General features: G+C 68.6%; 52 protein-coding genes (2 of these 52 only partly in view). 19 read left to right on the forward strand and 33 right to left on the reverse strand.

Annotated features, from left to right (window positions below):
- Both ASC98_RS08630 and ASC98_RS08635 read left to right on the forward strand, forming a co-directional pair.
- Positions 1-829: the 3' portion of a diguanylate cyclase domain-containing protein gene (locus tag ASC98_RS08630; RefSeq protein ID WP_056819872.1), read on the forward strand. 827 nt of this gene lie to the left of the window's left edge; only the last 829 of its 1,656 coding nucleotides appear in the window; the start codon falls outside the window, past its left edge; its stop codon occupies positions 827-829.
- Positions 830-1,141: 312 nt separating this feature from the next.
- Positions 1,142-1,417 carry a DUF1488 domain-containing protein gene (locus ASC98_RS08635; RefSeq protein WP_056819875.1) on the forward strand — a complete coding sequence of 92 codons (276 nt, stop codon included), beginning with the start codon at positions 1,142-1,144 and terminating at the stop codon, positions 1,415-1,417.
- Between the two features lie 19 nt (positions 1,418-1,436).
- Here the strand turns inward: ASC98_RS08635 and ASC98_RS08640 are convergent, their stop codons facing one another.
- On the reverse strand, positions 1,437-1,994 hold the full coding sequence (locus ASC98_RS08640) for a hypothetical protein (protein WP_056819878.1): 558 nt from the start codon (positions 1,992-1,994) through the stop codon (positions 1,437-1,439).
- A complete protein-coding gene (locus ASC98_RS08645) occupies positions 1,994-2,320 on the reverse strand; it encodes a putative peptidoglycan-binding domain-containing protein (RefSeq protein WP_056819881.1) in 327 nt (108 codons plus the stop codon). The genes ASC98_RS08640 and ASC98_RS08645 overlap by 1 nt, the downstream gene beginning before the upstream one ends.
- Here ASC98_RS08645 and ASC98_RS29400 point away from each other — a divergent pair.
- The 4 genes from ASC98_RS29400 to ASC98_RS31280 all read left to right on the forward strand — a co-directional run bounded on the left by ASC98_RS29400 (position 2,319) and on the right by ASC98_RS31280 (position 6,305).
- A complete protein-coding gene (locus ASC98_RS29400) occupies positions 2,319-4,568 on the forward strand; it encodes a phage tail protein (RefSeq protein WP_082541571.1) in 2,250 nt (749 codons plus the stop codon). The two genes, ASC98_RS08645 and ASC98_RS29400, sit on opposite strands and share 2 nt — an antisense overlap.
- Positions 4,569-4,914: 346 nt before the next feature.
- Complete coding sequence (locus ASC98_RS08655) at positions 4,915-5,295, forward strand: DUF4398 domain-containing protein (RefSeq protein ID WP_082541570.1); 381 nt, start codon at positions 4,915-4,917, stop codon at positions 5,293-5,295.
- Positions 5,292-6,149 (forward strand): OmpA family protein, encoded by an 858-nt coding sequence (locus ASC98_RS08660; protein WP_056816092.1) that lies wholly within the window; start codon positions 5,292-5,294, stop codon positions 6,147-6,149. Before ASC98_RS08655 ends, ASC98_RS08660 begins: the two co-directional genes overlap by 4 nt.
- Before the next feature lie 15 nt (positions 6,150-6,164).
- On the forward strand, positions 6,165-6,305 hold the full coding sequence (locus ASC98_RS31280; RefSeq protein ID WP_200952940.1) for a hypothetical protein: 141 nt from the start codon (positions 6,165-6,167) through the stop codon (positions 6,303-6,305).
- Here ASC98_RS31280 and ASC98_RS08665 read toward each other — a convergent pair whose 3' ends face one another.
- The 3 genes from ASC98_RS08665 to ASC98_RS08675 form a co-directional block, all read right to left on the reverse strand.
- Complete coding sequence (locus ASC98_RS08665; protein WP_056816094.1) at positions 6,306-7,028, reverse strand: Crp/Fnr family transcriptional regulator; 723 nt, start codon at positions 7,026-7,028, stop codon at positions 6,306-6,308. It abuts the gene before it with no gap.
- Between the two features lie 61 nt (positions 7,029-7,089).
- Entirely contained in the window at positions 7,090-7,806 is a 717-nt protein-coding gene (locus ASC98_RS08670; RefSeq protein ID WP_056816097.1) for a Crp/Fnr family transcriptional regulator, read from the reverse strand.
- Between the two features lie 133 nt (positions 7,807-7,939).
- Positions 7,940-8,134, reverse strand: a complete 195-nt coding sequence (locus ASC98_RS08675) for a hypothetical protein (protein WP_056816100.1) — start codon at positions 8,132-8,134, stop codon at positions 7,940-7,942.
- 283 nt (positions 8,135-8,417) lie between these two features.
- Here ASC98_RS08675 and ASC98_RS08680 point away from each other — a divergent pair, with 283 nt between their 5' ends.
- From ASC98_RS08680 to ASC98_RS08695, 3 genes are all read left to right on the forward strand, one after another.
- Positions 8,418-9,383 carry a sensor histidine kinase KdpD gene (locus ASC98_RS08680; RefSeq protein WP_082541569.1) on the forward strand — a complete coding sequence of 322 codons (966 nt, stop codon included), beginning with the start codon at positions 8,418-8,420 and terminating at the stop codon, positions 9,381-9,383.
- Between the two features lie 722 nt (positions 9,384-10,105).
- Complete coding sequence (locus ASC98_RS30225) at positions 10,106-10,729, forward strand: hypothetical protein (protein ID WP_157597653.1); 624 nt, start codon at positions 10,106-10,108, stop codon at positions 10,727-10,729.
- A 201-nt stretch (positions 10,730-10,930) separates the two neighbouring features.
- The gene (locus ASC98_RS08695; RefSeq protein WP_157597652.1) at positions 10,931-14,704 is read left to right on the forward strand and encodes a PAS domain-containing protein; all 3,774 of its coding nucleotides are present in this window, start codon (positions 10,931-10,933) and stop codon (positions 14,702-14,704) included.
- A gap of 25 nt (positions 14,705-14,729) precedes the next feature.
- Here the strand turns inward: ASC98_RS08695 and ASC98_RS08700 are convergent, their stop codons facing one another.
- The 4 genes from ASC98_RS08700 to ASC98_RS08715 are packed head-to-tail and all read right to left on the reverse strand — an operon-like array spanning position 14,730 to position 18,544.
- Positions 14,730-16,289 (reverse strand): Na+/H+ antiporter, encoded by a 1,560-nt coding sequence (locus tag ASC98_RS08700; RefSeq protein ID WP_056816117.1) that lies wholly within the window; start codon positions 16,287-16,289, stop codon positions 14,730-14,732.
- Between the two features lie 18 nt (positions 16,290-16,307).
- Entirely contained in the window at positions 16,308-16,997 is a 690-nt protein-coding gene (locus ASC98_RS08705) for an HAD family hydrolase (protein ID WP_056816119.1), read from the reverse strand.
- A 23-nt stretch (positions 16,998-17,020) separates the two neighbouring features.
- Positions 17,021-17,686 (reverse strand): SUMF1/EgtB/PvdO family nonheme iron enzyme, encoded by a 666-nt coding sequence (locus ASC98_RS08710; protein WP_056816122.1) that lies wholly within the window; start codon positions 17,684-17,686, stop codon positions 17,021-17,023.
- A 6-nt stretch (positions 17,687-17,692) separates the two neighbouring features.
- Positions 17,693-18,544 carry a sulfotransferase gene (locus tag ASC98_RS08715; RefSeq protein ID WP_162249206.1) on the reverse strand — a complete coding sequence of 284 codons (852 nt, stop codon included), beginning with the start codon at positions 18,542-18,544 and terminating at the stop codon, positions 17,693-17,695.
- An 88-nt stretch (positions 18,545-18,632) separates the two neighbouring features.
- Between ASC98_RS08715 and ASC98_RS08720 the strand changes: the two genes are divergently transcribed.
- From ASC98_RS08720 to ASC98_RS08735, 4 genes are read left to right on the forward strand one after another with little or no spacing between them, the layout of a single operon-like run.
- Entirely contained in the window at positions 18,633-19,679 is a 1,047-nt protein-coding gene (locus ASC98_RS08720) for an ABC transporter substrate-binding protein (RefSeq protein WP_082541568.1), read from the forward strand.
- A gap of 36 nt (positions 19,680-19,715) precedes the next feature.
- The gene (locus ASC98_RS08725) at positions 19,716-21,161 is read left to right on the forward strand and encodes an ATP-binding protein (RefSeq protein ID WP_056816131.1); all 1,446 of its coding nucleotides are present in this window, start codon (positions 19,716-19,718) and stop codon (positions 21,159-21,161) included.
- Complete coding sequence (locus tag ASC98_RS08730; RefSeq protein WP_056816134.1) at positions 21,158-21,604, forward strand: response regulator; 447 nt, start codon at positions 21,158-21,160, stop codon at positions 21,602-21,604. The genes ASC98_RS08725 and ASC98_RS08730 overlap by 4 nt, the downstream gene beginning before the upstream one ends.
- 40 nt (positions 21,605-21,644) lie before the next feature.
- The gene (locus ASC98_RS08735) at positions 21,645-23,636 is read left to right on the forward strand and encodes a response regulator (protein WP_056816137.1); all 1,992 of its coding nucleotides are present in this window, start codon (positions 21,645-21,647) and stop codon (positions 23,634-23,636) included.
- Here ASC98_RS08735 and ASC98_RS08740 read toward each other — a convergent pair.
- On the reverse strand, positions 23,608-24,525 hold the full coding sequence (locus tag ASC98_RS08740) for a nucleoside hydrolase (RefSeq protein WP_056816140.1): 918 nt from the start codon (positions 24,523-24,525) through the stop codon (positions 23,608-23,610). The genes ASC98_RS08735 and ASC98_RS08740 overlap by 29 nt on opposite strands.
- 60 nt (positions 24,526-24,585) lie before the next feature.
- Between ASC98_RS08740 and ASC98_RS08745 the strand changes: the two genes are divergently transcribed.
- A complete protein-coding gene (locus ASC98_RS08745; protein WP_056816143.1) occupies positions 24,586-25,485 on the forward strand; it encodes a DUF3667 domain-containing protein in 900 nt (299 codons plus the stop codon).
- Here the strand turns inward: ASC98_RS08745 and ASC98_RS08750 are convergent.
- A complete protein-coding gene (locus ASC98_RS08750; RefSeq protein WP_056816146.1) occupies positions 25,445-26,374 on the reverse strand; it encodes a LysR family transcriptional regulator in 930 nt (309 codons plus the stop codon). The two genes, ASC98_RS08745 and ASC98_RS08750, sit on opposite strands and share 41 nt — an antisense overlap.
- A gap of 115 nt (positions 26,375-26,489) precedes the next feature.
- Between ASC98_RS08750 and ASC98_RS08755 the strand changes: the two genes are divergently transcribed.
- Entirely contained in the window at positions 26,490-27,257 is a 768-nt protein-coding gene (locus ASC98_RS08755; RefSeq protein ID WP_056816149.1) for an SDR family NAD(P)-dependent oxidoreductase, read from the forward strand.
- 523 nt (positions 27,258-27,780) lie between these two features.
- Here ASC98_RS08755 and ASC98_RS08760 read toward each other — a convergent pair.
- From ASC98_RS08760 to deoC, 7 genes are all read right to left on the reverse strand, one after another.
- On the reverse strand, positions 27,781-28,755 hold the full coding sequence (locus tag ASC98_RS08760; protein WP_056816152.1) for an ABC transporter permease: 975 nt from the start codon (positions 28,753-28,755) through the stop codon (positions 27,781-27,783).
- Complete coding sequence (locus tag ASC98_RS08765; RefSeq protein ID WP_056816155.1) at positions 28,752-29,861, reverse strand: ABC transporter permease; 1,110 nt, start codon at positions 29,859-29,861, stop codon at positions 28,752-28,754. The genes ASC98_RS08760 and ASC98_RS08765 overlap by 4 nt, the downstream gene beginning before the upstream one ends.
- Positions 29,858-31,402, reverse strand: a complete 1,545-nt coding sequence (locus tag ASC98_RS08770; protein WP_056816158.1) for an ABC transporter ATP-binding protein — start codon at positions 31,400-31,402, stop codon at positions 29,858-29,860. Before ASC98_RS08770 ends, ASC98_RS08765 begins: the two co-directional genes overlap by 4 nt.
- 6 nt (positions 31,403-31,408) lie before the next feature.
- A complete protein-coding gene (locus tag ASC98_RS08775; protein WP_056816161.1) occupies positions 31,409-32,386 on the reverse strand; it encodes a BMP family protein in 978 nt (325 codons plus the stop codon).
- A 99-nt stretch (positions 32,387-32,485) separates the two neighbouring features.
- Positions 32,486-32,881: a cytidine deaminase gene (locus ASC98_RS08780; RefSeq protein ID WP_056816164.1), complete on the reverse strand. Its 396-nt coding sequence runs from the start codon at positions 32,879-32,881 to the stop codon at positions 32,486-32,488.
- The gene (gene deoA / locus ASC98_RS08785; protein WP_056816167.1) at positions 32,878-34,209 is read right to left on the reverse strand and encodes a thymidine phosphorylase; all 1,332 of its coding nucleotides are present in this window, start codon (positions 34,207-34,209) and stop codon (positions 32,878-32,880) included. The genes ASC98_RS08780 and deoA overlap by 4 nt, the downstream gene beginning before the upstream one ends.
- A complete protein-coding gene (deoC, locus tag ASC98_RS08790) occupies positions 34,209-34,991 on the reverse strand; it encodes a deoxyribose-phosphate aldolase (protein WP_056816171.1) in 783 nt (260 codons plus the stop codon). Before deoC ends, deoA begins: the two co-directional genes overlap by 1 nt.
- Positions 34,992-35,126: 135 nt before the next feature.
- Here deoC and ASC98_RS08795 point away from each other — a divergent pair, with 135 nt between their 5' ends.
- Positions 35,127-35,330: a hypothetical protein gene (locus ASC98_RS08795; RefSeq protein WP_056816174.1), complete on the forward strand. Its 204-nt coding sequence runs from the start codon at positions 35,127-35,129 to the stop codon at positions 35,328-35,330.
- 15 nt (positions 35,331-35,345) lie between these two features.
- On the opposite strand, the gene zwf is transcribed toward ASC98_RS08795, so the two are convergent.
- Positions 35,346-36,809 carry a glucose-6-phosphate dehydrogenase gene (gene zwf / locus ASC98_RS08800; RefSeq protein WP_056816177.1) on the reverse strand — a complete coding sequence of 488 codons (1,464 nt, stop codon included), beginning with the start codon at positions 36,807-36,809 and terminating at the stop codon, positions 35,346-35,348.
- 130 nt (positions 36,810-36,939) lie between these two features.
- On the opposite strand from zwf, the gene ASC98_RS08805 reads away from it, so the two are divergent.
- From ASC98_RS08805 to ASC98_RS08815, 3 genes are read left to right on the forward strand one after another with little or no spacing between them, the layout of a single operon-like run.
- Positions 36,940-37,365: a nuclear transport factor 2 family protein gene (locus tag ASC98_RS08805; RefSeq protein WP_056816179.1), complete on the forward strand. Its 426-nt coding sequence runs from the start codon at positions 36,940-36,942 to the stop codon at positions 37,363-37,365.
- Between the two features lie 55 nt (positions 37,366-37,420).
- A complete protein-coding gene (locus ASC98_RS08810) occupies positions 37,421-38,188 on the forward strand; it encodes a hypothetical protein (protein ID WP_056816181.1) in 768 nt (255 codons plus the stop codon).
- A 33-nt stretch (positions 38,189-38,221) separates the two neighbouring features.
- The gene (locus ASC98_RS08815; RefSeq protein WP_056816185.1) at positions 38,222-39,598 is read left to right on the forward strand and encodes a serine hydrolase; all 1,377 of its coding nucleotides are present in this window, start codon (positions 38,222-38,224) and stop codon (positions 39,596-39,598) included.
- A gap of 125 nt (positions 39,599-39,723) precedes the next feature.
- Here ASC98_RS08815 and ASC98_RS08820 read toward each other — a convergent pair whose 3' ends face one another.
- From ASC98_RS08820 to ASC98_RS08885, 14 genes are all read right to left on the reverse strand, one after another.
- Complete coding sequence (locus ASC98_RS08820; protein ID WP_056816188.1) at positions 39,724-40,176, reverse strand: nuclear transport factor 2 family protein; 453 nt, start codon at positions 40,174-40,176, stop codon at positions 39,724-39,726.
- 228 nt (positions 40,177-40,404) lie between these two features.
- Positions 40,405-41,313: an SDR family oxidoreductase gene (locus tag ASC98_RS08825; protein ID WP_056816191.1), complete on the reverse strand. Its 909-nt coding sequence runs from the start codon at positions 41,311-41,313 to the stop codon at positions 40,405-40,407.
- Positions 41,310-42,248 (reverse strand): glutathione S-transferase family protein, encoded by a 939-nt coding sequence (locus tag ASC98_RS08830; RefSeq protein ID WP_056816194.1) that lies wholly within the window; start codon positions 42,246-42,248, stop codon positions 41,310-41,312. The genes ASC98_RS08825 and ASC98_RS08830 overlap by 4 nt, the downstream gene beginning before the upstream one ends.
- Positions 42,249-42,844: 596 nt before the next feature.
- A complete protein-coding gene (locus ASC98_RS08835) occupies positions 42,845-43,945 on the reverse strand; it encodes a fatty acid desaturase family protein (RefSeq protein ID WP_056816197.1) in 1,101 nt (366 codons plus the stop codon).
- Positions 43,946-43,997: 52 nt separating this feature from the next.
- Positions 43,998-45,017 carry an NADP-dependent oxidoreductase gene (locus ASC98_RS08840; RefSeq protein ID WP_056816200.1) on the reverse strand — a complete coding sequence of 340 codons (1,020 nt, stop codon included), beginning with the start codon at positions 45,015-45,017 and terminating at the stop codon, positions 43,998-44,000.
- Between the two features lie 25 nt (positions 45,018-45,042).
- On the reverse strand, positions 45,043-45,486 hold the full coding sequence (locus ASC98_RS08845; RefSeq protein WP_056816202.1) for a PaaI family thioesterase: 444 nt from the start codon (positions 45,484-45,486) through the stop codon (positions 45,043-45,045).
- Position 45,487: 1 nt separating this feature from the next.
- A complete protein-coding gene (locus ASC98_RS08850) occupies positions 45,488-46,279 on the reverse strand; it encodes an SDR family oxidoreductase (protein ID WP_056816205.1) in 792 nt (263 codons plus the stop codon).
- Between the two features lie 12 nt (positions 46,280-46,291).
- Positions 46,292-48,277: a M3 family metallopeptidase gene (locus ASC98_RS08855; protein ID WP_056816208.1), complete on the reverse strand. Its 1,986-nt coding sequence runs from the start codon at positions 48,275-48,277 to the stop codon at positions 46,292-46,294.
- A gap of 20 nt (positions 48,278-48,297) precedes the next feature.
- The gene (locus tag ASC98_RS08860; RefSeq protein ID WP_056816210.1) at positions 48,298-48,489 is read right to left on the reverse strand and encodes a hypothetical protein; all 192 of its coding nucleotides are present in this window, start codon (positions 48,487-48,489) and stop codon (positions 48,298-48,300) included.
- Between the two features lie 17 nt (positions 48,490-48,506).
- Positions 48,507-50,351, reverse strand: a complete 1,845-nt coding sequence (locus tag ASC98_RS08865; RefSeq protein ID WP_056816213.1) for an acyl-CoA dehydrogenase — start codon at positions 50,349-50,351, stop codon at positions 48,507-48,509.
- A gap of 747 nt (positions 50,352-51,098) precedes the next feature.
- Positions 51,099-52,274 carry an acetyl-CoA C-acyltransferase gene (locus ASC98_RS08870; RefSeq protein WP_056816217.1) on the reverse strand — a complete coding sequence of 392 codons (1,176 nt, stop codon included), beginning with the start codon at positions 52,272-52,274 and terminating at the stop codon, positions 51,099-51,101.
- A gap of 32 nt (positions 52,275-52,306) precedes the next feature.
- Positions 52,307-54,412 carry a 3-hydroxyacyl-CoA dehydrogenase NAD-binding domain-containing protein gene (locus tag ASC98_RS08875; protein ID WP_056816219.1) on the reverse strand — a complete coding sequence of 702 codons (2,106 nt, stop codon included), beginning with the start codon at positions 54,410-54,412 and terminating at the stop codon, positions 52,307-52,309.
- A gap of 129 nt (positions 54,413-54,541) precedes the next feature.
- On the reverse strand, positions 54,542-55,237 hold the full coding sequence (locus tag ASC98_RS08880; RefSeq protein WP_056816222.1) for an ABC transporter ATP-binding protein: 696 nt from the start codon (positions 55,235-55,237) through the stop codon (positions 54,542-54,544).
- 4 nt (positions 55,238-55,241) lie between these two features.
- Positions 55,242-56,002: the 3' portion of an ABC transporter ATP-binding protein gene (locus ASC98_RS08885; protein ID WP_056816225.1), read on the reverse strand. 22 nt of this gene lie beyond the right edge of the window; only the last 761 of its 783 coding nucleotides appear in the window; the start codon falls outside the window, past its right edge — the gene reads right to left on this strand; its stop codon occupies positions 55,242-55,244.

The following is a 56,002-nucleotide window of genomic DNA, read 5'->3' on the forward strand; positions in this document are numbered from 1 at the left end:
TGATCCGCGCAGTTTGCGTGACGCGAACGAACAGTTGGTCCTGTCGTCGTTAGCCTTGCAGGAGTCTGAAGCTCGAGCAGTGAAGACTCATCAGCAGCAGGTCAAATTCCTCGCCATCGTCGCTCACGAGTTGCGAAACCCACTGGCGCCTATCCGCTCGGCTACAGAACTGCTCAAACGCGTTCGCACCGACGAAGCGCAGCACGCCCGGCTGCAGGAGGTTATCCAGCGTCAGGTGTCTCATCTAGCGCGCATCGTGGATGATTTGCTGGACAGCTCGCGAGCTCAGACTGGCAAATTTCACTTGGAACCAATTTCGGTCAACCTTGTTGAAGTGCTCAGGCTAGCGATTGAATCTTGCCGTCCCGCGATCGACAAGCACCTGCAACACTTCAAGATGAAGCTGCCAGTTGGTCCCCTATGGGTCTTCGGCGACCCTGTTCGACTGGCCCAGGTCTTTCAAAATCTACTGGACAACGCCTCCAAGTACACACAGTCTGGAGGAGTCGTATCGATGTCCGTCGTCAGCACAATCGACACCTGCGTCGTGAGTGTGTCCGACAACGGGATCGGGATAGCGGCCGAGGTATTGCCTCGCATATTCGATCTGTTTACACCAGATCCTCGGGCGTCCGCCTTCCACGGGCTCGGCCTGGGAATCGGCCTCGCGGTCGTCCATGAGCTGGTAGAAGCGCATGGCGGAAGCATCACCGCCAGCAGCCCAGGGCCAGAACTCGGGAGCGAATTTCTTGTCTCCCTGCCGTTGCTCAACACCATACATCGTAGCTCTGATCAAGGCGGCGGTGGATGGCATCGCGGGAGTGCTTGATAGATCGGTTCGGCGCAACTTCAGACCCGGCGAGTTGGGCCTCCGCGTACGAGAGTCTTGCGGCCTCGATCAACCGCCCGGCTGAAACAGCGTATCGAACACCCAGATGTCACCAGTGCCGTTGCATACCGAGAAAAACTGGACATGCGGCTATTGAGCAAACGGCAACCAATTCGGTAGCCGTCATGTCTTTTGACATGTGCAGACGCCTGCACATCGCTGAAATATTCAACTGCACAGCGGTTGGAGAAGCGGAGAATCCAAACTCCGGGCAAGTTGCTATGTGCACCGGCGTTCGAAGGGAGCACTGCTTTGATTCAGCAGGAATTTTTCAGCGCCCCGAGTGTTGATACTCGCAGCGAGGCTGTGCGGTTTGTCGTTGTCATCGGCGGGCTGATCGTCAGAGCCTTGGTCTCCAGGGAATTTCTGGAAGACCGTTTTGTGGCCGGTCCAAGCCCGTCGGATTGGCTTGCGGCCTACGAATCCCACCGGCAAGAGATCCACCAGATGGTCTCCAGAAAGTACCTCCGCGAAGGGACTTCCCCGGTGCTCATCCACACCGATGAGTTCTTGGACGGTAGCCGCTGAGTCACTGCAGTCCAGCGGTCTATTTCACTGCCGGCGCTCTCGCGAGGAGTTCGGTCTTCTCGGCCGAACCGCGGCTCGATCCGAACTCGAACTGGTGTGCGTCGCGCAGGCCATTGGCGAACTGCTGGGTCAGCATGCCCAGCGGGCCATTGAGCGCCATGATCAGCGGGCTCACGTCGCCGCCCTTCGTCACGCCCAGCCAGGTCACGAAGACCATCGCCGAAAGGCAGGCCAGCATGCCCACCACGTCGCCGACGATCATCAGGTCCGCGCGCTTGGTCGTCCGGCCGAGCTGGGCAAGCTGCACGTCGCGCTTGCGGGCGTCCTGGCGATCGGCGAGGAAAGCCTTGTCGAGGTCGACCTCGGCCGCGATCACCGCCTGGCGGAAGGCCAGCAGCGCAGCAGGATCGGCCTGGATCGCGCTCAGCGCGGCCTGGCCAGTGTCCTTACCGGTGACCTGCTTGGCGATGTCGATCACGGTGCTGGCAGCCTGCTCGGCCTGGTCGCTGCCGGTGATCCACTTCAGGATGCCCGGCACGAACTGCGCGAGCGCAAAGGCGGTGCTGATCGGGTCCATCAGGCCTTGCCTCCTGCCGCGGGCGTGATCTCCACGCGGTTCAGCAGCCAGCCGTAGACGAAGGCTTCATCCTTCGCGCGGCGCTCGGCCAGCTCGACGTAGAAGGCGCCCTGCAGCGCGTTGAGCGCGCGCAGCAGCACCACCTGCCCCCCGGCTCCGCGGCGGCGCATGTACTCCCGCAGCGCGGCGATCGTCATCGGACCGATGCGGCCGTCCGCTTGCACGTCGGGATACCAGGTGCCTTCCATGTTCAGCACGTTGAGCGCGCGCTGCAGGAAGGTGCCAGTCGCGCCAGGCCGCCGAGAGCGCTGCGGCGTAATCGGCATGGATCTCGCCGCTGAGCGTACGCGGCTGGAACTCGACACCGATGTCACCGCCGGCACGAAGCAGAGCGCGCTTGAGGAGCTGGGCCTGAGCTTCAAGACCGGCGCGCTCGGCCAGGCGCCGTGGTCGTACCTGCAGGGTGCGAACCCTGCGCAGGCGCTCGGCTACAGCGGCCTGGCCTATGTCTGCGCGAAGGACTACGACCTCGGCGGCTCGGCACAGGTGGAGAACCACACTTTCGAGATCCAGGGCGCTCTCGCGTACTCGCTCGGCAGTGCCGTGCCCGACGTGGACCCGAGCCGTGCGTTGCTGGATCTGCTGATGAACGGCCGCTACGGCGCCAACATCGCAAGCGACCGGCTCGACGGCATGCAGGACTGGTCGGACTACTGCGTCGCGGCGGGCCTCGTGATGTCGCCCGCGCTGACCGAACAGATCTCCGCGGCCGAACTGGTGCAGTTGCTCGGGCGGCTCACGAACACCGCGCCGGTGTGGAGTGCCGGCCGGCTCAAGATGATTCCCTACGGCGACAGCCCGGAAGCTGGGCTCGGCCGCACCTTCACGCCCAACGTGACGCCGGTCTACGACCTCACCGACGACCACTTCATCCCGAGCCCGGGCGAGCCGCCGGTGAAGCAGGAACGCAAGAGCCCGGCCGACGCGAAGAACCATTTCCGGGTGCAGTACCGCAACCGGGCCAACAGCTACAACGTCGACGTGGCCGAGGCGAAGGACCAGGCGGACATCGATGCGCACGGGCTGCGCTCGGAGGCGATCGTGAAGGCCGACTGGATCACCGACGGCGTTGTCGCGCGCCTGGTCGCCCAGCTGATGCTGCAGCGCTCGCTGTACATCCGCGCGACCTACACCTTCAAGCTGCCGGCGAACTTCAGCCTGGTGGACAGCTTCGCGACGGCCATCGTCGTCGGGGTGTTCCAGATCACGCGGCACCTGCGCCGCATCGACTGGGGCGGCGCCAGGCGTTGGTGGGTCGCGGCGATCGACGTGAAGGGCACCCAGTCATCATGCGGTCCGAGCTTGAGCGCGTGTTTGGCGCTGCTCGCTTGGCTCCCTCGGGCCAGGGGCGCTCTGCTGCGATGGAACCCAACGTCACAGGGCTGCAAGACTGGGCAGCAAAACGAAGGAGACCTCTCAATGGGGCGCAGGCGCAAGGACGGTGACCCACTCGGTCTGGCAGGCACGCGATTGGCCGTTCGCCGCGGAAAGTTCTGGTATCGGCATCGCAACGGACGATGGGAGAACATGGGCACCGACCTGGCCGCCGCCAAGAAGGCCGCAGCCATGCACAACGATCCTGGGAAGGCGTATGGAACTGTGCAATGGTGGTTCGGTGAGTTCCTCACGGACTGCAAGCTTCGCGTGTCGGCCGGCACGCTGAGTCAGCGCACGCTCGACGACTATGCAGGGTATGCGGACTACGGTGGCCCGCTGCTCGCGTACTTCGGCCGCATGTTCCCCGACCAAATCAAGCCGTCGCACGTGCAGAGCTATCTTGAGGACAACGCGGCGCTAGGCCGGCCAACACCAGCCAATCGGGAGCGCGCATGCCTGTCCTCCATGCTGAGCTGGCTAATCCGTACTGGCCGCGCCGCCGACGGTTTCAGTGTCAACCCATGCATGCGCGCCAGCGGTGTTCGCCGCAACCCGGAGTCGCGCCGCGAGCGCTACGTGACCGATGCCGAGTACCGAGCGGTTTATGACGCGGCGGGAGGCGCCGTCAGGCTCGCAATGGAACTGGTCTACAGGACTTTGCAACGGCCAGAGGTCGACGTACTTGCGTGGACTCCTGCGAACATTCGCAACAAGGAAGGTGGTCGAGTTCTCAGCTTTGTTCAGAGCAAGACCGGCCGCAAGATAGATATAGCACTCGTTGGAGTCCTCGACAGCCTGGTCAATGCAGCAGTAGGCCAAGTACCAGTGCTGCGCCAGCCGATCATCCATACCCGCGACGGCAATGCGTACACATACACCGGGCTCAGCGCGATGCTTCGGCGCTCGATTGAGCGCGTCAAAGCAGCGCACAAGCTCGCCAAAGGGCCTTTGGCCGAAATGCCAAGTTTTGGCCTGCGCGACCTGAAGGGCAAGGGTGCGACAGATATGTACCTTGCGGGTGAGCCGATTGAGCGCATTCAGTTGCTCTGCGGCCACGCAGACAAGTCAACGACCGAGATCTACATCAAGCAGCGGTGGCAGCAGACAGCACAACCCAACCTGCGCGCAATTGCGTGAGTTTCCGCGCTCTGGCAACACAGGCGCAATTTGTGCCTCCAGGCCGGATGCAGCCGGTCGGTTCTCAAGAGAGAAAGCCCGTTGCCCCTGAGACCATTCGTCGTGCGCCGCGCGCACTGCGGCTGTGCCTTGACCTGTGAACTCCAACGACGGCGAACAGTCCTTCGTCTTGCCGCACGCCTGCGTGCGCTGGCAGACAGACGGCGGTGTCACACGGTGCCATGGTCTGCTTATCGGCGGCGCCAAGTGACATCGCACGTTGAGCTACGTATGCGTCAAGGGGTGCAGGCGCAGACCACCCCCACCGTCCTCCCCTGTTCCCATCACACCGAAAAGGAGTCCCTTCATGAGACTCATGCACTTGCCTTGCCTGTCGTTTCCGCAGGCACCCCGTCCCATCATCCTGGCCGGGCTGATGGTCCTCATCGCTAGTGGCTGCGCTACTGTGCCACCGCCGACTGAACAGCTGGCCAGCGCCAAGGCCGCGGTCGACAGCGCCGCCGTCGACGGCGCGCCGGCCTATGCACCCACCGAGACGCGCCTGGCCACCGAGAAACTGGCCGCCGCGCAGAAGGCCGTGGTCGCGAAGGATTACGTTCTCGCGAAGCAACTGGCCGAGGAAAGCCAGCTCGACGCGCAGCTCGCGGTGCGCAAGATGCAAACCGCCAAGTCCAACAAGGCAGCCGACGAAGCCCGCAAGGCCGCGTCCTCCGGAGGTACCCAATGAACACGCTTTCGATCTTCACCGTCACCGCACTGGCCGCAGCGCTGGTGGCCTGCGGCACCGTGCCGCAACCCAACGCCGCCCTCGACAGGGCCCACGCCAGCTATGAAATGCTGCAAGGCGACCCGAAGGCCGCCGAGTACGCCGGGCCGGAAATGACACAGGCTCGCGAAGCGCTCGCAGCCGGCGATGCGGCCCGCGCACGTGGCGACACGCTGCGCAGCGTCGACCACTTCGCCTACCTGGCCCAGCAGCGCGTGGCCATCGCGCGGGAGGCCACCAATGCCAAGACCTGGGACAAGGCCGCAGCCGATGCCAAGGCCGGCAGCGTCGACGACAAGGCGGCGCGCGAGGTGGCCGCTGCCCGCATGGCAACCCAGGCCAAGGGCGCCGAACTGGCGGTCGCCACGGCCGGTGCGCAGCAGGACAAGGCGCGTGCCGCCGAGCTGGAGTTGCAGCTGAAGGCGCTGGGCTCCAAGCAGACCGACCGCGGCGATGTGATCACGCTGGGTGACGTGCTGTTCGACTCCAACCGCGCCCAGCTGCGTCCCGGCGGCGTGCGCGACATGGGCAAGCTGGTCGAGTTCATGAGGAACCACCCGAAGCGCACCGCGATGATCGAGGGCTTCACCGATAGCCAGGGCACCGAGAGCGGCAACTTCGACCTCTCGACGCGCCGCGCCGAAACCTTGCGCATGGCCTTGATCGACCAGGGCGTCACTGCCGACCGGCTGCGCACGCGCGGCTACGGCGAGGCCTACCCTGTCGCCAGCAACGACAGCGCCGCGGGCCGGCAGATGAACCGCCGCGTCGAGATCATCCTATCGGATGAGAACGGCGTGTCCAAGCCTCGCTGAGATCTGGAGCGCACCATGTCCAAGGAACGCAAGCAAGGCAACAAGGAAGTGAAGAAACCCAAGCAGGCGCAGGCGCCGATTGCCAAGCCGGGAATGCCGGTGCTGGCAATTCCCGCGATCGCGCGGGCGACACCGGATCGCCAACCCAAGCGGTGATCAGGCCGCGCTAATAGCCGGGGCCGGGGCCCGGCCGATCGACAGGCCGTAGATGCGCCGGTCGGCCAGGTAGCAGCTGCAGGCTGCTGCCTCCAAGCCGGCGCGGTCGACCACGCGTAACTCGCCGCGGTGGTATTCGATCAGACCGTTTGCCTGCAGCGTACCGGCTGCGGCCGTCACGCCGACACGCCGCACGCCCAGCATGTAGGCCAGGAACTCGTGCGTCATGTGGAAGTGGTCGGATTGCGCGCGGTCCTGGCTCATCAGCAGCCAACGCGCCAGGCGCGGTCCGATCAGGTGGAAGCGGAGGCAGGCGGCCGAGCCTGCCAGTTGCGCCATCAACACGTGGATGTAGCGGCTCAGGCTGCGTTGCAGCGCGGCGCTGCGGGCCAGTTCGCGCCGGAATGGGGCGACGGCGATGCGCAACGCCGTGCCCGGCCCCTGCACCACTGCATGCAGCGGCGCGACCGGCACGCCCAGCGCCACGTGCACGCCCAGCATGCCCTCGCGCCCCACCATGCCGACCTCCAAGCCGGGATGGGTATCGACTCGCGAGATCAGCGACACAAAGCCCTCCATCGGGAAGTACACGTGCCGTGTTGGCTGGTCAGCGTCGCTGAGCACCTGGGCGAGCGTCATCTCGACCGCACCTCCCCCAGCAAGAAGACGTTGGCGGTCCGCCCGCGGAAGCAGTTCGATCAAGCCGTTCTCGAGGTTTTTCATGGCGCAGGCAGTCTGGGGCCTGCGCGGCTGCGTCACCGTCTGCCAGCGTACACAGAGCGGCTCAGTCCACCAGCGGCGCGGGCAACAAGCGGTCGTATTCCTTCTTCACCACCGCATAGCACTCACACGTGCGCTGCTCCACCCCCGGCCGGTCGAGCACCGTGATGCGCCCTCGTGCATAGCGAATCAGCCCCGCCTTCTGCAACTTCACCGCGGCCTCGGTGACACCTTCTCGGCGCACGCCCAGCATGTTGGCGATCAACTCCTGAGTCATTACGAGTTCGCTGCCGGTCAGCCGGTCGAGACTCAGCAGCAGCCAGCGGCACAGCTGCTGATCGAGCGAGTGGTGGCGGTTGCACACCGCCGTCTGCGCCATCTGGGTGATCAGCGCCTGCGTATAGCGCAGCAGCAGGTGCAGCACCGGCGCGCGGTTGAACTCTTCCTTGATCGTCGATGCCTTCAACCGGAAGCCTCCGCCGGCGCTCTGCACCACTGCGCGGCTGGGCGTCGATTCGCCCCCCATGAACAGCGAGATGCCGACGATTCCCTCATTGCCCACCACGGCGATCTCGGCAGACGAGCCGTTCTCCATCACGTACAGCAGCGAGACGATGGCCGTGGTGGGGAAGTAAACGTGACTGAGCGCGCGCCCGGGTTCGTAGAGCACCTGGCCGAGCGGCAACTCGACCCATTCGAGCTGTGGTAGCCAGCGCTGCTGCTCTGCGTCAGGCAGGGCCGCCAGCAGATGATTCTGCTTCGGGTCGGGGGAAAGGGCCATGTCACGAAGCTCCGCACAGGGTCGGAGCCGGCGTGGAACGCGTACCGCGCCATACCGCCGATGGCGGCGACTATAGGCGCTCACGGAGTCGCGGTATGTTCGCTATCGAACATATCGCCAAGAATGGAGTGGTCTATCGCTGGTTCTCGTCGCGTCCCGCACCGGCCAAGCGAGCGAAGTTGGCCGCGTCGTGCAGGTTGTCATACGGGATGCAGGCGAAGCGATAGGCACCTTCCTCAAAACGGATTCCCAGCGTGGCCATCAGCGGCAAGTCGGCCTCTGCGGGCGGTGCCGCGACCACCGGCGCCTCGGATCTGTCGGACTTCAAGCGGTGCGTCCTGGTCATGATTTGCCTTTCCTAGAGGTGCAGCAGGCACGCTAGTCATGCGTCGCTGGGGCGTCTGTGCGGTAAGTAACGTTCGCTAGGAATGCCACGACCCTGCGTTCGCCATCGCACAGACCGGATCGGGGCGGGCCCGGCAGACTCGCCGACGGAGCGCTCCCCCATCCCCAAAAGGAAGCCTGCGCACCTGGGTGTTGCGATTCGCTGCATCCTGGGGCTGGGACTTCCCGCCTGACCCACACGCGCTCCCTTTCGGAAGGACACCGCAATGTCTGTCACGCTTCACCCGTCCGACGCCCTCGCCGGACTGCCGCCCAAGAAAACGCTCTCCGCGCCCCACCACAGCACGGCAGCGACACGCAGGCGCATTGCGCCGCGCGCCCCCCTATTCGGCCAGCAAGCGGACGCTGCAGCGCCCGCCACTGGCAGGCGCGCCCGCGCGACTCTCGCGCGACTGCGCAAGGTCAACGAGCAGTTGCTGCAGGCCACGCTGCTTGCGCAGCGCGGGCAGCGCCAGGCAGAACTGGCGCTGAACCGCCAGACCCAACTGATGGCCGTCGTGGCCCACGAATTGCGCAACCCGCTGATGACCTTGTGCACCACTGCCACGCTCTTGCCGCGCGTTGCCGCCGACAAGATTGCACGCCTGCTGGAGATCATCGAGCGGCAGACCGGCCGCATGTCGCGCGTGATTGGCGATCTGCTCGATGTGTCGCGTGTGAATGCCGGCAAGCTGCGTCTGGAGTTCGGCGATGTCGACATCGCCGACGTGGTCGAGGATTCGCTCGTCACCTGCCGCCATGCGATGGCCCGACACACGCAGACGCTGCGGCTCGAATTGCCGTCCCCGCCGGGCAGCATACGCGGCGACGCGGTCCGCCTGACCCAGATCTTGAGCAACCTCCTAGGCAACGCGTCCAAGTACACACCGGCCGGCGGCGAGATCGCCCTCGTCGTACAACGCATGCCGGATGCCATGGTGTTCACCGTCGAGGACAACGGCATTGGCATCTCGCCACGGGCCTTGCTGGAAGTCTTCGACCCGTTCGTGCAGGAACAGCATGCGGTGAAGTTCAATGGCGTCGGCTTGGGACTGGGCCTGGCGGTGGTGCGCGAGCTAGCCGAAGCCCATGGCGGCAGCGTCGAGGCGAGCAGCGCCGGGCTTGGGCAAGGCAGCCGCTTCGTCCTCAGGATCCCGATTCGCGATGGAAGACGCTGGACCGAGGCTTCATGACAACCACCGCTTGGTGGCCTGCCTAGTCACCTTGAAGCTGGGGAGAAACTGCCTTCAAGCTGGTACCCGGTCGCGGCTGCCGGCGAGGGTTCTTCTGTCGGAACTTACGAAGAACAACCGCGGCGCGGTGGCCGCAGGCCGGATCCCCAAACTGTCACATATACAGTACTTGCCCGCGCAGACGCCGGGAGACTGCGGTGTTGGACGGACGGCGCCCAATGAGACACCGAATGACAACTAAGCCAATGGTGGTGCGGCCAAGCCACCGGCTCCGCGATCCGACTGTTAATCCGTAGGTCCCTGGTTCGAGCCCAGGTCGAGGAGCCAACGTTTACGGGGCCCGCAGCGTGTTTCACGCTGCGGGCTTTTCCGTTTTCTGGGCCGAATTCCAGTGCTGGAAGTATCGAGGTGGTGCCGACCATCGACGAGTTGCGGGCCGCCGAGGGCCGTCATCGCTGGTCGGCAACCGCAGGAACCCGGGGCGATCCGGCGCCTCGGAGATTTGCCGATGCGATATCAGCTTGGATCCGATGGCATGCATTTGTTTGCCGGTGCAGCATCGACGACATCCCCTTGTCGGGCAACGCATGGCCATGCGGAAGCAACGAAATCCGAGGAAGACCGCGATGAAGATTCATGCTCCCGCAGATTCCTCCAGGACATGCGTTGACGAAGGCGCCACAAGGGTCGCGCCTCAACAGGCGTCCCTGACGGCGCGGAGCATGGCCAGCACACTCGATGCATCGCCCCGCATGGTCGCCCAGGCACAACAGATCCAGAGGCTGTTCGGCCCGTCCCGGTCCAACGCCAAACCGCTTGGTGGAGACTCCCGGGCCCCGGCGCAGCGTGTCTGCTACTCAATTGCGGATGGCGATCACACAACGGGGAGTGAAGTTCCGGGGGCAGGATTCAATCAGGACATCGCGGATGGGTACTACCAACAGCAGGCTGAAGGGCACGCCGAATTCAATGAAGCTGATCACGATGAGGAAACCAACGCCTTGGTCGTGCGAACGCGCCAATTGCAAGGCGTGCTGGGGAACATCGACCACATTGTCCCAGCTGCGTTGGGTGGCGGAGGCCTCGAAAGCAACAGTCGAATGTTGAACGCCGGCAGCAACAATGCCCGATCGAACAACTTCAACCTGCACAACAACAATCATCCGTTGGGCCACGTCAGGCTGATCCACAACCAGAATGAGTACACGCACGCATTGGCGGCGAGACAAGCCGGCGCGACGGACCCGCAGATCGACAACCTGATAAATCTGTGGGGCGCCCCCTGGAACGGAGGGCCGCTGCATGACAACCGCCCTGTTGTCGCGATGGACGACAGTGGCGATTGAATGCTCAGGTGCCGGCCACCGTACGCTGCATCACCATTCCCGTGAAGTGAGCCCGGACACAAAAACGCATGTCTCTGCCCCGTCGGCAATGGCCGGTCGAGCGCAATGCACGGGGCATCCTGGCGCAATTCCGGATCGAGCGCATCAGCCAATCTGAGGAGACTGGAAAGCGCACCAGCGCTCAGTGACCAGCCTGGCGGCATGACGCAGCCGCTGTGCCGCGCGAGGCTCACCTGGAAATCACACCCGCACGGGTTGACTTCCGATGTACATCGCCGTCCTCAGCGCGTACGCTGCGCTGGCGTTCTGGCTCAGTATCGCCAGCCCATCAAAGGCTTGCCACGCGGACTCGGCGCCGCGACACCACCGAAACTGGATACCGCCATGAGGGAATCGGCCCTTTCAACCGCGCGAGTGGGAGGTGTCGTCGTCGGCCTGTTCGGTGCGGCCATGGCCACGCACTGGGTGTTTCCCGTCGACGCCGCCGTACAGCTCATTCCCGGCATCGAGCACGCGGGCATCGTCGGTTCACTGCTCTTCGTTGCGGCAGGCATCTGCCTCATCAACGCCTCGCGCCCGTCGGCCTCGGCCACCTGGCCCACCCGCCTCGCGGCCCTCTGCGTCGGCGCGCTGGTCGCGTTGCCATTGGCCTACCTGTTCGAGTACGCATCGGGCATCGGCCTGGGCATCGACATCGCCCACGCCGGTGCGGTTCCCACGGCAACCCATCCGTATCCCGGCCGGCTGTCGCCGAACGCGAGCCTGGCGTTCCTGCTCGCCGGCGTCGCGTTCTGGCTGAACGAACGTCGCTCCACCCGGCTCGGCCCGCTCGTCTTCTCGCTGTTGGCTCTGACGGTTCCCGCCATCGGCATCGGCGGAATGGTCGGACACTTCGTGGGCCTCGAGGCGCTGTACCAGGTGGCAAGCTGCAACCCGCTGCTGCCGACGACCGCCTTCGGACTCTCCGTCCTCGGGGCGGGCCTGTGGATGCTGCACGAAGCAGCCCACGCCTTCGATCCCAAGAGGTTGCAAACCACCGAGCAGCGCATCAAGCGCCGCTCGATCGCGGTCATCACGCTGGTTGCGCTGGCGGGCGGCGTCGCGGGCTTCTCGGTGATGCGCGGCACCTTCGAGCGATCGGTGTCGAAAGACATGCTGCTGATCGCCACGACAAACGCGACCTCGCTGGGCCACACCATCGACGTCAGCCTGCTGTTCCCGAAAACCGTTGCAACGCGGCCGGCCGCGCGGCAAGCCCTGGAGAAGCTGAGCAGGACTCCCGCCGACACGGATGCCATGGACTTCCTGCAAAGGGTCGCCGAAAGTGCCCTCACCGCCGACCTGACGCGCGTGGAAATCTACGCCGCGAACGGCGCGCGTGTGGCACAGGCGGGTCCCGTGCCCGCGAAGTCGCGCATCATTCAGCGGCTGGCGAATACGGAGCAGACGACCTTCCTGGCCTGGAAGGACGGCTACCTGCTCCTGGCAGAAGCCGAGGTCCGGATCGACGGGCGCATCGTGGGGAGGGTGTTCACCGAGCAGCGCATGCCGCTGTTCGATCGCCTGCTCGCCGAGATCCGCGCCTCCAGCGACACGTCGGACGCGGTGATCTGCGGTCGCGACAACGACAAGATGATCTGCGCGCCCAACCGGTACCGGCCATCCGGACTTGAACTGCCGATGTTTGATGCGACCGGTGGCGCCGCGCTTCCCGTGGCGCGAGCACTGCTCGGCGAACACGGCGTGCAGTTCCTCAAGGACCGGCGCGGCACCAACGTCCTCTCGGCCTTCACGCCGATCAAGGATTTCGGGCTCGGGCTGGCCGTGCGGACCAATGTCGACACGCTCTATGCGCCGATGAAGTCGCGCCTGAACGTCCTCGCCGTGGCACTGGTCGCCATCGTCGCGCTGGCCATCTATGCCCAGCACCACCAGGTGAGGCCGGTGCTCAAGCAATTGGTCGCCAGCGAACAGATGGTGAAAGCCATCGTCGAAAACCAGTCCGAGCTCGTGTCGCTCGCGACGCCGGACGGCGAACTGACCTACGTCAACCCGGCGTATGCGAGGCACTTCGGACGAACCCCTGCGGACATGCTGGGCGACAGCATGTACGACTACATCGAGCCCGCGGATCACCCGACCGTCAGGAAAGTGGTGGCAGACGTCCTGTCGACCGGCACCACCGCCACCAGCGAGAACCGGGTGACGTCCGCCAATGGCGCCCAGCGCTGGGTGGCCTGGACCAACCGCTTGCTGAGCGATCCCTCGGGTCGGCCGACGCTTCATTCCGTCGGCCGCGATGTGACCGAGCGCGTGCTGGCCGAGCGCGCCCTGCGCACACTGGCCGCGATCTTCGACGCGACGACCGACTACGTCATCCAGAACGACGTACAAGGTCGGCTGATCTACATGAACCCTGCCGCAAGACGACGCGCCGGATTGGCACCGGATGCGCCGATCGAGCAGTTGACGCTGGCGCATTTCAACCCCCCGCAGACGCTCGAGAAGTTCGATGCCGAGGTCGGACCCAGCGCGACGGCCACCGGCGTCTGGGTCGGCGAGTCGCTGGTCTGGGACGCCGAGCGGCGCGAATTTCCGGTCAGCCACATCGTCATCTGCCACCGCGACGCACAGGGCAAGGTCGAGTACTTCTCCGCGCTGATGCGCGACATCTCGGCGGCCAAGGCGGCCGAGCAGGCCGTGCGCGACAGCGAACATCGCCTGCGCCTGGTGACCGACAACATGCCGGCCCTGATTTCCTACCTCGACCGCGACCTGCGTTTTCAATTCGTCAACCGGACCTACCAGCAATGGTTCGGCAGCGAAGCGGCGCCCCAGGTCGGGATGAGCGCAGAGGATTTCTTCGGCGAGCAGGCCCGGCTGGAGATCGGCCCCCGGCTGCGAGCCGCGCTGGACGGCCAGGACGTCGCTGACGACCGGGAGATGATGCGCCCCGAAGGCCGTCGCCATGTGCAGGTCACGGTCGTCCCCGATCGCGGCAAGCAGGGCAGCGTCGTCGGCCTGTACACGCTCATCAACGACGTCACGTCGTACCGCGAGTCGCAGCGAGCGCTCCAGGAAAGCGAGGCGCGCCTGCGCACCGTGGCCGACGCGCTGCCGATGCGCGTGGCGTACATCGACGCCGACGAGCGCTACCGCTTCAACAACCTGGCCTACGAGCGCGGCTTCGGACGGCCGCGCGACGAACTCCATGGCCAGACCGTTCGTGCGGTGCTGGGCGAGACGGCCTACCAGTCGGTGGAGCCGCACATTCGCAGCGCCTTGCGAGGCGAGCCGGTCACGTTCCAGAGCGAGATGGACAGCAACGGCAGCTATGTCTGCTACGAGGCCCAGTACATCCCCCAGCGCGCGGCCGACGGCAGCACGGTGCTCGGCTTCCACGCGGTGGTCACCGACATCACCCGCCAGAAGCTCGAGGAAAAACGGCTGACCGAGCTCGCCCGGGTGGACGCGCTCAGCGGCCTGATCAATCGCGCCGGCTTCGAGTTGCGCATGGCAGAGGCCATGCAGCGCTGCCGGGCGAGCGGTGCGCTGATCGCGCTCATGTACCTCGACATCGACCACTTCAAGCAGATCAACGACCGCTACGGGCATCACACGGGGGACGCACTGCTTCGCGGGTTCGCCGCCAGGTTGTCGCAGACCGTGCGCTCCACCGACACCGTCGCCCGCCTGGGGGGAGACGAGTTCACGGTGATCATGGAAGGCCTGCCGAGACCCGAGGTGGCGTCGACGGTCGCCGGCAAGATCGTCCAGGCCATGAGCTCGCCCTTCATCGTCGAGCAGCAGGCGATCAGCATCACCACGAGCATCGGCCTGGCGTTCTACCAGGGCGACGCCACGACCGTCGAGGCGCTCGTCCGGCAGGCGGACGTGATGCTCTACCAGGCCAAGAGCGCAGGCCGCAACAACGTCCAGGTCGCGCTCCGGCTCATCGAAGGCGGGCGGGCTTAGCCCTGCTGCGGCAGGCCGGCTGCGCTCACGCGTGGCGCGCGCCGCCCGCGCTGAGTTCCGCCCAGTCGAGCTCCTGCACGACGACGCGGAACGCCGCGTCGCCGATCGATCCTTCGTTGCGCAATTCCTCCACCCTCGCGCGTGCCGCCGCCAAGGCCCGGCGGCGCAGCGGCCCGCCGGAGCGCCGGTCGATCGCCTCCTCGTCGGTCGCGCCTTCCTGGTTCAGCTCGATCACCGTGGCGTACTCCTTGCGCAGCAACTTCGCGTGCACCGAGTCGTCGCCGTCGATCGCGGTCAGCAGCGCGCCATAGGCCTCGGCCCGTGCGTGCTTGACCTCGCGACCCACCGGATCGTCGTCGTGCAGCTTCATGCGCCGGATCAGCGGCTTCATCGTCAGCCCCTGCAGCACCAGCGTGCCGAGCACGACGGTGAAGGCACACAGCAGGATCAGGTCGCGGTACGGGAACGGCGCACCGCCCGGCAAGGTCTCGGGGATCGCAAAGGCCGCGGCCAGCGTCACGATGCCACGCATGCCGGCCCACGACAGCACCAGTGCCCCGCCGAGCAAGGGCGGCGCGCCTGCAGCACGCTGGCGCTCGGGCAGGCGCACGAACTTGTAGCTCAGCACCCACGCGAAGCGCGCGCCGATCGTCACGGCGAGCACGGCCAACGCCACCAGCAGCGATTCGCTGCGCACGCCGCCGGCCTCGAGCCGCTCCCAGATCGGGCGCAGCTGCAGGCCGATCAGCACGAACGCGAACGCGTTCAGCACGAACACCACCACCTCCCACACCGTGAAGATCGGCACCCGCATGCGCGCCGGCAACGCGACGCCACGCCGCCGCGCGACCGTCATCGCGTACGCCACCAGCGTCAGGATGCCCGACAGCCCGATCGCCTCGGCCGCCATCCAGACGCCGAAGGTCGTCACGAACTGCAGGATCAGCATGGTCGGCACGTCCTGCACGCGCGACATCAACGGCTGCGTCGCATACACGCAGGCCACGCCGGCCGCGAGGCTGCCGAACACCGTCAGCAGCAGCACCGGCGCAAAGTTCGCGAAGCCGATGTGCCCGGCCAGCGCCGCCATGATCGCGAGCCGGTAGATCAGCAACGCGCTGGCATCGTTGAGCAGGCTCTCGCCTTCGACGATGGTCAGCAGCTTGTGCGGCAGCTTGACCTGCCGCATCACGGCCGTGGCGGCCGCGGCGTCGGGCGGGGCGACGACGGCGCCGAGCGCGATCGCGATCGCCCACGGCATCTGCGGCACCAGCCAGCGCGCGGTCAGCGCCACCGCGAGCACCGTGACGCCGACCGCCGCGATCACCAGCCCGGCGATCGGTCGCCAGTTGGTGCGCAGGTCGCGCAGCGAGGTGTCATATGCCGCATCGACCAGCACCGGTGCGACGAACAGGGTCAGTGCCAGCTGCGGATCGAGCGTCCAGCGCGGCCCGTCCGGCAGGAACGCGAGCAGCGCACCGCCGATCGCGAGGAAGGTCGGGTACGGCGCGCCGACGCGGCGTGCCAGCGTTGCGAGCAGCGCCGCGCCGAGCAGCAGCAGGATGATCCATTCGAAGGTGGCCATGGGGGTCGGATTCCGGGTTCACCCGTCGCTTGCGACCCGCACGCCGTGCAGGTCGCGCACCATGCGATGGGCCGTCCCGACATGCGCCCCCGCCCGGTCCAGCAGCACCGCCTGCAGCCCCGCCGCGAGCGCGCCCTGATAGTCGAGCGCCAGCGAATCGCCGACCATCAGGCACTGCGCCGGCGCAACACCAAGCCGCTCGCAGACGCGCAGATACGCCTGCGGATGCGGCTTGCTGACACCCGCCTCCTCGCCGATCGCGACATGGTCCACCGCGTCGTCGAGCCCGGTCGCGACCAGCTTGCGGCGCTGCCCGTCGGCCGGACCGTTGGTCAGGATCGCGAGCTGCAGGCCATCGCCGCGCAGGCGCGCCAGCGTCGGCCGTGCATCGTCGTACAGCTTCGGGCTGTCGTTCACGCAGTCCATGAACACCCGGTTCAGCTGCGCGACCAGGCCTTCGCGCGGTGCCAGCCCGAGTCGGTCGAACGGATCGGCGAAACGCCGCATCCGGTACTCCTGGCGCGTCAGCCGGCCCTGCTCGAACTGCACGAACAACGGCCGGTCGACCTCGACACAGGCCTGCAGGAACGGCGCCACCGCAATGCCTTCGTCGGCCAGCACCTCGGCGATCAGGTCGTGCGCGACCAGCCGCGTCGACGCGAAGTCGATCAGCGTGTCGTCCAGGTCGAAAATCACCAGCTTCGTCATCGCGGTCCTTCTTCCGTCGTCCTTCACTCGTCCCACACCGGCCGCAGCCCGATCGTCGTCGTGCCCAGCCGGCCCCACTTGCCGCGGCTGGCCTGGATGCGCAGGTGGCCGGCATCCTTGCTCCAGGCCCCGCCCTTCACCGTGCGCTCCATCGGCGTCTCGGCATCGTGGTCGTGCAGGTCCTGGCACCACTCGCCCAGGTTGCCCGCCAGGTCGAACAGCCCCAGCTCCGACGGCGGGAAGCTGCCGACCACGCTGGTGCCGCCGAAATGTTCGTCGAAGTTCGCGTGCACCGGAGTCGGCGGCGCATCGCCCCACGGGTAGAGCCGCGCCGGATCGTTGTTCGACGCCAACGCTTCCCACTCCTGCGCCCACGGCAGGCGGCCCCCGAGGTGGGCGCAGATCAGCCCGGCGGCCGCCCAGTTCAGCCCCCACACCGGGTGCTCGGCCAATGCGGCCCGGCAATGCCAGCCGCCGCCGGCCGGGTCGAAGGCCAGCGGGTTGCGCGGGTTGCAGACATTGACGAAACGGTAGCCGCCGCCGGTCTCGGGCGGCATCTGCATCTCGTTGAGGATCTCGGCGGCGACGCGGCAGGTCAGCAGCGTGCGGGCCACCCGCAGGCGCCGGCCCGCGAGTGCACCCGACGCCACCCTGAAGCCGATCGCGTCATGGAGGTACTGCTCGATCATTCGGTGTCAGGCCAGGGGTGAGGTGGATCGGACCGCGGATTGCACCTCGTCGATCAGTGCCAGCTGCGCTTCGCTCAGGTGATGGCGCCAGCGGTTCTCCACGTCGTCCAGCGAGCGGTACGACGAGAACAGCCCACCGCGCGTCTCGGCCTGGCGCAAGCGGATGAAGGCCTCGGCATCGCCCGACGCCTCGGCGCCGAGGAACGCCACCAGGTTCGCCACCGCCTGCGCCGGCTCGCGCGAGATGTCGGCCAGCTCGAGGCTGACGTGCGTGAAGTGGTGCAGGCAGCGCCTCGCCAGCTCGTAGCGCAGCGCCACGCTCATCGCGACCACCTCGGTCGTGCGCAGCGCCGCATCGGTGCGCGGCACGCCGCTGCGGTAGCCGGGGAACTCGCGCATGAACGCGCGGCTCACGAGCTCGGAATAGCTCCACAGCGTCGTCAGCTTGCTGCGCAGCACCGACGACACGATGGCGCGCGGATCGCGCCGCAGGAAGATCACCCGCAGCTCCGGCAGGAAGGCCTTCAGCCAGCCGAGCTTGCCGAACAGGCAGGTGTCCTTGAAGCCGATCACCCGGCCGCGCCGCGATTGCCCGAGGTAGGCCTTCAGTCCCAGCAGGAACTCGCGCACCGTCTCGTCGCCGCGCAGGCTCGCGTGCAACAGCGCCGGGTCGTGGTCGTCGGCATCCCACGGCACCAGGTCGTGGTCGCGAAAGAACCGCGTGTGCATCGACAGCGGTTCGTTCAGGCATTCGATGCCGGCACAGGATTGAAGGACATCGTTCAGGAAGTTCGAGCCTGAACGGTGGTGCGCCATCACGAGGAACGGTGGGCGTCGTTCGAGAAGCAGTACCGACATGCGCGCGATCGACTCCCTATTGCAAGTATTGTTCTTCAATCGTACGCTTGGCTCGAACCGCACTGCAAGATCAGTGTGAGGGGGGCTGATGAACTCGTCAGAAGTTGCAGCGCCGTCGAAGAGAAACGGCCGCCTTCCGTTGCTGATCGCCGCGGTGGCGCTGGCTGTGGGCCTGTCGACGCTGGCCATGACCTGGCGGTACCGTGCGACGCACCCGCAGCGCCCGGCCGCGATGGCGGTGCGCCTCGCGCTCTCGACCACGCCGCATGCCGCGCTGCTGATGCTGGCCGCCGAGAAGGATTACCTGCGCGACGAAGGGCTCGACGTCACCATCGTGCCCGTCAGCCACGGCAAGTTCGCCCTCGACCTGCTGGCGCGCGGCGAGGTCGACCTGGCCACGGCCGCCGAAGTACCCTTTGTCACCGCGGTGCTCGACCACCAGCCGTTCAGCATCCTCGCGAGCATGCTGAGCGTCTCGGACGAGATGGCCGTGGTGGCCCGCCGCGACCGCGGCATCGTGGCGCCGGCCGACCTGCTCGGCAAGCGCATCGGCGTGCCACGCGGCACCAGCGCCGAATACTTCCTGTGGGCTTTGCTGATCCGCCACCGGCTGGCGCGCGACGGCGTGACGCTGGTCGACCTGCCGCCCGGCCGGCTGGCCGACGAGCTGGCGCGCGGCCGCATCGACGCCGCGTCGACCTGGCAGCCGGTGCGCCAGGACGCCGAAACGGCGCTCGGCGCGCAGGGCGTCTCGTTCACCGCGCCGGCCGCCTACACCGTCAGCCACGTCGTGGTCGGCCGCACCGACTACCTGCACCAGCAGGCCGAGATGTCGCGCCGCTTCGTGCGTGCGCTGCTGAAGGCCGAGCGCTTCAACCGGCTGCATGCCGACGAATCGCTGGCCATCGTCGCGCGCCGGCTCAAGGTCGACGCCGCCGCGCTGCAGCCCAGCTGGAAGTCGCTCGCCTTCCGCGTGAACCTGCTGCAGTCGCAACTGGTCACGATGGAGGACGAGGCCGACTGGGCCGTCTCGGGCAGCCCGGGCGCCTCGGCACCGACGCCCAATTTCCTGCCGCACCTCTACCTCGACGCCTTGCTCGACGAGCAACCCGACCGCGTCACCGTGGCGCACTAGGGCCCTCGAACCCGTCAACACGATGACAGACACCGAATGAAGATCAGTGCGAAGGGCTGGCTCGCCACGACCACGGGCCTCGGCACGATCGCCCTGCTCGCCGTGATGATCTGGTGGGCAAACGGCGAAGTCCAATCGGCAGACCGGCAACGCCGGCGCATGTCGGACGTCGCGCGCGTGCTGAACGACCTGCGGCTCGTCACCTTCGAGTACGTGCTGTACCGCAACCAGCGCGCCTACCAGCAGGAGCGCCAGGTCTCCGCGCGCCTCGAGCGCCAGCTGGAAGAACCGATCTTCAGCGACCCCGAGCCGTCGGAGACCCTGGCCGACCTGCGCCGGCGCAGCGTCGAGACGCGCCAGCTGCTCGAGGAGCTGCAGGCCAACACCAACAGCCGCGCGGCCGACGACAGCGCGCAGAAGCTCTACGAAGAGCTGATCTCGCGCAAGCTGCTGGTGCTGCACCAGGAAAGCCTGGTCGACGCGTTCCGCCTGGCCGACTATTCCACCGCCCGCATCGCGCAGGCGCAGCAGCGCGTGGTCGGCGTGATCCTGGCCGGGCTCGCGCTGATCTCGCTCGCGACCGTCGCGGCCGGCTGGCTGATCCACCGCGGCGTGCTGGCGCCGATCCAGCGGCTGCAGCAGGCCACGCGCGAGGTGGCATCGGGCAACTGGAGCTTCCGGCTCGACATCGCCGGCAGCGACGAGATCGGCGAGATGTCGCGCAACTTCGACGCGATGACCACCACGCTGCGCAACTCGTTCGCGCAGATCGAGCGCAGCAACCAGGAGCTGGCGGCCCTCAACCGCGAGATCGAGTCCTTCAGCTACTCGGTGTCGCACGACCTGCGCGCGCCGCTGCGCAGCATGGACGGCTTCTCGCTCGCGCTGCTGGAAGACTACGGAGACCGGCTCGACGACGAAGGCCGCGAACACCTGTCGCGCATCCGCGCCGCGAGCCAGCGCATGGGCCGGCTGATCGACGAACTGCTCGGGCTGTCGCGCGTCACTCGCACCGAGGTGGTGCTGCGCGAGGTCGACCTCGGCGCGATGGCGCGCGACATCGCGATCTCGATGCAGAAACTGCACCCCGAGCGCGACCTGCGCTGGGAGATCGCCGAGCCGCTGGTGGTGCGGGCCGACAAGTCGCTGATGCAGATCGCGATGCAGAACCTGCTCGAGAACGCCTGGAAGTTCACGTCGAAATCGCCCGACGCGGTGATCCGTGTCGGCAGCACCGTGTCGGACGGCCGCCAGGTGTGCTTCGTGGCCGACAACGGCGTAGGCTTCGACATGACCTACGCCGACCGGCTGTTCGGCGCCTTCCAGCGCCTGCACCACGAGGCCGATTTCCCCGGCACCGGCATCGGGCTGGCGATCGTGCACCGCATCATCCGTCGCCACGACGGCATCATCTGGGCCGAGGCCCGGCCCGGCCAGGGTGCCACCTTCCATTTCCACCTGCCTGGAGGACCTCCGCCATGAGTGAACAGAAGGCGATTCTGCTGGTCGAGGACAACGACGACGACGTGGCGCTGACGCTGCGCGCGTTCAAGCGCAGCCACCTGATGAACCCGATCGACGTGGCGCGCGACGGCGTCGACGCGCTCGACTACCTGTTCGCCCGCAACGCGCACGCGCACCGCGCGTCGCATTCGCTGCCCACGCTGGTGATCCTCGACCTGAAACTGCCGCGGCTCGACGGGCTGGGCGTGCTGAAGGCGATCCGCGCCGACGAGCGCACGCGCTTCCTGCCGGTGGTGATCCTGACCTCGTCGAAGGAAGAGCAGGACCTGATCTCCGGCTATGCGCTGGGCGCCAACAGCTATGTGCGCAAGCCGGTCGACTTCGCCGAGTTCATCGAGGCGGCCAAGGTGCTCGGCTTCTACTGGCTGATGATCAACGAGCTGCCCCCCTCGCACGCATGACCCGCCCGCACGCCATTGCGTTCCCGTCGAGGCTGTACCGATGAACATGGCGGTCAACATCCTGGTGGTCGAGGATTCCGAGGACGACGCCCGGCTGGTGACGCGCGTGCTGAGCCGCGGCGGCTTCACGCCGACCTGCCGGCGCGTGCAGAGCCTGGCCGCGCTGCAGCAGGCTTTCGAGCAGGAGCGCTGGGATGCGGTGCTGTCGGACTTCAGGATGCCGCAGTTCAGCGGCATCGACGCGCTGAACGCCTTCCGCGCGCGCGACCTCGACATCCCGTTCATCTTCGTCTCGGGGACGATCGGCGAGGAGATCGCGGTCGAGGCGATGAAGGCCGGCGCGAGCGACTACGTGATGAAGCAGAACCTGGCGCGGCTCGCGCCGGTGCTCAAGCGCGAGCTGGCGCAGGCGGTGATCCGCGCCGAGCACCGCAAGGCGCAGCGCGAGCTGGAGCTCAGCCGCGACCGCTACATGGACCTCTACGAGCTGGCGCCGGTCGGCTACCTGACGCTCGCGGCCGACGGCCGCATCGAGCAGCTGAACCTGAACGGCGCCGACATGCTGGGCGTGCGGCGCGATGCGTCGATCGGCCTGCAGTTCGCCAGCTTCATCGGCCCGGTGGAGCGCGAGCGCTGGGCCGCGCACTTCGAGCGCGTGCTGCTCGACGGCATTCGCCAGCGCCTGGAACTCGCGCTGCAGCGCCCCGACACCGAGCCGCTGCACGTGCAGCTCGACTGCATGCGCGAGGCCGCCTCCGGGTCGGACGAGGCCGGCGTGCGGGTCGCGATCACCGACATCCACGAACGCAAGGAAGCCGAGTCGGAGCTGATCCGCTACGAGGCCCAGCTGCGCCATTCGCAGAAGATGGAATCGATCGGCACGCTGGCCGGCGGCATCGCGCACGACTTCAACAACATCGTCGGCGCGATCCTCGGCAATTCGGCGCTGGCGCTGGAGGCCGTCGGGGCCGACCACCCGGCCGGCGCGCTGCTGCGCGAGGTGCACAAGGCCAGCATGCGCGCCCGCATGCTGGTGCGGCAGATCCTGACCTTCAGCCGGCGCGAGCCGCAGGAGCTGCAGACGCAGTCGCTGCGGCCGGTGGTCGACGAGACGCACCAGCTGCTGCGCGCGACGCTGCCGGCCGGCATCGACCTGCAGACGCGCATTGCCGACGACGTGCCGCAGGTGCAGGCCGATGCCACGCAGGTGCAGCAGGTCCTGATGAACCTGTGCACCAACGCCTGGCATGCGCTGGACGGCGGCGTCGGCCGCATCTGCATCGGGCTCGACGGCGTGGTGCTCGACCCGGCCACCTGCCTGCGCCTGGGCGGCCTGCGTCCGGGGCGCCATGCGCACCTGTGGGTCAGCGACAACGGCGTCGGCATGGACGACGCGACCCGCGAGCGCATCTTCGAGCCCTTCTTCACGACCAAGCCGGTCGGCCAGGGCACCGGGCTCGGGCTGTCGGTGGCGCACGGCATCGTCGTCGCGCACCACGGCGCGATCGCGGTCGAGAGCGCGCCGGGGGTCGGCACCACGCTGCACCTGTACCTGCCGGTGGCCGACACGGCCGGAACGGCGGCACGTGCACCGGCCGCGCAGCGCGTCGCGCCGGCCGGGCACGGCCAGCGCGTGTTCTACGTCGATGACGACGAGACCATGGTGATCATGGTCGAGCGCCTGCTGGCCCGCGAGGGCTACCAGGTGCGCACCTTCAACGAGGCGGCGCTGGCGATCGCCCACGTGCGCGAGCACCCGCAGGAGGTCGACCTGCTCGTCACCGACTACAACATGCCGGGCAGTTCGGGCATCGAGCTCGCACGCGAGCTGGCGCGCATCCGGCCCGGCCTGCCGGTGGTGCTGAGTTCGGGCTACATCACCGACGAGTTGCGGGGCGAAGCCCGCGCGGTCGGCGTGCGCGGGCTGCTGGAGAAGGAGAACACCTTCGAGGAACTGGGCGCGCTGGTGGCGCGCATCCTCGCGGAGCCCGGCCCCGCCCCGGTCACGGCAGGCGCGCCAGGCGCTGCCTGAGCAGATCGCGCAGCGCGTCGGACTGCACCGACGTGAACACTTCGACCGGCGAGCCGAAATCCTCCCGGGCCAGCGCGATGCGCTTGGCCGACAGGTGCCCTTCGGTGAGGCCGGGCCGCCAGTCGACCTCGACACGGCAGCGCTCGGAACCGAACAGCTCCGGCGCCAGCAGCCAGGCCACCGGGCAGGCGTCGTGCAGCAGCGGCCTGTCGCGGCGGAAGCCGCGGATCAGGTCGCGCGCGATCGGCCCGCAGCGGTTGCCGAGCGTGCCCAGCGAGTCGACCCAGTCGGCGGGCATGAACGCCTGGCGCGTCACGTCCAGCCCGAACAGCAGCAGCTGCGCGCCACTGGCCAGCACCGTCTGCGCGGCCAGCGCATCGGCATGGAAGTTGAACTCGGCGGCCGGCGTGATGTTGCCGTCGCAGAACGCGGCGCCGCCCATCACCAGCACGCGCTGCGCGCGCTTCAGCAGGCCCGGGCGCTTGATCTCGGCCAGCGCGAGGTTGGTCAGCGGACCGATCGCCACCAGCGTCAGGCTGCCGGCCGGCTCGCGCAGCAGCGCCTGCTCGATCACGTCGACCGCATGCTGCGCGGTGGCGGTGCGGCTGCGTGGCAGGTCGACGCCGCCGAGGCCGTCTTCGCCGTGGACGGTGTTGGTGCGCGCCCCCGGCAGGGTCAGCGCGTGGCTGCAGCCGGCATGCACGGGCACGTCGTGGCGGCCGGCCAGGTCGAGCACGCGGCAGGCGTTGTCGGCGGTCATCTCGACCGTGCGGTTGCCGGCCACCGTCGTGATGCCCGTCAGGTTCAGCTCCGGCGCGCCGGCGGCCAGCAGCAGCGCGAGGGCATCGTCGATGCCGGGGTCGCAGTCGATCAGGATGTCGTGTGGCATGGCGCGAGCATAGCGGCCTCCGCTATGCTCTCGGCCGTGTCACATCCGCCCGCATCACATTTGCACACGCGCACCGACATCGCCTGCCGCAACTGCGGCACCACCGCCCCGCTGAGCTTCTGCGCGGCCTGCGGGCAGGAGACGGCGCTGCACCCGCCGACCCTCGGCGAATTCGTGCACGAGTTCGTCGGCCACTACATCGCGCTCGAAGGCGCGCTGTGGCGCACGCTGCACCGGCTGCTGCTGCGCCCCGGCCGGCTGACCACCGAGTACCTCGCCGGCCGCCGGCGGCGCTACGTGCTGCCGCTGCGGATCTTCCTCACCGCGAGCTTCATCTTCTTCCTGACGCTCAAGCTGCTGCCGGCGATCGAGCCGTCGGTCGTGGTCGACACCGCCGCCCGCCCCGGCGCGACGGCGGACGACATCCGCGGCGCCGCGGCGTCCGCCCCCGCCAGCAGGGTGAAAGCGCCGATGGTGGTGGCGTTCGAGGTGTCCGATTGCGACGCCCCCGGCGAACCGGCCTGCAACGGCATCGAGCGCTTCCTGAGCAACATCGGCCAGCGCTTCAACGGCGACCCGCGCGGCTTCATCGGGCAGCTGCGCACGCGGCTGCTCGGTGCCGCGCCGTACGCGGTGTTCCTGATGCTGCCGGTGTTCGCCGGCATCGTCGCGCTCGCCTACCGCAGGCGGCACATGACCTACGGCACGCACGTGGTCTTCAGCCTGCACCTGCACGCCTTCTGGTTCCTCGCGCTGCTGCCGATCACGCTGCTGCCACGCTCGGTGAGCGACGTGCTGCTGTTCGTCGTGCTCGCCTACGGCGTGTTCGCGCTGCGCGAGGTGTACCGCGGCCGCTGGTGGCCGACGCTGCTGCGCGCCGGCTTCATCAGCGTGGCCTACGGCGGCATGCTGCTGCTCGCTACGTTCGGGCTCGTGCTGGGGCTGCTGGCGCTGGGTTGAGCCGCGGCTCGACCACCTGCGCCAGCCAGTTCAGCACCGCCTGCACGCGCGGCGCGACCTGGCGGCGGTTCGGGTACAGCAGCGACACCGGCATCGGCGGCGCGACGAACTGCGGCATCACCTCGACGAGCAGCCCCTGCTCGACCAGGCGCCGCGTGCCGAAGGTCGGCGCCTGGATCAGGCCGAGCCCGGCGAGGCAGGCCGCCTGGTAGGCATCGGTGCCGTTGACGACCACCGTGCTGCGCATCGGGTGCACGCGCGTCACGCCCCCCTCCTGGTACTCCCAGCCGGCGCCTTGCGTGCCGAGCTTGGCCGCGTAGTGGACGATGCGGTGCTGCGCCAGCTCGGCCAGCGTCGTCGGCGTGCCGTGCGCGCGCAGGTAGGCCGGGCTCGCGACGTTGCCCATCGCCAGCACGCCGAGCGGCCGCGCCACCAGGTCGGCATCGGCCAGCGCGCCGACACGCAGCACACAGTCGAAGCCTTCGCGCACCAGGTCGACCTGCCGGTCGGTGGTGCTGATGCCGACCTCGAGCAGCGGGTGCGCCGCGAGGAACTCCGGCAGCCGCGGGATCACCACCTCGCTCGCGAGCTTGTTCGGCAGGTCGATGCGCAGCCGCCCCTTCAGGCCGCCGGCGACCGGCTGGAACATCGCCTGCAGCTGGTCGGCGTCGGCCAACAGCGCCTTGCTGCGCGCGAGGAAGACCTCACCGTCGGGCGTCAACTGCACGCGCCGCGTGGTGCGCTGGAGCAGCCGCGCGCCGACGCGCGACTCCAGCTGCAGCACCACCGCCGAGACGCGGCTCTTCACGATCCCCAGCTGCTCGGCCGCCTGCGTGAAGCTGCCCAGTTCGGCCACCCGGGCAAAGATGCGGAGTTGATCGAGTTCCATCGCTTCATTGTTCCTTTGTGAAGAACAGTCCTGTCGTTTTTCTCGACTTTATCCTCCTGCAGTGAACTCCTAAAGTCCCCTTCACCGCAACCCGTTCCCCCCGAAGGAGACCGACATGACCGCATCGAACACCCGCATCGCGCTGATCACCGGCGCAAGCCGCGGCCTGGGCCGCAGCACCGCGCTCGCGCTGGCCGCGCAAGGCAGCGACGTGATCCTCACCTACAAGGGCAGCGAGGCCGAGGCGCACGACGTGGTGCGCCGGATCGAGGCGTCGGGACGGCGCGCCGTCGCGCTGCAGCTCGACGTCGGCGACAGCCAGCGCTTCAGCGCGTTCGCCGACACGGTGAAGAAGGTGCTGGCCACCACCTGGCAGCGCGAGCGCTTCGACCACCTCGTCAACAACGCCGGCATCGGCCTGAACGCACCGATCGCCGAGATGACCGAGGCGCAGTTCGACGAGCTGTCGAACATCCACCTGAAGGGCACCTTCTTCCTGACGCAGAAGCTGCTGCCGCTGATCGCCGACGGCGGGCGCATCGTCAACGTCTCGACCGGGCTCGCGCGCTTCACGTTCCCGGGCTATGCCGCGTACGCCGCGATGAAGGGCGGCGTGGAGGTGCTGACGCGCTACATGGCGAAGGAGTTGGGCCCGCGCGGCATCAGCGTGAACACGATCGCCCCGGGCGCGATCGAGACCGACTTCCGCGGCGGCCAGGTGCGCGACGACAAGCAGGTCAACGCGCACATCGCCGGCATCACCGCGCTCGGCCGCGTCGGGCTGCCGGACGACATCGGCGGCGCGGTGGCCGCGCTGCTGTCGGACGGCAGCCGCTGGATCACCGGCCAGCGCATCGAGGTGTCGGGCGGGATGATGCTGTGAGCCGCTAGTCCGACGCACCCCGCGGGGGCGTGCGCCCGCCCGCCGCCATGGCCAGCGAGAAGCATTGGATCGACTGCAGCAGGTAGCGCTTCTGCATCACGTACGTCAGCCATGCAAAGACCGGGAACAGCAAGGCGGTCGCGGCCGTCTCGGGCCTGCTTGATGGCCGGAAACCAGCGCCGGCGAATCAGAAAGGCATCCAGGGTATTGGCGCCCAGCGCGATGAAGATGCCGATCACGTAGGCGGTCACGAGGGCCATCCCGACCGCCGACCAGCTGCGCCAATCGGGCGGCAGCGGTGGTGGCTCCAGCAGCTTCAGCACCGTCTCGGTCAAGGGTTGGTAGCGCTCGCGGAACATCCACAGGAACAAGGACCCCGGGATGATCTTCGAGATCAGCTCCAGCAGCAGCGACGGGAATATCTTGAGCACATCCACGGCACGGCCTCCACCCCCGGTGCGCAAGCGTATCGCCGGCCCGTCGGCGGCGACTCCTCAAGAGTGAGGATCCGGAGCGCCGTGCGTCAGCGCTCCTTCACGTAGGCCCGGCCGAGCGCGCGCGGCGCCTCGGCCCGGCCGAAGAAGCCGGCCAGCAGCACCACCGTCAGCAGGTAGGGCAGCGCCTGGATCAGCTCGACCGGCACGCTGCCGAGCCCCGGCAGCTCGACGCCCTGCAGCCGGATCGCGACCGCGTCGAGAAAGCCGAACAGCAGGCAGGCAACGGCCGCGCGCAGCGGGTGCCACTTGCCGAACACCATCGCGGCCAGCGCCATGAAGCCGCGGCCGGCGGTCATGCCGGGCGTGAACGATGCGTTCTGCGCCAGCGCAAGGTAGCCGCCGGCAGCGCCGCACAGCACGCCGGCCAGCAGCACCGCGCCGTAGCGCAGCGCACCGACCGAGATGCCGGCTGCGTCGACCATCGCCGGGTTCTCGCCGACCGCGCGCAGCCGCAGCCCGAAGCGGGTGCGGTACAGCAGCCACCACGAGGCCGGCACCAGCGCCACCGTGACCCACACCAGCAGGTTGTGGCGCAGCACGCCTTCGGCCAGCAGCGGGCCGACGACGGGCCAGCCCTGGACTGCGTTCGCGGCTTCGGGAAACAGCGCCATGAAGCGGCTCGCGTCGCCGATGTTCGGCGTGCGCCCGCCCTGGTGGAACCACACCAGGCCGAGCACCACCGTGAGCCCGGCGGCGATCACGTTCAGCGCAACGCTGGAGACGATCTGGTCGCCACGGTGCGTGACGCAGGCCCAGGCGTGCACCAGCGCGAGCAGCGCCGACACCGCGATCGCGCCCGCCATCGCCGGCCAGGCCGGCCAGCCGATCGCGCCCAGGCAGGCGGCAGCGAACGCGGCCGCGAGCATCTTGCCTTCGAGCCCGATGTCGATCACGCCGGCGCGCTCGCTGAACACGCCGGCCAGCGCGCACAGCACCAGCGGCGCGGCGATGCGCAGCGTGGCGCCGATGACGGACGCGACGATCAGCCAGTCGTCTGTCATGCTGCGACCCTCGCCAACCGCCCATACACCCACGCCACCGGAGGCCGCAGCATCAGCGACAAGGCGCCGCAGAACAGCACGACGAAGCCCTGCACCGCGACCGACATGTCGCGCGTGAAGGCCGGCATCTCGAACACCAGTTCCGAGCCGCCCTGCGCCAGCGCGCCGAACAGCAGCGCCGACAGCACGATGCCGACCGGGTGGTTGCGGCCCATCAGCGCCACCGCGATGCCGGTGAAGCCGGCGCCGGCGACGAAATCGAGCAGCAGCTTGTGGTGCACGCCGGCGATCTCGTTGACGCCGACCAGCGCCGCCAGCGCGCCCGACAGGCACATCGCGATCACCGTGAGCCGCCGCGGGTCGATGCCGGCGTAGCGCGCCGCATCGCTCGCCAGGCCCACCGCGCGCAGCGCATAGCCGAGCCGCGTGTGCCACAGCAGCGCCCACACCGCGACGCAGGCGACGATCGCGAGCACGAACGCGAGGTTCAGCGGCGTGTCGGGCCACTCGATGCCGAACGCGCCGAACAAGGCCTGCGCGCTCGGCAGCACCGCGCCGGGCGCGAACAGCCGCGACTCGACCGCCTGGTTGCCCGGCACCTTCACGACGTTGACCAGCAGCCACACCATCAGCGTCGACGCGAGGAAATTGAACATGATCGTCGTGATCACGATGTGGCTGCCGCGCCGCGCCTGCAGCCAGGCCGGCACGAACGCCCACGCCGCCCCTGCCAGCAGCCCGCCGACCACCGCCAGCGGCACCACCAGCGCCGGCGCCAGCCAGGCGTCGCCGGCCAGCAGCACCAGTCCCACTCCCAGCCCGCCGACCGTGCCCTGCCCTTCGGCCCCGATGTTGAAGTGGCCGCAGTGGAAAGCCACCGCCACCGCCAGCCCGGTGCAGATGAAGTTGGTCGTGTAGTACAGCGTGTAGCTCCAGGCGAGCTCGCTGCCGAACGCGCCCTGCACCAGCAGCTGCACCGCGGTGAACGGGTTCTGGCCGATCGCCCACACCACGAGGCCGGCGGCGAACAGCGCCATCGCGACGTTCAGCACCGGCAGCAGCAGCACGTCGATCCAGCGCGGCAGCACGGCAGGGACATGCTTCATGCAGCACTCCTCGCATCGCCCATCAGGCAGCCGAGACGCGTCTCGTCCGCCTCGTCGTGCGCCAGCTCGCCGGTGATGCGCCCGCCGCTCATCACGACGATGCGGTCCGACAGCGCGAGGATCTCGTCCAGCTCGGTCGACACCAGCAGCACCGCGCAGCCCGCATCGCGCAACTCGATGATGCGGCGGTGGATGAACTCGATCGCGCCGATGTCGACGCCGCGCGTCGGCTGGCCGATCAGCAGCACGCGCGGCGCGCGCCGGAACTCGCGCGCGAGGATCAGCTTCTGCTGGTTGCCGCCGGAGAACTTCGACGACGCGAGCCGCTCGTTGCGCGGGCGCACGTCGAATTCCTCCATCATCTGCCGGCACCGTGCCCGCGCGACGCCGCCGTCGACGAAGGGCCCGCGCCGCAGCGCCGCGTCGTCCACATACCCGAGCAGCGACGACTCCCAGGCCTCGAAGCCGAGCACCAGGCCGAGCCGGTGCCGGTCTTCCGGCACATGGGCGATGCCGAGCTCGCGCAGCCGGTGCGGGTTGCCGGGGTGGGCGGCATCGATCGCGACCTGGCTGCCGTCCTCGCAGGTGACCTGCAACCGGCCCTGCTGCAGCGGCTGCAGCGTGCTCAGCAACGCCAGCAGCTCGCTCTGCCCATTGCCCGAGACGCCGGCCACGCCGACGATCTCGCCGGCATGGAGATCGAGCGACACGTCCTGCAGCCGCAGCACGCCGCCGGCATCGCGCCAGGCGAGGCCTTGCGCCTGCAGCCGCAATTCGCCCCGCCCGCGCGCGGCGCGCGCGCCGGAGCGCTGCACCTGGCGGCCCACCATCAGCTCGGCCAGCTCGGCCTCGGTGGTCTGCGCGGTCTCGCGGTCGGCGACGACGCTGCCGCCGCGCATCACGGTGACGCGGTCGGTCACCGCGAGGATCTCCTTCAGCTTGTGCGTGATCAGCAGCACCGTGACGCCGCGCGCCTTCAGCGTGGCCAGCACGCGGAACAGCGCCTCGGTTTCCTGCGGCGTCAGCACGCCGGTCGGTTCGTCGAGGATCAGGATGCGCGCGCCGCGGAACAAGGCCTTCAGGATCTCGACGCGCTGCAGCACGCCGACCGGCAGCTCCGACACCCGGGCGTCCGGGTCGACCATCAGCCCGAACTCCTGCTCGAGCCGCTGCAGCTCGCGGCGCGCCGCGGCCAGGCTCTTCGACAGCGCGAAGCCCTGCTCGGCGCCGAGCACCACGTTCTCGAGCACCGTGAAGCGGTCGACCAGCATGAAGTGCTGGTGCACCATGCCGATGCCGTGCGCGATGGCGTCGTGCGTGCCGCGCAGCGCGACCGCCTGGCCGTCGATCGCGATGCCGCCCTCGTCGGCCGGGTAGAAGCCGTAGAGGATGCTCATCAGCGTCGACTTGCCGGCGCCGTTCTCGCCGACGATGCCGTGCACGCTGCCGCGCCGCACCGCGAGGTTCACGCCGCGGTTGGCGTGGACGGCGCCGAAGCGCTTGTGGATGCCGCTCAGCTCGACGGCCAGGTCAGCGTTCAAGGTCGCTCAGTACTTGCAACCGCCTTCGGGCGTGTAGTTCGCGACCGATTGCTTGCCGGACACGATGTCGGCTTCCACCGCCGCGAGCTTCTTCTTCGTGTCGTCGCTGACCAGCTTCGCGTTGTGCTGGTCCATCGCGAGGCCGACGCCCTGCTCCTTCAACCCCAGCACGACGAGGCCGGGCTTCCAGCTGCCGTTCTTCGCCGACATCACGAGGCCGTAGACCGCGTTGTCGACGCGCTTCAGCATCGACGACAGCATCGTGCCCGGCTGCAGGTGGTTCTGGTTGCTGTCGACGCCGATCGCGAGCTTGCCCTGGTCCTTGGCCGCCTGGTAGACGCCGATGCCGGTGCCGCCGGCGGCCGCGAAGACCACGTCGACGCCGCGCGAGAACTGCGCCTTCGCGAGTTCGCCGCCGCGCGTCGGGTCGCTCCAGGCGGACGGGGTCGTGCCGGTCATGTTGCTGACGACCTCGACCTTCGGGTTCGCGACCTTCGCGCCCTGTTCGTAGCCGCACTGGAAGCGGCGGATCAGCGGCACGTCCATGCCGCCGACGAAGCCGACCTTGCCCGACTTGCTGGTCGTCGCGGCCAGCCAGCCGGCGAGGAACGAGCCTTCCTGGTCCTTGAACAGCACCGACTGCACATTGGGCTGCTTGACCTCGGAATCGATGATCGCGAAGTGCGCCTTCGGAAACTCCTTGGCCACCTTCTCCAGCGCCGACGCATGGCCGAAACCGACCGCGATGACCGGGTCGGCCCCCTTCTGCGCCATGCGGCGCAGCGCCTGCTCGCGCTGGGTGTCGTTGGAGATCTCGAAGTCGAGGTAGCTGGTACCGGTCTCCTTCTTGAAGCGCTCGATGCCGTTGTAGGCGGCTTCGTTGAACGACTTGTCGAACTTGCCGCCGGCGTCGTAGACGATGGCCGGTTCGGCATGGGCGATGGCGGTGGCCGCGAGTGCCATGGTGAAGGCGATGCGCTTCATTCGTGTGTCCCTGGAGAGAAACTGGTGCGGGACATTCTCGCAAGAAGCGTGCGCACGAACGCGATGCGGACCTGAGGGAAAGCCCTCGGGCCGGCGTCGTCAGGTCGCGAGACGGAAGCCGTCGGGCAGCAGTTCGCCGGCCGTCGTTTCGCGGCGCGCACCGGCCAGGTTCGCCAGCAGCACCGGCAGCCGCGGCCCGCCGAGCTCGAACATCACCTGGCGGCACGCACCGCACGGCGAGATCGGGCCGGGCGTGTCGCCGATCACCGCGAGCCGCGCGAAACCGTCGACCGGCACGCCGGCCGCGATCGCGGTGAAGAACGCGGTGCGCTCGGCGCAGTTGCACAGGCCGTAGGACGCGTTCTCGACATTGCAGCCGCGGAACACGCGGCCGTCGGCGGCCAGCAGCGCGGCACCGACGAAGAACTTCGAATACGGGGCATAGGCGCCGTCGCGTGCGGCGCGGGCTTGCGCGATCAGTTCGTCGTTGGTCATGGCAGCTTCCTGGTGATGTGGTCGGCGATCAACGGTGTCGAGTCCGGCGCGCGGTCCGACAACACGCAGGCGCGGCGCACCGCGGCGATGGCGTCATCGGCATCGATCGGCGTGCGCGCATGCACGCGGGCGAGCGGCATGTGGGCGTCGACGCGCGTGCCGATCGGCAGCAGGTCCGACAGGCCGACCGACGGGTCGATCGCATCGCTGCTGTCGCGCCGCCCGCCCCCCAGCGCCACGACGGCCAGGCCGAGCGCCCGGGTGTCGACGGCGGCGATGAAGCCTTCCGCATCGCAGGCCACGTCGCGCACGACCGCCGCCGCCGGCAGCCCGGGCTTCGCCAGCACGTCGGCCGGCCCGCCGAGCCCGGCCACCATGCGCGCGAAGCGCTCGGCGGCGCTGCCGCTGTCGAGCGCGCGCTGCAGCCGGGCGCGCGCATCGGCGTCGTCGGTCGCGAGCCCGGCCTGCACCAGCACCGCCGCGCCGAGCGCCATCGCCACGCCGTGCAGCCGCGCCGGTCGCGCCACGCCGCGCAGGTAGTCCAGCGCCACCTGCACCTCCAGCGCATTGCCGGCGGCCGGCGCCAGCGCCTGGTTCATGTCGGTCAGCAGCGCCTGCGTCGGCAAGCCCGCGCCGCAACCCACCTCGACCAGGCTGCGCGCCAGCTCTCGTGCGCGCGGCAGGTCCTGCATGAAGGCGCCGTTGCCGAACTTGACGTCGAGCACCAGCGCGCCGAGGCCGGCGGCCAGCTTCTTCGACAGGATCGACGCGGTGATCAGCGGCACCGATTCGACGGTGGCCGTCACGTCGCGCACCGCGTAGAGGCGGCGGTCGGCCGGTGCCAGCCCATCGCCCGCCCCGACGATCGCGACGCCGGCCTCGCGCACGACGCGGCGCAGCCGGTCGACCGGCACGCTCGCGCGGTAACCGGGGAGCGCCTCCAGCTTGTCGAGCGTGCCGCCGGTGTGGCCGAGCCCGCGTCCGGAGATCATCGGCACGAAGCCGCCGCAGGCCGCCAGCATCGGACCGAGCATCAGCGACACGGTGTCGCCGATGCCGCCGGTCGAGTGCTTGTCGAGCACCGGGCCGGGCAGTCGCTCGTCGGCCCAGTGCAGCACGCTGCCGCTGTCGCGCATCGCGAGCGTCAGCGACACCGCCTCGGCGGTGCTCATGCCGCGCCAGCAGACCGCCATCGCAAACGCGGCGATCTGCGCCTCGCCGATGCGCTCGTCGGCGATGCCTTGCGCGAACGTGCGCAGCTCGGCATCGGTCAGCACCAGGCCGTCGCGCTTGCGGCGGATGATCTCCTGCGGCAGCGGCGCGGCCATCAGTAGCCGCTCGCCGCCGGTGCGGCCGGGCCGCCGTCGATCGCCGACAGCAGCACCGCCAGCAGGCTCGATGCGCCGAAGCGCAGCGTGCCGGGGCCGAGCCGATCGGCGCCGTACACCGCGCTCGCCAGCGCGAGATAGCACTGCACGTCGGCGATCGTCGACACGCCGCCGGCCACCTTCAGCCCGGCGCGCGCGCCATCGGCGCGGATCGCCTCGCCCATCAGCTCGACCGCCTGCGGCGTCGCATTGACGGCCACCTTGCCGGTGGAGGTCTTCAGGAAATCGGCGCCCTCGCGCAACGCGATCTCGCTGGCCTGGCGGATCAGGTCGGGGCGCTGCAACTCGCCGGTCTCCAGGATCACCTTCAGCGGCAGCGTCCCGCAGGCGCGGCGGCAAGCGGCCACCAGCGCGGCGCCGGCCTGCGCATCGCCGACCCGCAGCGCGCGCCACGGGAACACCGTGTCGATTTCGTCGGCGCCGGCGTCGCGGGCCGCGGCGATCTGTGCCGCCACGTCGTCGGGCGAAGCCTCGCCACGCGGGAAGTTGACGACCGTCGCGACGCGCACCGCATCGAGCCCGAGCGCCGAGAGCCGGCGCCGCGCCGCCGGCACGAAGGCCGGATACACGCACAGCGCGGCCGGCGCTCCGTGCGGCGTGCGGGCCTTGTCGGCCAGCGCCTCGATCGACGCGGGCGTGTCGTCGTCCTTCAGCGAAGTCAGGTCGAGGCAGCGCAGCGCCAGGCGCGCGGCGTCGGCTGCAGAGGCAAGCGGGGTCGTCATGGGCCGATTGTGGCGCGTCCGTCCATCCTCAATCGAATGGATGCGGCCGCCGTTTTCCACGGTGACAGTCCCCTCTTCCGGGGGCCTGCTTCCTGTGGATTGGCAGCGGCCTCGACCGATCGAAGAATCCACCCCATGCAAACGCTCTCTCCCCTGCTGGACCGCCAGGCCTGGATCGACCAGGTCGCCGCGGAACTGATCGCCGCCTCCAAGCTGATGAGCCCCGGCATGGCCGCCGGGTTCGCGGCCGACCTGTGGCAAGCCTGGGGCCACCTGCCGCCGTCGGCCGCGGCACAGTACTTCCTCGATCCGGCGGTCGAATACCCGTCGACGTTCTGAGCGCCGACCTGGAGATCAGCCGCCCGTCTTGTTCGGGTCGCGCCACGCGCGCTCGAACGGCAGCCGCCACGCATGCGGCGCGATCAGCTGGTGGATCGACTTCGGGCCCCATGAGCCCGGCGGATACAGCCGCACCGGCGGCGGCGATTCGAGCAGCTGCGTCGACACCTGCCACAGCCGCTCGATGCCTTCGGCGGTGGTGAACAGCGTGCGGTCGCCGCGCATCGCGTCGAGGATCAGCCGCTCGTAGGCTTCGAGCACCTCGCCGATCAGCCCGGTGTCGTGCATCGCGAACTGCAGGCTCAGCTTGTCGAGCCGCATGCCCGGCCCGGGGCGCTTGCCGTAGAACGACAGCGACATCTTCGATGCATCGGCCAGGTCGAACGTGAGGTGGTCGGGGCCCTGCGCACCGACGCCGGAGCCGGGCGGGAACATGCTCTTCGGCGGCTCGCGGAACGCGATCGAGATGATGCGCTGGCCTTCGGCCATGCGCTTGCCGGTGCGCAGGAAGAACGGCACCCCGGCCCAGCGCCAGTTGTCGATGTAGCACTTCAGCGCGATGAAGGTCTCGGTCTCGGATTCGGGATCGACGCCAGGCTCGCCGCGGTAGCCGGCGTACTGGCCGCGCACCACGTCGGCCGGCTGGATCGGCAGCATGCTGCGGAAGACCTTGTTCTTCTCCTCGCTGATCGGCGCCGGCTCGAGCGCGGTCGGCGGCTCCATCGCCATGAACGCGAGGATCTGGAACAGGTGCGTGACGACCATGTCGCGGTAGGCGCCGGTCTGTTCGTAGAAGCCGGCGCGCGTGCCGAGGCCCAGCGTCTCCGGCACGTCGATCTGCACGTGGTCGATGAAGTTGCGGTTCCAGATCGGCTCGAACAGGCCGTTGGCGAAACGGAACGCGAGGATGTTCTGCGCCGGCTCCTTGCCGAGGAAGTGGTCGATGCGGAAGATCTGCTCTTCGGCGAAGGTCTGGTGCAGCCGCGCGTTCAGCGTGACGGCGCTCGCGAGGTCGGTGCCGAAGGGCTTCTCCATCACGATGCGCGAACGCTCGACCAGGCCGGCCTCGCCGAGCATCTGCACCGCCGACAGCGCGGCACTCGGCGGCACGCTCAGGTAGTGCAGGCGGCGCGTCTCGCCCCCCAGGCTGCGCTCGGCGGCGTCGACCGCGGTCTTCAGCGCCGCGGGACCGGCCGCCAGCGGCACGTAGTCGAGGCCTTGAGCGAAATGGGCCCAGTCGGCCTCGGTGACCGGGCGGCTGGAGAACTCGCCGAGCGCGCCGCGCGCCGCGGCCCGGAAGCCGTCGGCATCGAGGTCGTCGAGCGAGACCCCGATGATGCGGCAGCCCGGGATGAAGCCGGCCGCCGACAGGTGGTACAGCCCCGGCAGCAGCTTGCGCCGCGCGAGGTCGCCGGTGGCGCCGAACAGCACGACGACCTGCGGGAAGCGCGGGCCGACGCCCGGGGGGATCTTGGCCATGGGGAGGGAGTCCTGGATCGGGCTGCGATGGCGACGCAGCTTGCCACAGGGCTTGGCGAACACCAACCTTGTCGATCCGGGGGCTCGTCGTTCGTCGTTGGAGAATCACCCACCTCCAGGAGCGCAACTCATGCCGGCCGACAACCCGATCCACCAGTTCCTCGCCGCCTACCAGGCCACCGTCCTCGCGCGGGACGTCGACGCCTTCGTCGCGCTGTATGCCGACGACCTCCAGGTCTTCGACCTGTGGGGCCGCTGGTGCCATGACGGCCTCGCGGCCTGGCGTGCGATGGCCGAGGGCTGGTTCGGCTCGCACCCGGGCGATCGCTTCGTCGTCGAGTTCAGCGGGGTGCACGACACCGTCGGTGCCGACCTGGCCACCGTCCATGCGTTCGCCCGGTTCAAGGGGGTCGGGCCCGACGGCACGGTGCTGCGTTCGCTCGAGAACCGGTTCAGCGCGACGCTGCGGCGGCACGGCAGCGCGTGGAAGGTGTTTCACCAGCACACCTCGGTGCCGGTGGCGATGGAGACCGGCCAGCCGATGTTCCAGCGCTGAGGTCCGATGTCGGGCGGCCGGGCATACTCCGCCGGTCGCCACCACCGGACAGCCGATGCAACGCATCAAGTGGGCCCTGCTGGGCGGACTGAGTTTCCTGCTGGTCGCCTGGCTCGGCTACCGCCAGGGCCTGCACACCTGCCCGGCGTGCGCCGAGATCGACCGCACGCAGGTGCTGTCGGAGCTGATCGTGCCGGCGCAGAAGCTGGTGCTGGTGGAAGCCAGCAGCCAGCAGCGCGTCGCGTGGACGCTGAAGACCGGTTGGCCGCGCATGGCCGAGCTGCTGCACTTCCTCAGCTTCAACAACATCAACAAGGACTCGACCGGCACGCTCAGCTACGAGGCCCGCTACGCCTACGGCTACGACCTGGCGAAGCGCGGCAGCTGGTCGCTCGCGAAAACGGCGCAGGGCGGGCTGCTGTTCAAGGCGCCGCCGGTGCAGCTGGTCGGTTGCCCGTCGGTGCAGACGCAGAGCTTTCGCTTCGAGACTGTCGAGAAGGGCATCTTCATCGACGAGTACGCGCGGCAGAACGAGGTGCTGGTGTATGCCACCGCGCTCGCGCTGGCGCAGGCGCACGAGCGGCTGCGCACGCCGGCCACGCTGGCCCCGATGAAGCAGGCCGCCGACAAGGAGCTGAAATCGCTGCTGATCTCGCTGGCGCAGCCGCTCGGGCTGGCGCTCACGCCCGAGCAGATCGCGATCGAGCCGATGGATGCGCAGCAGCCGTCGGCGCCGCCCGCGTGGGGCCCGCGCATCGATGCGGCCGGCGTGCCGGATGCGGCGACGTCGAAGATGCTGAAGGACGCGGGCTGCGCGTCGTAGGTCGGAACAAGCGTCACGAAAAGAGGGGATCCGATGAAACGTTGGCTGGGAGCCGCGCTGGACTACCTGCCGCGCTGGCTGGAACACCAGATGCGCGTCAGCGAGCAGCCGGGCTGCGCGATCGCGGTCGCGCTCGACGGCAAGCTGGTGTTCGAGCACGCCTTCGGGCATGCGAACCTGGCGCAGCGCACGGTGCTGACACCGCAGCACCGCTTCCGGGTGGCCTCGCATTCGAAGACCTTCACCACCGTCGCGATCATGAAGCTGCGCGAGGCCGGCCGGCTGCAGCTCGACGACCGCATCGGCCGCTTCGTCGGCGGCCTGCACCGCGACGTGGCGGCGAGCACGCTGGCCCAGCTGCTGTCGCACACCGCGGGGCTGGTGCGCGACGGCACCGATGCCGGCCAGTGGCACGACCGGCGGCCGTTCCTCGATGAAGCCGAATTGCGCGCCGACCTGGCCGACGGGCCGGTGATCGATGCCCATGTGCGGCTGAAGTATTCGAACCACGGCTACGGGCTACTGGGCCTCGCGATCGAGGCGATCACCGGCGAGCGGTACGGCGACTGGATGCGGCGCGAGGTCATCGCGCCGGCCGGCCTGGACGCGACCTCGCCCGATGCGCCGATCGACGCCGCCCTGCCCTTCGCCAACGGCCACAGTGCCAAGTGGCCGCTGGGGCGGCGCGTCGTGATCGCCGGCGACAACCCGACGAATGCGCTGGCCTCGGCCACCGGCTTCGTCAGCACTGCGGGCGACCTGGCGCGCTTCTTCGGCCGCCTGTCGCCGGCTGCAGCCGGGCGCGGTGTGATCGGCAAGGCGAGCCGCCGGATGATGTGGCACCGGCAATGGCCGGATCCGTACTCCAGCCTGAACCGCTGGTACGGGCTGGGCACCATGTGCGGTTCGGTGGCCGACTGGGAATGGTTCGGCCACACCGGCGGCTTCCAGGGCACGTTGACGCGCACCGCCTGCGTGCCGGCGCAGGGCCTGACGGTGACGGTGCTGACCAACGCGGCCGACGGAATGTCGAACGTGTGGGTCGACGGCGCATTGCAGGTGTTGCGGGCGCATGCGGTGCACGGTGCGCCGTCGAAGCGCGCGGCCGCGTGGTCGGGCCGCTGGTGGACGCTGTGGGGCGCGAGCGACCTGCTGCCGATGGACGGCAAGGTGCTGGTCGCCAACCCCGCGCTGGCGAACCCGGTGCTCGACGCCACCGAATTCACGCCCGACAGCCGCGAGCGCGGCCGCATCACGCTGGCCGGCGCATTCGGCAATCACGGCGAGACGGTGCGGCTGCGGCACGACGCACGCGGCACGGCCAGCGAGTTCTGGCTGGGCGGCACGAAGATGCTGCCGGAGCGGCGGGTCGTGAAGGAGCTGGCGGGGCGGGAAGACGCGTCGTCCTGAACCCGAACGGGCTGTATTCCGCTCGTCCTGAGCTTGTCGAAGGATCGCCCTGAGCCTGTCGAAGGGCTGATCGCATCGAGCCGGGGCTTCGACAAGCTCAGCCTGAACGGCGTGCAGGCGTCACCTCACGCCGGAGGCCGCACCGCCTGCCGCGCCACCAGCTTCCACGCCCCGCCCTGGCGCTGCCACACCTGCAGCACGTGCAGCTTGACGTTGCCGGCGGCGCCGCGGTCGTTGGTCTTCGCGACCAGCGTGTGGCGGATCAGCGTGATGTCCTGCACCACCTTCACCGTCTGGTCGCTGATGTCGATGCTGACGAAGTCGGAATTGCCGGCCATCAGGTCGCCGATGAAGCTGGTCTTCGTGTCGATCCGGCCGCTCGAGTGGCCGTAGCTCAGGTCGTCGGCCACCAGCGAGGTCAGCACCGCCTGGTCGGGATCGACCATCGCGACGCGCAGCTTCTCGGCCGCAGCCACCGCCGATTCGCCGCCGCTGGCGTTGCCGCCACTGGCCGGCATCACCGAACAGGCGCACAGCGCCAGGCTGGCCATCAGGCCCAGGATCGTCTTCATCGTCATCGTCTTCTCCTTCGGGGGTGGACCGTGAACGCGGGTCCTTGTCGGGCTGGGGAGCAGATGTCGTACGTCGTCGTACAACTTCCCAGCGGGTCGCATTATGAGAAGGGTCGGGCGCGCGCATCCATGCGGGTAAGCCCGGGTGCAATCGGCATCGCGATCGTCGATGCGACCATTTCGACCAGCGACTTGTATGACAAGTGGCGACTTCCCAGCCGCCACGGTCGCGCGCTACACCGCGCGCAGCGCGGCCTTCAGTTCCTCGCCGAGTTCGGGCTTCTGCGCGAACGGATCGGTCGGGTTGCGCGGCATCATGATGTCTTCGAGCCGCGTCTGCACGCTGGCCAGGCTCTTCGGGTGGCTGAAGATGTAGAAGCGGTCATCGGCGATCGCATCGAACACCATCTGCGCAACCTCGGCGGCGGTCACCTTGCCGCTGGTGACCGCCTTGTTGCTCATCGCCTGCGCGATCAGCTGGCTCTTCGTCGGCTTCGCGCCGCCGTCGCGCAGGTCGGCCGGCCGGTTGCGGTGGCTCTGGTGGATGCCGGTGGGCACGAAGAACGGGCACAGCACCGACGCGCCGACCTGGTCGGTGACGAGGCGCAGGTCCTGGTACAGCGTCTCGCTCAGCGCGACGACCGCATGCTTGGTGACGTTGTAGACGCCCATGTTGGGCGCGCACACCATGCCGGCCATCGACGCGGTGTTGACGATGTGGCCGCGCCAGGCCGGGTCCCGCTTCGCGGCGTCGAGCATCATCGGCGTGAAGACCCGCACGCCATGCGCGACGCCCATCAGGTTGACGCCGACGACCCACTCCCAGTCCTTCAGCGTGTGTTCCCAGATCAGGCCGCCGGCGCCGACACCGGCGTTGTTGAACACGACGTTCGGCGCGCCGAAGCGCTCGAACGCCGCGGCACCGAGCGCCTCGACCTCGGCCGCCTTCGCGACATCGAGCCGCTGCGCCAGCACCGGCACGCCGAGCGCGCGGATCTCGGCCGCGGCGGTGTCCAGCGCATCCTGCTGCACGTCGGCCATCACGACGTTCATGCCCAGCCGCGCGGCGATGCGCGACGCTTCGAGCCCGAAACCCGAACCCGCGCCGGTGATGACGGCGGTGCCACCCTTGAAGTTCTTCATGCTGTCTCCGTTGAAACCTTCTTGACCTGGTAGCCGATGCGCGGAAAGTGCACATGCAGCAGGCCGCCGCGCTCGTCGACCCGCTCGATGACCACCTCGTGCGCGGTCAGGCCGACCAGCGTGCCGGCCACCGGGTCGGGCGCATAGTCGGTGGGCATCACGGTGACGGGTGCGCCCGCGTCGAAGCCGAGCCCTGCCTCCACCTTCACCGGCACGTGGGTCGCAGCGCTCGCAGCGATGTCGAGCGCTTCGGCGCTGGTCATCTTCTCGACGCTGCCGTGCCCGAAGGCCGCGACGCGCTCATACCAGCCGATCAGCTTCTGGAACGGCGCGAGGATCGTGGCCACCGGCGGTGCGCGGCGGATGTACCACAGCGACTGCGCGACCGAAAAATCCGCGATGCACGGCTGCGCGGCCATCAGGAACGGCCGGCCGTCGGCCAGCTGCGATTCGAGCCAGCCGCAGTAGCCCTGCAGCTGCACCGCGGCGTCAGCGGTGGTCAGGCGGCGCATGCCGGCGGTCATCGCGGCGCGGTCGGCGCCGAAGGCTTTCAGGAATTCGGGCGGCGCGCCTTCGAAGAGGTGGGCCACGCCGGCCGGCTGCATCGTGTACGGAATCGCGGTCCAGAACAGCGTCGAATCGGCCCATTGCGCGACGAGGTGCTGCAGATCGCCGGCCGCATGCGGGTACAGCGGCGGCTTCGGCGCCAGCGTGTCGATCACACGGGCCATCAATGCGGTGTCGCACCAGATATCGGAACCGATCTGCAGGAACGGCGTGCGGCGGTAGCCACCGGTCAGCGCGACGACGTCGGGCTTGGGCAGCATCACCGGCACCTTCACCGACTTCCAGGCCAGGCCCTTGAAGCCCAGGATCAATCGCACCTTCTCGGAGAACGGCGAGCCGTCGTAGTGATGCAGGATCAGGTCAGTCATCTCGTGTCTCCGATGGAGTCTTGGTATGCGCGACGGCTGCGGCTGGGGGTGTGGCCTGGTGGCTCATGCCGGGGCGGTCGGCCCTGGCGGGCCGACTGCACGAAGAAGCTCGGCTTCGGGAGTGCGTCGGCAAACTCCCTCCGCTCACTTCGTTCGCTGTGGTCAAACAGTGCCGACGAGTCAGTCCACGAAGCGTGCTGCGCACGCCACTCCCGAAGCCGAGCTTCTTCGTCGCCCCAGAAATCGCCACCAGGCCACACCCCCAGCCGCACCCGTCGATCGGAGCGTATTCGACGAAGTCCACTGCCGTCTCCGCGAAGGCGCGGGCGGGGAGTCCGTGGAGCGCCAATAGGGACGGGGCGCCGGAGCTGGCTGGTTTCATGGCCCGCGTGCGCCAGCACGCTTCGTGAACTGACTGTCGTCGACTGTTTGACCACAGCGAACGAAGTGAGCGGAGGGAGTTTCGACGACGGGCCATGAAACCAGTCGGCGGAGGGAAGTCATCGCCCCCCGGGGGCGATGACCGCACCGGCCGGCGCGCCACGGACTCCCCGCCCGCGCCTTTGCCACACCGATGCTCGAATGCGTGCATCAGCTCACGCCCTGCGCGCACGCGGCGCAAAGATGATCCGCCAGGTGCCGTGCAGGTCGCGCACCTCGGCGTTCTGCAACGCGCCCTTCTCCACCAGCAATCGATGCAGGCGCGGCAGGTGGTAGTGCGGCACGGCGGGGTACAGGTGGTGCTCCAGGTGGTAGTTCACATGGTGCGGGAACAGCAGCGCGCGGCCCATCACATTGGCGACACCGCCGCTCGTGCGGTTGCTGCGCGCCGCCGTCAGCGGCGACGACAGGTCGGTCACGCCGCCGTGTTCCATGATCGCGCGCAGCCGCAGGATCGGCTGCAGCACCGTCAGCAGCGGCAGCATCCACAGCACCGCGTACTGCAGCAGGCCGCGGCCGCCGCCGAGCGCCCAGCACAGCAGCGGCGCGGCCACCTGGAACGCCACCACGGCCCAGCGGTCGCGGCGGGCGCTGGCGCGCAGCTGCGGCGAGGTGTCGTCCAGCGGGCGGGCCGCCTTCTGCGTCACGTCGTTCAAGGCCGGCGCGCCGAAGAAGTACGCGAAGGTCTTCCAGGCGTTCCATCCGACGAGGTCCTGGCCCAGCTTCTTCCACAGGTAGCCGACGCCACGCGGGTAACCACCATGGATCGCGGTGTCCGGATCTTCGGCGGTGTAGAGGTTGTTGTGGTGCAGCCGGTGGATCACGCGGTAGGTGCACATCGAGATGCCGCCGGCCATGCCGATCAGCCGGCCGACCGCATCGTTGACACCGCGGTGGCTGAACAGCCGGTAATGCGCCGATTCGTGCGCCAGGATGAACAGGCCGTGCTGGTGCACGCCGATCACCAGCACGGCCAGCAGCGCAATCGCCCAGCCCCACGGCTCCCCCCAGGTGACCAGCGCCGCGGCGACGGCCAGCCCGATGCTGCCGAAGGTGGTCAGCACCGCGCCGAGCGAGCGCCAGTCGTTCAGCCGCGTCAGCGACGCGATCTCGTCGGCGTTCAGGATGCGGCGCGCGGCCGCATTGCCCGAGCCTGCCGCGCCGGCGACGCGCGCCACCGCGGTGCGAGGCGGCTCGATCGGCCGCAGGTCTTCGCGGAACTCTTCGCCCGCGCCAGGGGTGGATGAGGTCTTCATCGCCGGGTCCTCCAATCGCTGTCGGCGTTCGACCGCCGACAGCGCGTCGGGTTCAGACGAGTTTCACCAGCTGCTTGCCGAAGTTGCGGCCCTTCAGCAGCCCCAGGAAGGCCTCGGGCGCCGACTCGATGCCCTGCGCCACCGTCTCGCGGTACTTCAGCTTGCCGGTGGCCACCAGCGTGCCCAGCTCCTTCAGCGCCTCGGGCCAGACGTCCATGTGCTCGCTGACGATGAAGCCTTCGAGCTTCAGCCGCGACTGCAGGATCAGCTGCGGGTGCGTCAGTGGGATCGGCTGGCCGTCGTAGCCGGAGATCATGCCGCACAGCGCGATGCGGCCGAAGGCGTTCATGCGCGAGAGCACGGTGTCGAGCATCAGCCCGCCGACGTTCTCGAAGTAGCCGTCGACGCCGTCCGGCGTCGCGTCCTTCAGCGCGGCGTACAAGGCCTTCGGGTCGCGGTGCGCCTTGTAGTCGATGCAGGCGTCGAAGCCGAGTTCATCGACCACGTAGCGGCACTTGTCCGGACCACCGGCAATGCCGACCGCGCGGCAGCCGCGCACCTTGGCCAACTGCCCCACCGCGCCGCCGACCGCCCCGCTGGCGGCGCTGACGACGACGGTCTCGCCGGCCTTCGGCATGCAGATCTTCACCAGCCCATACCAGGCGGTGACGCCCGGCATGCCGACCGCACCGAGGTAGGCCGCCAGCGGGATGTGCGCGGTGTCGACCTTGCGCAGCGTGCCGGGCTGGCTCGCGTCGACCACCGCGTACTGCTGCCAGCCGCCCATGCCGACCACCTTGTCGCCGGCCTTGAAGCCCGGGTGGCGCGATTCGACCACTTCGCCGGCGGTGCCGCCGATCATCACCTGGTCGATCGGCTGCGGCTGCGCGTAGCTCTTGCCGGCGTTCATGCGGCCGCGCATGTAGGGGTCGAGCGACAGGTAGTGGTGGCGCACCAGCACCTGGTTGTCGGACAGCGCCGGCAGCGGTTTCGAATCGAGGCGGAAGTTGGCGGCCGTCGCTTCGCCTTCGGGGCGCGACGCGAGAACGATCTGCTGGTTGCTGGCGGTCATGCGGGTCTCCTGTTGGTGTGTTGGGTCAGTCGGAGGCGTTCGAGCGGAGGATCTTGCGTCCCCCTGCCGGAAGCCCTTGCAGGTACTTGAAGGTGCCGCTCGCGCTCGCGAGCAGCTCGCCCTTCTCGTCGACGACCGTGCCTTCGCAGAAGGCCATCGACGCGGTCGCGTGCAGCAGCCTGCCGCGCGCGACGATGCGGCCCAGGCCGGGCCGCATGAAGCTCGTCTTCATCTCGATCGTCACGACGCCGGTGCCGCCCGGCTGCCCGCCCGGCTTGATCGAGCTGCTGCGCGCCGCATGCGCCATCGCGACGTCGAGCAGCGTCATCGTGACCCCGCCGTGTGCAACGCTCCACGAGTTGCACAGCTCGTCGCGCAGCGTCAGGCCGATCTCGGCCTCGCCGTTCTCGAACTTCAGCAGCTCGAAGCCGAGCTGGTCGACGAAGGGGATGTGGACCGGAAATTCCATCTCAGTGGCCATGCACCGCGCTGACGCCGCCGTCGACCGCGAGGATCTGTCCGGTGATGTGCTTGCCCGCGGCCGACGCGAACAGCAGCGCGGCGCCCTTCAGGTCGTCGTCGTCGCCGATGCGGCCGAGCGGCGCGCCGCTGGCCAGCGCATCGGCACCGACCTTGGCAATCGTGCCGGCCGTCATCTTGCTCGGGAACATGCCCGGCGCCAACGCGTTCACCGTGATGCCGTGACGTCCCCATTCGGCAGCCAGCGTGCGCGTGAAATTGACGACCGCGCCCTTGCTGGTGCCGTACGCGATGTACTTCATCGTCGACGGCGAGCCCGACAGCCCGGCGATCGACGCGACGTTGATGATGCGGCCCGACTGGCGCGGGATCATGCTCAGCCGCCCGATCGCCTGGCTCATCAGGAAGATGCTGCGGATGTTCAGGTTCATCACCTTGTCCCAGGCCTCCAGCGGGTACTCCTCGGCCGGGGCACCCCAGGTGGCGCCGGCGTTGTTGACGAGGATGTCGACGCGGCCGAGCCGCTGCATCGCCTCGTCGGCCACGCGCTGGATCTCGTCCGGCTGGCTTGCATCGGCCGCCACCCAGCGGGTGTCGATGCCGCGCGCCTGCAGGTGGGCCGCGGCCTCTTCCAGGTCGGCCGCCTTGCGCGAGGTCAGCAGGATCTTCGCGCCCGCCTCGCCCAGCGATTCGGCGATCTGCAGTCCGAGCCCGCGCGAGCCGCCGGTCACCAGCGCGGTCTTGCCTTCGAGGCTCAAAAGGGTCTGGATCGGCGTGCTCATGGGTTCGGTCTCCTAGTCGTTGTGCCTGTTGAGGGATCTGAAGAACGCGTCGCTGTTCGTTTCGCGCCCGAGGAAGTTGCGCATCAGCTGCGCCGGTGCCGCCTGCGCGCCCTGCGACAGCACCTGCTCGCGGTAGCGCATGCCGACCTCGCTGCTGAGCTTGTCGGCGGCGAACGCGGTGCGCAGGTCCTCGGCCAGCACCAGGCTCCACAGGTAGCCGTAGTAGCCCGAGGCGTAGCCGGTCGCGATGTGCGAGAAGCCGGCGGGGAACATGCTGCCCTTCACGTGGCCGAGCGGCGTCGCGCCTTCCATGCGCTGCCACGTGGCCATCGGCTCCGGCGCATCCTTCGCGTACAGCGCGAGGTCGTAGCTCGCGTACAGGTGCTGGCGCGCCACCGCGATGCCCTTCGCGAAATCGCGCGCCTTCGAGGCCCGCGCCACCAGGTCGTCCGGCGCCGGCTTGCAGGTCGGGCAGACCTCCTTGAACAGCGCCAGCACGCGGGCGTCGTAGACCCAGTCCTCCAGCATCTGCGACGGCGCCTCGACGAAATCGAGTTGCACGTTGGTGCCGCCCTGCGTCGCGTAGCGGGTGTTCGACAGCAACCCGTGCATCGCGTGTCCGAATTCGTGCAGCAGCGTCTCGAGCTCGTCGATGTTCAGCCCCTGGCGGTTGAAGTTGACGACGAGGCCGGCGGCGGGCGTGCGGTTCGCGAGCGTCGACGGGTTGCGGAAGCTCCAGACCGCCGCATGGTTGTACTTGCCCTCGCGCGGGTACAGGTCGACGAAGAAGCTCCCGAGCACCTTCTTGCTGGCCACGTCGCGCACCTCGAACGACTGCGCGTCGGGGTGCCACAGCGCCTGCTTCAGCGGCTCGAACTGCACGCCGAACAGCTGGCCGGCGACGCGGAACACGAAGTCGAGGCTGGCCTGCGGCGGGAAGTAGGTGCGGAACTCCTCGGCGTCGAGCTGGAAGCGGTTGCGGCGTTCGCTGAAGGTGTAGTAGGTCAGGTCCCAGCGGTTCAGGGGCGTCGACTCGACCGGTTGCTTCAGGTCGCGGGCCTTCGCTTCGCGCAGGATCGCGAGATCGGCCACCTCGCGCTGCGCGACGGCGTCTTTCACGGTGCCGAGGAAGGCCTGCACCGCCGCGGCGTTGCCGGCCATGCGGCGGCGCATCGCGAAATCGGCATACGACTCCAGGCCGAACAGCCGCGCGTACTCGCGGCGCAGCTGGCCGAGCTGCTGCAGCGTCTTCAGGTTGGCCGCGCCACCGAGGCCCTGGAACGCACGCCACATGCGCTCGCGCGTGGCGCCACGGGTCGCGTTCTCGATGATCGCGTCGTAGCTCGGGTAGTCGAGGCCGAACACGTAGCGGCCGGTCGCGTCGCGCTTGCGATCCTTCAAGGCCTCGGCCGGCACGCCGTCGAGTTCCTCGGGCGCGAATGCGACGCGCGTCTTGTCGTCGCGGATGCGGCGGTCGAACAGCTGGCCGAGCCGGGTGATCTCGTTGCTGACCTTCTTCGCGCGCGCCTGGCGGGCCGGCGTCAGCGCGACGCCGGCGTCCTCGAACGCATCGAGCGTGTCGCGCAGCAGGCGGGCGTCGATGTCGTCGGCCGGCTTCACCTGCTTCAGCAGCGCGTAGATCTTCGGGTTCTGCAGGAAGGCGTTGCGGAAGGTCTGGTAGCCGAGGTCGCAGGCATCGGCCGCGTCGCGCACCGCCTTGTCCGGGTGCACCGCGTTCAGCAGCGACAGCGGGCCGACGATGTCTTCATAACGCCGGTTCATCGCATCGAGCTCGACCAGCAGCTGGGTGCCCGGGCTCGCCGGCAGCGCCTGAAGCCGCTTCTCGTCGGCACGGGCGCCGGCGATCAGCGCCTTGCAGTCGGCATCGGCCTGCGCCGAGTTGCGGTAGTTCGGGAACACATAGGACGGCGTGGCCGGCTGGGCGGCGGCGGGGCCGGCGGCGAGCACGATGGCCAGCAAGCTGAAACGAAAGTTCATGGGAGTGCGGATCAGGGGGTTCACGTGGGGCTCTTCATGCGCGAACGCACGTAGATGAGGACGGCGCCGCAGATCGCGACCACCAGGCCGACCGCCGCGATGCCCCAGCCCAGCGGCTCGACGTAGCGTTGCACGGCAAGCCCCAGGCCGACGCCCAGCAAGCCACCGTAGATCAGCACCCAGACGAGGGTTTCGACCGTCGAAGTCTTCATCGGAATCTGGCCTGGCGTCAGAACCAAGCGTCGTTCATGGAACGGCAAGTATCGTCGCGCGACTCGACCACGTTCAACCAGGCGGGAACTTTGGGCAGTTCGTAGCGGAAGAAGAAGCGGGCGGCGGCGAGCTTGCCGTGCAGCAACGCATCCCCACCCTGCTCCCGCCCGGGCTGCTCCAGCCGCTGCTGCGCGCAGATCGCCACGTCCAGCCACACCCACGCCAGCACCGTGTGCCCGAAGGCCTGCAGGTAGGGCGTCGCATTCGCGAGCGCCTCTTCCGGCACGCCGGTGGCCCAGGCGGCCCTGGTGGCGTTGCCCAGCGCCTTCAGCGCGCCAGCAAGTGCATTGGCGTGCTCGGCCAGCGCCGGCAACATCAAGGCGCGCTGCAGCGTCGCATTGACCTTGGTGGCCAGCAGCATCAGGCCCTTGCCGCCGTCCATCACGACCTTGCGGCCGAGCAGGTCCAGCGCCTGGATGCCGTGGGTGCCTTCGTGGATCATGTTCAGGCGGTTGTCGCGCCAGTACTGCTCGACCGGGTAGTCGCGGGTGTAGCCGTAGCCGCCGAGCACCTGGATCGCGAGGCTGTTGGCCTCCAGGCACCATTCGCTGGGCCAGCTCTTCGCGATCGGCGTCAGCATCTCCAGCAGCAGCGCGGCTTCGGCCGCAGCCTCGGGCGGCGCGGTGTGCTGTTCGTCGACGAGGCGAGCGCAGTACAGCTCCAGCGCGAGCGCGCCTTCGCAATAGCTCTTCTGTGCGAGCAGCATGCGTTTCACATCGGCGTGCTGGATGATCGGCACCTGTGGTCGGGTCGCATCCTTGCCGCCCGGCCCGATCGGCCGGCCTTGCGGACGGCCGCGCGCGTAGTCCAGGCTCGCTTCGTAGCCGGCGTAGCCGAGCATCGTCGCGCCGAGCCCGACGCCGATGCGCGCCTCGTTCATCATGTGGAACATGCAGCGCAGCCCGTCGCCGGGCTGCCCGACGAGGTAGCCGATAGCGCCAGCCGACCCGCGCACCGGAAACTTGCCCTCGCCGAAGTTCAGCAACGTGTTCGGAATGCCGCGGTAGCCGAGCTTGTGGTTGAGCCCGGCGAGCGCCACGTCATTGCGTTCGCCGGTCAGGCGCCCGTCGCCATCGACCATCTTCTTCGGCACGACGAACAGCGAGATGCCGCGCGTGCCGGGCACCAGCGCGCCGTCGGGTCCGGGGATCTTCGCGAGCACCAGGTGGACGATGTTCTCGGCCAGCTCGTGCTCGCCGTTCGAGATCCACATCTTGTTGCCGCGCAGCCGGTAGCGGGGACCGAGCGGGTCGCCCGCGGCGTCGGGACCATCGGGCGTGGCGCGGGTGACGATGTCCGACAAGCTCGACCCGGCCTGCGGCTCGCTGAGGCACATGGTGCCGAAGAAGCGCCCGGAGAACTCGTTCTTCGCGAACACTTCCTTCTGCAACGCGGTGCCATGCGCCATCAGCAGGTTGGCATTGCCGCTGGTCAGCATGCCGCCGCCGCCCATGCCGATGCCGCCTTTCGCGAAGAAGCCGTTGGCCGCCATCTCGATGACGCAGGGCAGCTGCATGCCGCCGATCTCGTAGTCTTGCGCCGCCGCGAGCATGCCGGATTCGACATAGGCCCGCGAGGCCTCGTGCGTGGCTTGCGGCTGGATCACCCGCTCGCCATCGAAGCGCGGCTCTTCGGTGTCGGTGATGCGGTTGAACGGCGCAAACTTCTCGCGGGCGATGCGCTCGCAGGTGTCGAGCACGGCATCGAAGGTGTCGCGCGAGTGGTCGGCGAAGCGGCTGCGATTCTTCAGCGTGTCGGCCTGGAGCCAGTCGTACAGCAGGAAGTCCAGTGTTTGGCGCATGGGTCTGGGTCCTTGTGCGTGGTGATATCGGCGCGGCGCGGCGTGGCGGGTGGCGGGAGGGGCTGGGGACTCATGCCGGGGCGGTCGGCCCTGGCGGGCCGACTCCACGAGAAGGGCAGTGCTTGCGGGTGCATCGCCAAACTCCCTCCGCTCACTTCGTTCGCTGTGGTCAAACAGTGGCGATGAGTCAGTCCACGAAGCGTGCTGCGCACGCCACCCGCAAGCACTGCCCTTCTCGTCGCCCCAGAAATCGTCCCCAGCCCCTCCCGCCACCCGCCACGCCACGCAGAACCACCCGCTGGTGTTTGGGGGAAAAGACTGAAGTGACCGACGGGCGTTCGTGCGCTCGCGTGCTCTGTCCATCATTTGTTCGCTTGTCACCGCCCAAGTACCAGGGCGGTGGCCGAAGGCGCGGGTGGGGAGGCTGTGGCGCGCCAATAAGGAGGGGGCGCCGGAGCTGGCTGGCTTCGTGGCCCGCGTGCGCAGCACGCTTCGTGAACTGACTGTCGCCGACTGTTTGACCACAAATAAGGAGGGGGCGCCGGAGCTGGCTGGCTTCGTGGCCCGCGTGCGCAGCACGCTTCGTGAACTGACTGTCGCCGACTGTTTGACCACAACGAACGAAGTGAGTGCAGGGAGTTTCGGCGACGGGCCGCGAAGCCAGCCAGCGGAGGGAAGTCATCGGCCCCCCAGGGGCCGATGACCGCCCCCGACGGCGCGCCACAGCCTCCCCACCCGCGCCTTTGCTCACAGCACCTCGAACACGCCGGCAGCCCCCATCCCACCACCGATGCACATCGTGACGCAAACCCGCTTGGCACCCCGACGCTTCCCCTCGATCAACGCATGGCCGGTGAGCCGCTGGCCACTGACGCCATAGGGATGTCCAACGGCGATGGCCCCACCGTTGACGTTCAGCCGATCCATCGGAATCCCCAGCGTGTCCGCGCAGTACAGCACCTGCACCGCGAACGCCTCGTTCAGTTCCCACAGGTCGATGTCCTGCACCGTGAGCCCGAGCCGCTTCAGCACCTTCGGCACCGCGAACACCGGCCCGATGCCCATTTCGTCGGGCTCGCAGCCCGCCACCGCGAAGCCGAGGAAGCGACCCAGCGGCTTCAGCCCGCGCTGCTGCGCCAGTGCCTCGCTCATCACGACGCAGGCGCCCGCACCGTCGCTGAACTGGCTTGCGTTGCCCGCCGCGATCAGCCCGCCCGGCAGCGCCGGCTTGATGCCCGAGATGCCTTCGACCGTCGTCCCGTAGCGCAACCCTTCGTCGACGCTGATCGTCACTTCCTTGCTGCGCAGCCCCATCACCGGATCGGCCACGCCCGCGATCACCGTCATCGGCACGATCTCATCCTTGAACTTGCCGGCATCCTGCGCCGCACAGGCCTTCTGCTGGCTCGCCGCGCCGTACGCGTCCATCCGGTCGCGGCCGATCTTGTAGCGCTTGGCCACCTGCTCGGCCGTCTGCAGCATGCTCCAGTAGATCTCCGGCTTGTGCTCGCGCAGCCAGGGGTCGGCGATCATGTGCGTGTTGGCCTCGTTCTGCACGCACGAGATGCTCTCGACGCCGCCGGCCACATACACGTCGCCCTCGCCGGCCACGATGCGCTGCGCGGCCATCGCGATCGTCTGCAGCCCGCTCGAACAGAAGCGGTTCACCGTCACGCCACTCGTCGTCACCGGCAGGCCGGCGCGCAACGCGATCTGGCGCGCGATGTTGCTGCCGGTCGCGCCTTCGGGCGTCGCGCAGCCCATGATCACGTCGTCGACCTCGGCGGCGTCGATGCCGGCGCGCTCGACCGCGGCCTTCACCGCGTGCCCGCCCAGCGTCGCGCCGTGCGTCATGTTGAAGGCGCCCTTCCAGCTCTTGGCCAGCGGCGTGCGGGCGGTGGAAACGATCACTGCAGTCGTCATGATGGTCTTCCGGTTGTCGGTGCGGATGAGGTTCAGGAGAAGGTCTTGCCTTCGGCCGCCAGGCGCGCCAGCAGCGGCGCCGGCTGCCAGAACGCGGCGTCGTCGTGCGGGTTCTTCGCGAAGCGGCGCATGCTCGCGACCACGTTGAACAGGCCGACGGTGTCGGCATAGCACATCGGCCCGCCGCGGTGCAGCGGGAAGCCGTAGCCGGTCAGGTACACCATGTCGATGTCGCTCGCGCGCAGCGCAATGCCCTCTTCGACGATCTTCGCGCCCTCGTTGACCAGCGCATAGACCAGCCGGTGCACGATCTCGTCGTCGCCGATCTTGCGCGGCACGATGCCCAGCTCGGCGCGGTGCTTCTCGATCATGCCGTCGACCAGCGCGCTCGGGATCGCGTCGCGCTTGCCCGGCAGGTAGTCGTACCAACCGGCGCCGGTCTTCTGGCCGAAGCGGCCCATCTCGCACAGCAGGTCGGCGGTCTTGCTGTAGCGCAGGTCCGGCTTCTCCAGGTACCGGCGCTTGCGGATGTACCAGCCCACGTCGTTGCCGGCCAGGTCGCCCATGCGGAACGGGCCCATCGCGAAGCCGAACTTCTCGACCGCCTTGTCAACCTGCTGCGGCGTGCAGCCTTCTTCCAGCAGGAAGCCGGCCTGGCGCGAGTACTGCTCGATCATCCGGTTGCCGATGAAGCCGTCGCACACGCCCGACACCACGCAGGTCTTCCTGATCTTCTTGCCGAGCGCCATCACGGTGGCCAGCACGTCCTTCGCGGTCTTCTCGCCGCGCACCACCTCCAGCAGCTTCATCACGTTGGCCGGGCTGAAGAAGTGCGTGCCGATCACGTCCTGCGGGCGCTTCGTGAAGGCCGCGATCTTGTTCACGTCGAGCGTCGAGGTGTTGCTCGCGAGGATCGCGCCGGGCTTCATCACCTCGTCGAGCGTCTTGAACACCTGCTCCTTCACGCCGATGTCCTCGAACACCGCCTCGATCACCATGTCGGCGTCCTTCAGGTCGGCATAGTTCAGCGTGGTGCTCAGCAAGGCCATGCGCGCATCGAGCTTGTCCTGCTTCAGCTTGCCCTTCTTGACCTGCGCGTCGTAGTTCTTGCGGATGATCGCGACGCCCTTGTCCAGCGCCTCCTGCTTCATCTCGAGGATCACCACCGGGATGCCGGCGTTCAGGAAGTTCATCGCGATGCCGCCGCCCATCGTGCCGGCGCCGATCACCGCGAGCTTCTTCACGTCGCGCACCGGCGTGTCGGCCGGCACGTCGGGGATCTTGCTGGTGGCGCGCTCGGCGACGAAGGCATGGCGCAGCGCGCGGCTCTCGGGCGTCATCATCAGCGCGATGAAGGCCTCGCGCTCCTGCTTCATGCCGTCGTCGAACTTCTTGTAGACCGACGCCGCCACCGTCTCGACGCACTGCAGCGGCGCCGGGAAGTTGCGCGACATCGCACCGACGGTGTTGCGGGCGAACTGGAAGAAGGCGTCGGGGTTCGGGTGCTCGGCCTTCAGGTGGCGCACCAGCGGCAGCGGGCCGCCTTTGCCAATTCGGTCGGCCACTTCCGTCGCGAACGCCACCGCGCCGGCCAGCAGGTCGCCGTCGATCATCTTGTCGAACAGCTTCTGGCCGGGCGCCATCGCGAGCAGCTCGCTCTTGACCGGCTCGCCGCTGACGATCATGTTCAGTGCGTTCTCGACGCCGATCACGCGCGACAGCCGCTGCGTGCCGCCGGCGCCGGGCACCAGGCCCAGCTTCACTTCCGGCAGCGCGACCTGCGTGCCGGGTGCCGCCACGCGGTAGTGACAGCCCAGCGAGAGTTCGAGCCCGCCGCCCATGCACACCGTGTGGATCGCCGCAACCACCGGCTTCGTGCAGGCCTCGACCGCGAGGATCACGCTCAGCAGGTTCGGCTCCTGCAGCGCCTTCGGCGAGCCGAACTCGCGGATGTCGGCACCGCCCGAGAAGGCCTTGCCGGCGCCGGTGATCACGATGGCCTTGACCTTGTCGTCGGCCTGGGCCTTGTCGAGCCCGTCGGTGATGCCCTTGCGGGTGTCGTAGCCGAGCCCGTTGACCGGCGGGTTGTCCAGCGTGATCACGGCAACCGGGCCGCGAAGTTCGTAGGTGGCGCTCATGCGGTGTTCTCCGGGTGGAATAGAACGATCGTTCGATTCTAGGAAGGAATCGTGGCGGCGTGGTGTCTCGTCAGCGACAAAGGCGCGCAGCCCGGGTGTTGCCTCGGGGATCCCGGATTGGCATCCGGGCTACACCTCCAGCCACTCCTTGCGAATATAGGCGTTCGACTTCAGCTCGGCAGGACTGCCCTCGAACACGATCCTGCCATGCCCCATCACGAAGCAGCGCTGCGAGATCTCCAGCGCGATGGTCAGCTTCTGCTCGACCAGCAGCACCGACACGCCGCGCCGCTTCAGCTCGTTCAGGTACTGCGCGACCTGCTCGACGATCTTCGGCGCGAGGCCTTCGGTCGGCTCGTCGATCATGATCAGGTCCGGGTCGCCCATCAGCGTGCGGCACAGCGTCAGCATCTGCTGCTCGCCGCCCGACAGCACGCCCGCTTCGGTGTGCTGCCGCTCCTTCAGCCGCGGGAACATCGCGTACATGTCGTCGAAGGACCAGCGCGGCTTCGGCCGGCCGCGCTTCTCGCCGAGCAGCAGGTTCTGGTGCACCGTCAGCTTCGGGAAGATGTCGCGGTTCTCCGGCACGTAGCCGATGCCCTGGTGCGCGATCTCGAAGGCCTTCAGCCCGAGCAGCTCGCGCTCGCGAAAGCGCACCGAGCCCTTCCCGTCGACCAGGCCCATGATCGCCTTCACCGTGGTCGAGCGCCCCGAGCCGTTGCGCCCGAGCAGGCTGACGATCTCGCCCGGCTTCACGTCCAGCGTCACGCCGTGCAGCACATGGCTCTTGCCGTAGAACGCATGCAGGTTGTCGAGTTTCAGCATCGCGTCAGGCTCCATGCGCTTTTTCGTGAGCCACCAGGACGGAACCCAGGTACGCCTCCTGCACCTTCGCATTCGCCCGCACCGCTTCCGGCACGTCGAACGCGATCACCTCGCCATACACCAGCACCGCGATCTTGTCGGCCAGGCCGAACACCACGCCCATGTCGTGCTCCACCGTCAGCAGCGTCTTGCCCACCGTCACCTCGCGGATCAGCTGGATGAAGCGCGTCGTCTCGCTCTTGCTCATGCCGGCGGTCGGCTCGTCGAGCAGCACCACGCTGGCGCCGCCGGCGATCGTGATGCCGATCTCCAGCGCGCGCTGCTCGGCATAGGTCAGGTTCATCGCCAGCACGTCGCGCTTCTTGTCGAGCCTGATCATGCGCAGCACCTCGTCGGCCCGGTCGTTCGCGTCGCGCAGGTCGGCCAGGAACTTCCAGAAGGCGTAGCGGTAGCCCATGGACCACAGCACCGCGCAGCGGATGTTCTCGAACACCGACAGCCGCACGAACAGGTTCGACACCTGGAAGCTGCGCGCGAGGCCCATGCGGTTGATCTCGTAGGGCTTGCGGCCGGCGATCGACGCGCCGTTCAGCCGGATGTCGCCGGTGCTGACGCCGAAGCGCCCGCTGATCAGGTTGAACAGCGTCGACTTGCCGGCACCGTTCGGGCCGATGATCGCGACCCGCTCGCCCGGCTTCACCTGCAGCGTCGCGCCGCGGATGATCTCGGTCTTGCCGAAGCTCTTGCGGACGTCGTTCAGTTCAA

It is taken from the genome of Rhizobacter sp. Root1238, from assembly GCF_001425825.1.
GTDB lineage: Bacteria > Pseudomonadota > Gammaproteobacteria > Burkholderiales > Burkholderiaceae_C > Rhizobacter.

Excerpts from the sequence above, each read along its gene's own strand:
- ASC98_RS08640 (WP_056819878.1), bottom strand. The coding sequence starts at position 1,994 with ATGGACCCGATCAGCACCGCCTTTGCGCTCGCGCAGTTCGTGCCGGGC.
- ASC98_RS29400 (WP_082541571.1), top strand. The coding sequence starts at position 2,319 with ATGGATCTCGCCGCTGAGCGTACGCGGCTGGAACTCGACACCGATGTC.
- ASC98_RS08645 (WP_056819881.1), bottom strand. The coding sequence starts at position 2,320 with ATGCCGATTACGCCGCAGCGCTCTCGGCGGCCTGGCGCGACTGGCACC.
- ASC98_RS08655 (WP_082541570.1), top strand. The coding sequence starts at position 4,915 with ATGAGACTCATGCACTTGCCTTGCCTGTCGTTTCCGCAGGCACCCCGT.
- ASC98_RS08660 (WP_056816092.1), top strand. The coding sequence starts at position 5,292 with ATGAACACGCTTTCGATCTTCACCGTCACCGCACTGGCCGCAGCGCTG.
- ASC98_RS31280 (WP_200952940.1), top strand. The coding sequence starts at position 6,165 with ATGTCCAAGGAACGCAAGCAAGGCAACAAGGAAGTGAAGAAACCCAAG.
- ASC98_RS08665 (WP_056816094.1), bottom strand. The coding sequence starts at position 7,028 with ATGAAAAACCTCGAGAACGGCTTGATCGAACTGCTTCCGCGGGCGGAC.
- ASC98_RS08670 (WP_056816097.1), bottom strand. The coding sequence starts at position 7,806 with ATGGCCCTTTCCCCCGACCCGAAGCAGAATCATCTGCTGGCGGCCCTG.
- ASC98_RS08680 (WP_082541569.1), top strand. The coding sequence starts at position 8,418 with ATGTCTGTCACGCTTCACCCGTCCGACGCCCTCGCCGGACTGCCGCCC.
- ASC98_RS30225 (WP_157597653.1), top strand. The coding sequence starts at position 10,106 with ATGGCCAGCACACTCGATGCATCGCCCCGCATGGTCGCCCAGGCACAA.
- ASC98_RS08695 (WP_157597652.1), top strand. The coding sequence starts at position 10,931 with ATGACGCAGCCGCTGTGCCGCGCGAGGCTCACCTGGAAATCACACCCG.
- ASC98_RS08700 (WP_056816117.1), bottom strand. The coding sequence starts at position 16,289 with ATGGCCACCTTCGAATGGATCATCCTGCTGCTGCTCGGCGCGGCGCTG.
- ASC98_RS08705 (WP_056816119.1), bottom strand. The coding sequence starts at position 16,997 with ATGACGAAGCTGGTGATTTTCGACCTGGACGACACGCTGATCGACTTC.
- ASC98_RS08710 (WP_056816122.1), bottom strand. The coding sequence starts at position 17,686 with ATGATCGAGCAGTACCTCCATGACGCGATCGGCTTCAGGGTGGCGTCG.
- ASC98_RS08715 (WP_162249206.1), bottom strand. The coding sequence starts at position 18,544 with ATGTCGGTACTGCTTCTCGAACGACGCCCACCGTTCCTCGTGATGGCG.
- ASC98_RS08720 (WP_082541568.1), top strand. The coding sequence starts at position 18,633 with ATGAACTCGTCAGAAGTTGCAGCGCCGTCGAAGAGAAACGGCCGCCTT.
- ASC98_RS08725 (WP_056816131.1), top strand. The coding sequence starts at position 19,716 with ATGAAGATCAGTGCGAAGGGCTGGCTCGCCACGACCACGGGCCTCGGC.
- ASC98_RS08730 (WP_056816134.1), top strand. The coding sequence starts at position 21,158 with ATGAGTGAACAGAAGGCGATTCTGCTGGTCGAGGACAACGACGACGAC.
- ASC98_RS08735 (WP_056816137.1), top strand. The coding sequence starts at position 21,645 with ATGAACATGGCGGTCAACATCCTGGTGGTCGAGGATTCCGAGGACGAC.
- ASC98_RS08740 (WP_056816140.1), bottom strand. The coding sequence starts at position 24,525 with ATGCCACACGACATCCTGATCGACTGCGACCCCGGCATCGACGATGCC.
- ASC98_RS08750 (WP_056816146.1), bottom strand. The coding sequence starts at position 26,374 with ATGGAACTCGATCAACTCCGCATCTTTGCCCGGGTGGCCGAACTGGGC.
- ASC98_RS08755 (WP_056816149.1), top strand. The coding sequence starts at position 26,490 with ATGACCGCATCGAACACCCGCATCGCGCTGATCACCGGCGCAAGCCGC.
- ASC98_RS08760 (WP_056816152.1), bottom strand. The coding sequence starts at position 28,755 with ATGACAGACGACTGGCTGATCGTCGCGTCCGTCATCGGCGCCACGCTG.
- ASC98_RS08765 (WP_056816155.1), bottom strand. The coding sequence starts at position 29,861 with ATGAAGCATGTCCCTGCCGTGCTGCCGCGCTGGATCGACGTGCTGCTG.
- ASC98_RS08775 (WP_056816161.1), bottom strand. The coding sequence starts at position 32,386 with ATGAAGCGCATCGCCTTCACCATGGCACTCGCGGCCACCGCCATCGCC.
- ASC98_RS08780 (WP_056816164.1), bottom strand. The coding sequence starts at position 32,881 with ATGACCAACGACGAACTGATCGCGCAAGCCCGCGCCGCACGCGACGGC.
- deoA (WP_056816167.1), bottom strand. The coding sequence starts at position 34,209 with ATGGCCGCGCCGCTGCCGCAGGAGATCATCCGCCGCAAGCGCGACGGC.
- deoC (WP_056816171.1), bottom strand. The coding sequence starts at position 34,991 with ATGACGACCCCGCTTGCCTCTGCAGCCGACGCCGCGCGCCTGGCGCTG.
- ASC98_RS08795 (WP_056816174.1), top strand. The coding sequence starts at position 35,127 with ATGCAAACGCTCTCTCCCCTGCTGGACCGCCAGGCCTGGATCGACCAG.
- zwf (WP_056816177.1), bottom strand. The coding sequence starts at position 36,809 with ATGGCCAAGATCCCCCCGGGCGTCGGCCCGCGCTTCCCGCAGGTCGTC.
- ASC98_RS08805 (WP_056816179.1), top strand. The coding sequence starts at position 36,940 with ATGCCGGCCGACAACCCGATCCACCAGTTCCTCGCCGCCTACCAGGCC.
- ASC98_RS08810 (WP_056816181.1), top strand. The coding sequence starts at position 37,421 with ATGCAACGCATCAAGTGGGCCCTGCTGGGCGGACTGAGTTTCCTGCTG.
- ASC98_RS08815 (WP_056816185.1), top strand. The coding sequence starts at position 38,222 with ATGAAACGTTGGCTGGGAGCCGCGCTGGACTACCTGCCGCGCTGGCTG.
- ASC98_RS08820 (WP_056816188.1), bottom strand. The coding sequence starts at position 40,176 with ATGACGATGAAGACGATCCTGGGCCTGATGGCCAGCCTGGCGCTGTGC.
- ASC98_RS08825 (WP_056816191.1), bottom strand. The coding sequence starts at position 41,313 with ATGAAGAACTTCAAGGGTGGCACCGCCGTCATCACCGGCGCGGGTTCG.
- ASC98_RS08830 (WP_056816194.1), bottom strand. The coding sequence starts at position 42,248 with ATGACTGACCTGATCCTGCATCACTACGACGGCTCGCCGTTCTCCGAG.
- ASC98_RS08835 (WP_056816197.1), bottom strand. The coding sequence starts at position 43,945 with ATGAAGACCTCATCCACCCCTGGCGCGGGCGAAGAGTTCCGCGAAGAC.
- ASC98_RS08840 (WP_056816200.1), bottom strand. The coding sequence starts at position 45,017 with ATGACCGCCAGCAACCAGCAGATCGTTCTCGCGTCGCGCCCCGAAGGC.
- ASC98_RS08845 (WP_056816202.1), bottom strand. The coding sequence starts at position 45,486 with ATGGAATTTCCGGTCCACATCCCCTTCGTCGACCAGCTCGGCTTCGAG.
- ASC98_RS08850 (WP_056816205.1), bottom strand. The coding sequence starts at position 46,279 with ATGAGCACGCCGATCCAGACCCTTTTGAGCCTCGAAGGCAAGACCGCG.
- ASC98_RS08855 (WP_056816208.1), bottom strand. The coding sequence starts at position 48,277 with ATGAACTTTCGTTTCAGCTTGCTGGCCATCGTGCTCGCCGCCGGCCCC.
- ASC98_RS08860 (WP_056816210.1), bottom strand. The coding sequence starts at position 48,489 with ATGAAGACTTCGACGGTCGAAACCCTCGTCTGGGTGCTGATCTACGGT.
- ASC98_RS08865 (WP_056816213.1), bottom strand. The coding sequence starts at position 50,351 with ATGCGCCAAACACTGGACTTCCTGCTGTACGACTGGCTCCAGGCCGAC.
- ASC98_RS08870 (WP_056816217.1), bottom strand. The coding sequence starts at position 52,274 with ATGACGACTGCAGTGATCGTTTCCACCGCCCGCACGCCGCTGGCCAAG.
- ASC98_RS08875 (WP_056816219.1), bottom strand. The coding sequence starts at position 54,412 with ATGAGCGCCACCTACGAACTTCGCGGCCCGGTTGCCGTGATCACGCTG.
- ASC98_RS08880 (WP_056816222.1), bottom strand. The coding sequence starts at position 55,237 with ATGCTGAAACTCGACAACCTGCATGCGTTCTACGGCAAGAGCCATGTG.